The sequence below is a fragment of the Asaia sp. W19 genome, assembly GCF_003994335.1.
Lineage (GTDB): Bacteria > Pseudomonadota > Alphaproteobacteria > Acetobacterales > Acetobacteraceae > Asaia.
This window is the reverse complement of sequence record NZ_PNQZ01000070.1, coordinates 56434-114104: the sequence shown is the minus strand read 5'-3', so window position 1 is coordinate 114104 and position 57671 is coordinate 56434. Positions and strand designations below refer to the sequence as shown.

Below are 57671 nucleotides of genomic sequence, written 5' to 3'. Positions count from 1 at the left end.
TCAATCGTCGTGCAGTCGAAGGGCGCGGGCGTTCCCAAGGTGTCGCGACGGATACCCAGCTTGAGGTCAGGGCCAGAACAGGCATGGTGCGCCATACCCTGCTGTTCGGTACGGATTATTTCTACACCAATTGGGAAAGCTCGCGCGATCTGGTCAATTCGGCGCTTGTGCTGCCCTTGCTGAATATCTTCGATCCGGTGGCCCGTGGCACGACCGGCTATTCGGCCGGTCTGGCGCCACAGGTTTATGGCGCTACGGAATCACAGCAGAATGGTCTTTATTTCCAGGACCAGATGAAGATCGAGAATCTCTACATCACGGTCGGGGGGCGTCAGGACTGGGCGCGTGACAACACGCTCAATATCCTGACCAAGAAACGCTACCTGAACGATAATGACCGTTTCACCTGGCGTGCCGGTGCCGTCTATCGCACCAGGATCGGCCTGGCACCCTATTTCAGCTATGCCACGTCATTTCAGCCTCAGGTGTCCGATCCTTCCACCGCACTCGATAACAAGCCCTTCAAGCCGACCACGGGTGACCAGTACGAAGCAGGGCTGCGCTATCAGTACGGCAAGAGCATCTATGTGACCTTTGGCGGGTATCAGATCACCCAGCAGAATGTGACGACACCGGCACCGAACGGCCAGCTTTGTGGCACCGCTACCTGCCTTGTGCAGACGGGCGAGATGCGTGTGCGCGGTCTCGAGCTTGAAGGCCGGGCGACGCTGCCCTGGGATATGGCGGTCATTTTCACCGGGACGCGCAGCGCGGCAAAAATCACGGAATCCAATACGGCTTCGCAGATCGGTAACATTATGCCGCAGGCCCCGAAATGGATGGCTTCGCTCTTTGTCGATCAGCGCCTGCTGCATGGCCCCATGCGTGGTGCGGGTTTCGGTGGTGGCGTGCGCTATACAGGCCACTCCTATGGCGACACGGCCAATACACTCTCTATCCCCGGCTATACGCTTTATGACATGTTCCTGCGCTATGATTTTGGCGTGGCGCGGCCGCGCTATGACGGTCTCTCCTTCTCGCTCAACATGCGCAACATCGCGAACAAGCGCTTCGTGGCGACCTGTACGGCCGTTTCTGCCTGCTATTATGGGCAGGGTCGCAGCCTGACCATGCGCCTGGAATATCGCTGGTGAGTGCGCATCCGCTTTTCGCCCTCGCCGGGGGTATACTGGTCGTGATGGCGGGTATGGCTTTCTATCTGGCTGCCCATCAGCAGCAGCTTCTGGCGCGTCGGCTGCCCCTGCGCCCCGCAGTTCTCGCCGGGATGCTTCTCCTGGTTCTGTCCATGATCGGCCTTGCGACGGCTACGAGCCCGCTTGTGGGGGTTTTTGCGAGCGCGATCGGGTTGATGGTCGTACTCAGCCTGTTGCCCGTGACCGTGGCGGTCTTTCGGCGGGAGCGAAGCGGGTCATGAGCGAACAATCATGAAAGCCGCGCCGCTCACCACACGACACTGGCTGTCAAAGACGCTTGCGGCCCTGATTCCGGGTGCCGCGCTCGCTCTGGGGGTCATGGTGCTGATCGGGCATCTCTGCGGTAGTACGGGCAATCCGATGACCCTGTCCGCACAGTTCCTGATGTGGGGGGCAGCGCTAATCTGGGTGCTCTGCCTCAGCCTGTGTTTCCTGTTTCGCTCCGGGCTTGGGGCCTGGTTCGGCTTTGGCTGGCTCGCCTGCCTCGTCTGGCTTGCCAATACGCTGATGGCCGGTTTCTCTGCGGGAGGCAGTCCATGAAGCTGCGCGCCGATATTGTTGCGGTCTATCGCGAGGTTCATAGCTGGGTAGGCGTGGTGGCCGGGCTCTTTCTGTTCATTGCCTTTTATGCCGGGGCCATCACCATGTTCGAGCCTGCACTTGAATCTTGGATGACACCACGCCCTGCGCTGCCTCAGCCCGTTTCTCTGGAACGGACACCGGAGCTTCTCGAGAAGGCTTTCACGGCGTTTCCCCAGGCACGCCGCCAATACTCGATCGTGGTGGCGCCTGATGCCGCGCATCCCGCCAGACTTGTTTGGCCTTTGAGCGAGGGGCGGCATGGGCACGGTTCGGCGGCGGTCATGATGGCGGCGCTTGATGCGCAGGGTCAGCTTGTGACCGTGACGCGCCGACCTTCTCCCGTCGCGCAGGTCATCGATGTGATTCATCAGCGCATGGGACTGCCTTTGCCTCATGAGACGGCCATGATCGTCATGGGGTTCATTGCGCTGGGTTATGCGCTGGCACTGGTTTCCGGCACGCTCGTTTTCCTGCCCGCTCTGGCGCGTGGCCTTTTTGCCGTCAGGTTGGTGGGCAGCGTGCGACGCAAATGGCTCGATCTGCATAATCTGCTTGGCTTCTGCTCCCTCCCTTTTCACATCGTCATGGCCCTGACTTCTGTGGTTTTCGCGTTTCACGACGTGATCTTCTCCGTGCAAGCGGGATTTCTGGGCGGGGAGCGTCGAGGCGCCGAGCACGGTGCCCTTCAGGGAACTACGGGGCAGGGGCATGCACGCTTCGGTCGAGAAGCTGGGCAAGGCGCACTCTCGGGGCCGGGCGGTCCGGGCAGAGCCGTCGGGGATCAGTCAGCATTTGGCCCTGCCGGGCAAGGGCCCCGGATGCCGGTCGCAGATGAAGGTCACGTCATGGCGGCCCGGAGCGGCACGCAAGACATTCCGCCGGCTCTGTCACGCCAGGCAGCGGGGGATGACAGATCTGGCACGGGTGGCCCCGTTTTGCACGGCGGAGCTCCGGGGCGCGCGGTTCCCCTCCCGCTGCCGCCTGATCGCATTCTCTCACGCCTTGCGCAGAGCGCGCCCGGCTTTGTTCCGGATACATTGGATTATACGCAGCGCAAGCCTCGCGAACGTAGCGGTGCAGCACCCTCTGCTTCAGGGGGGTCTCTGACATTGCGTGTGTCAGGCTATGATGCCGCGCATGTTATGCGCGGCCCGAGCAGTGGCTTTGCAACGCTCGATCCGACAACGGGTGCGCTTTTGTGGCGGGACTATCTGCCCGGTCAGCAATCCGCCGGATTTGCTGCGCTGACGAGTTTCTTTGCGCTGCATTTCGGCAGTTACGGGGGCGTCCCCATACGCTGGGCTTATCTCGTTCTGGGCTTTGCCGGAGCGTTTCTGTTCTATACCGGTAATCGTCTCTGGATTGCCGTGCGCCGGCGCAGGGAGAAGGCCTCCGGTCTTGAGCTGGACACCCGTGGAACATGGTTCCTGGCAAGACTGACGACCGGATGCTGCGCAGGATGCATGGCCGGCATTGCGGTGCTGCTTGATGCAGGGCTTGCTTGCCCAGCTTGGGTTTCGGAATCCAGCGCCATGCTGGTCTATCAGGGTGTGTTCTGGCTCTTCGTTTCAGGCGCCTTCATTCCACGTATAGGGGAGCGCCCCCTTCTGGCTCTCAGCGGTGCCTTCTATCTTCTGCTTGCCGGGCTTGTTTGTGTGCAGAGTGGTCGGGAGATTACGACCGGCTGGGCAGTTGCCGTCATCTCCCTGATCCTGGGTGGGGTTTTGTGCCGTCATTCTTTCCGAGTCGAGCGGCCGCGCGCAGCCTGACCGATGCCCTGGCTTCGGCCGGGGAGGAAGGATTTCAGTTTCTCAGCCTGTTTGCGATGGCGTTGAACATGAGGGACGCCTCGAGAGGTTGTCGGCTGAAGGAAGGTTCGGCCTCGGGCCAGGTCGCCCACTGGACGATCACCAGCTTTTCTTGCGGATCGACAACGAGCAACTGCCCGAAGATACCCATGGCCCAGAGCGACTCACTCGGGCTTAGTCCGGTCTTCGGGGCAACAGTATCAGCCGCAGCAGGCACAGAGTTGTGCCACCATTCAAAGCCATACGTCCCGTCGGGATGAGCGGGACTGACCGAATGACGTGCTTTGGTCCATTGGCTGCACGCCTTCAGCCATGAATCGGGCAGGATCTTGCGACCATCGGGGAGGACCCCGTCATTCATGACGAAGAGGCCGAACTTGCCCCAGTCTTCCATCGTGGCATTGAAGCCATGGGCGCCCACGTCATGCCGGTTCTGCCGATAGCTGTGCCAGACACCGTCATGGGTCATGCCATAAGGCTGCCAGATCATCTCCTGCAGGTTTTGCGCGATGGTTTTGCCGGTCGCTTTCTCGAGCACGTCTCCAAGAACCCAGGCTCCCCCTGATGAGTAGGACCATGTGGTTCCGGGTGTGGCGACAGAAGGGCGCTCGGGCGAGGCCACAAGCGCTGTGACACATGCATACGGGTCCGTGCCTGCCTCGCAGCGTGTCAGACGCGCGAAATCGGAGGCAGGATTTGTGTAATCCTCGTTCCACGCGACGCCAGAGACATGCTGAAGCAGTTGACGGATCGTGATTCCAGCCCACGTCGTGCCTTTGAGAGACGGATCGTATGTGACAGCGGTATCATCGAGGGAATGGATCGTGCCCTGTTTGAGTGCGATTCCAACCAGCGTGGAAACGACCGATTTCCCCACGGAACGTGAAGTCCAGAGTGTATCAGGCGTATTGCCGTTGCCATAATAGCGATAAACGACCTTGCCGTCCTTGATGACCATGAGGCCGGTCACATTGTTGCGGCTCAGATAGGCAGCAAGCGGATAGTGCTTCCCGTCGATTTCATAGTCTACGCTGGAGAGATCCTTCAATCCGAGAGGCAAGGCGGAGGGGTTTTTTGCCTTGAAGACATCGCCGTCATACATGCGCCAGTCATTGCGGAAGCCGATCACCCGCTCCGCTTGTCCCCAGCTCAGCATTGTACGGGCATCGGGCAGAGCCGTGTCGACAGGTGTCGGGCAGACGGACAGGCCGAGGCGCCGACAGTCCTGGTTGGCGGTTTCGGCCCTGCTTGGCGACATGGTTGTGCATAAAAGCGCCGCCAAAAGGAGAGGAGAAAAACTGATCTGCATTGTACTGGAGACTCTTCTTGTTCTTGCCGAAACGGTCAGGGCAAGTTCTGACCCGAATTTGCGGCAAGTATGAGTCTCGAAAGCGAGATCACGCCTATTTCATCGGAATGACGGTCACGTTACGAGCGTGATCCTGCGCTGCGCCGATCCGCTCCCGAATGAGGTGCATGGTTCGAAACGATACGCGGCGTGAGCTCATGTGCGCTTCGATAGCGGCTTGTGACATCATGGGACGTCGAGACGGTCAGCAATTGTGTAAGTCCTTTCATGTCATTTGGGGTTAGGAAAGCGCTTTGCCCAAATCTGCTTCAGCACAAGAGTGGCGGGCCGTGATACGGCCTGATGGCTGTCGATGGCCGCAAGACATGACAGCGCTCTGTCGGGGGTGTCCGCTCTCAGTGCTCTGTGGGATTGGGGATGGCGCGGCGCGGAGGTGGCAGAGCGCGTCCCCACCGGCAGATTCCAAGGCTTCTGTTCTTGGAAGCGTGTTGATATCCGACTTCGGACCTCTTGCAACGCTCTATTCGAGTTGACAGCCTGGGGAGGCAATGTCCGACGCCTGATGGCATGTTTCCGGATATGCTTATTGATCTGGTCGATACGCATAGGACCCGATTCTACACATGCTCTTCTACAAGGCGATATCGAACAGGAAAAATATCAACTGTTACGATATCGAAAAAATGATAGTACTTCATGGATTATTACAGGATTTTTCTCGGATAAAATGACGAATCATGTTCGATTAGATAAGTTTCGAAGTGATTATGAAACCATATATTAATATCTGAAATTATGACTTAAACCACTGTTTGCAAAGGGTTATTGAGCGGATCCGAGGTGTGATCCTCTGCGCTTCGTATTCGATAAGCCTTTTTTTGGTTGCGGATCGAATTCTTCTGTTGTCCTAGGGAAAACAAGATTTCTGAAACCGATTTGGAAGAATGCGACATGGCCGATTATGAAACCCAGGTCAGCGGTGCCAAACCTTGGGCAGATGGTAGCGTCGGTGAGGGCGATACCAAAACAATCATCGTCCAGTATTTTGGCGCGAATGGGAGCACCGCAGGGTCAACCGGGGGCGCTATTTGCAATCAGGATTATCCCAAGACCGCGAATGGCGTGATGACCGTGGACGGGCACCTCATCATCGATATGGCCTATGCAGTTTCCACAGTCTATTTCGGATATGGGTCGGGAACCGTTGGAAATTATACCACGCCTTGCATCAACGCGGGCGGTCAGGTGGACATCAACGGTTATGGAAGCTATAATGGAAATAATTTCGTAAATTTTTACAATACAACTACAAATAACGGCACGCTCAATGTGTCAAATATTACGATGTATACCGGAGATGCCAATAGTACGATCACCGGGACCGGAACTTTCAACATGACGGGTGTGCGATTGTCGGGAGACAATGGCAATTTCAATGCCTGCACGGTTGGCAAGATCGGTGGCGGTCAGACGATCAACATGACCGGGTCAGATTTGTCGGTCTATACCTCGCTGACGGATGTCACGATCAACATGAATGGTGGCGGGAATTACCTCGCTTTGAGACCGACAATCACGGCACGCAATGTCAGCATCACAGGGTTCGGTCAGGGAGATATCATTGATATCGCCTATCTGAATGGCGATGACACCTGGCATTATGATCCTGCGACAGGAGACCTCGTTGTGACCAGCGGGGCTTACTCCTTCACCGTCAATATTGGTCTCGGATACGATCCTGACCTGTTTGCGTCTACCAATACCGCTTATCCGGGCATGAAGGGGGTTACCTATCTCGCCACAGCGCCCTGCTTTCTGGCCGGAACCCTTATCGAGGCAGAGACCGGGCTGGTTGCGGTGGAAACCCTGCGCGCAGGGCAAAGGCTGCGTTGCATTCGTGACGGCAAGACCAGTTTTCAGCGTATCAAAGCCGTCAAGCGGGGAACGGTATCCGTGCTGAAGGCCTCCAATCTCGGTCTGGACGAGGCCGGCTGCAGCGTTCGTATCTGCAAGAACGCGTTTGGAGACGGACAGCCATTCCAGGATCTCCTCGTGACTTCCGAGCATCGGTTCCTGCTGGATGGAAAGCTCGTGGCGATCAGGACCATGGTCAATGGGGCATCGATCCGTTACGAGACCGATCTCGAGCATTATGCCTATTACCATGTAGAGATGGAGCGCCACGAGATCATCCTGGCCAACGGCGTGCGCACCGAAAGCTACGCAGATGTTGTGGTGAAAAAGGATACATCCGGTAGATCGGCGATCCTGCGGACTCCTGAACTTGTTGCGCCTCTAGAGACACGCGCCGCATTTCTCGAGCCTCTCCATGACCGACTGAGCCGTAGGGCGGAAAGCCTGGGGATCAAACGGCGCGAGCGTGTTGCAGCGCCCGTCGCGCTCGGCGTATCTTCCAACGCGTCCCTTACGCTGATCGCTGCCGATGGGACGATTATCGAACCGAGATCCTGCGCAGGAGCCCATTACGCCTTCACGATTCCGGAGGGAACACGAAGCGTGAGGCTCAGCACATCGGTGGCCCGTCCTTGCGATGTCATCGGGCCATTTTACGATGATCGTCGTTATCTGGGTGTCCAGATCGGCGAGGTCGTCCTTTTCGGGGGGAGGCATGAATACAGGCTGGACGCGCATCTGAGAACGGATGAGCTTTCCGGATGGCACGGACTAGAAGGGGGTGAACGTCGCTGGACCAAGGCGAATGCGCTGATCGATCTCCCCTATGGCGCCGGATCTGGTCCTTCCGTTCTGGTCGTAGAGGTAGCAGCAACCCTTGAGCCCAGAATTGCCGTATCGCAGGAAACGGTAGCAGAGGCCGCCTGAGCGTGCCGGTTCCGTGGCGGAGATATCTCACCGATCTCCGCTATGGATCATTTGACATGGGCTCGCGCGCATGATGCCAATCTGGAGACGGGCCCGGCGCTGGCCCGGTTATGCCTTGATTGACTCGAGTTTGCGCTCGACCCAGTCCCGTGCCGGGTTTCCGCCCCATAGAAGCCAGGCGATATAGCCTGCCGAAGGGTCGCTGTCCGATCCCCATTCATGCGTCTTGGTATGCTGGTCGGATTTGTGGCGAGCGAAAAAGCTGTGCATGGATTTGAGATCGCTCTCATCCAGATCCCTCTGCTCAGCCAGTTGTTCGGCGCGTTTGACGCCTGAATCTGTGCCACCCCGATTGAATTTCTCGCGCAATTTCAGACCGTGGCGTGCCGCCGAGGCCATTTCCTTGGTGGGATGAAAGCTGCTCTGCGTCATGATCCGACTTCCTTTTGCATGGCGGCCTACGGGCCTCCCTGGAGGAGGTAGAGAACTCATTCGGTTGAGGCGAAGTTGCAGAGATTTCGCGTATCGACGATGGCTCAGACTTCAGACTTCAGACTCAGGCAGAGGCAAGGCCTGAAATCGGGGAAAAGCGCGGCTCCGCCTGATCTCCCTCTCGGTCAGGCAGGGAGGCGCGTCCGGGAGGGGCAGGCATGAAGAAGGCCCGTACTGCGAGGTACGGGCCTTCTTCTAAGCTGGTTTTCGTCTCACCCGACCATGATGCCACGTCTGGTGCCAAACGCGCACGCTGAACGCTGCCCTGGGCACCCTTATCGCGTGCAACGCTTACCGAACGGCACTAACCGTTCACGCAGTGGCTGCGCTCGTCAGCATGGCAGTCAGGCGCTGGGCGAAGCCTGCGGCGTCGGGCAGGGTCTCGCCATCCTGAATGCGGGCCACATCCAGCAGAACGCGGGCGAAATCCGCCACGCTCTCCCCTTTCTCCACCCGCGCCGCGAGATCACGGATGAGCGGATGATGCGGGTTGATTTCCATGATCGGGGCTGCCGGGGGCATGCCCTGACCCGAGCGGCGCATCAGACGCTGCATCATCAGATCGGGACCGCCTTCGCTCGTGATGACCACAGCGCTGCCGACCAGACGGACCGTGCCGCGCACGTCCTTCACGTCGTCGCCAAGGGCTTCCTTGAGCGCCGGGATCAGCTTCTCGAGATCCGCAGCCTCGCCTTCCGGCGTCGGGGCTTCGAATTTCTCCAGATCGCCATGGGCCTGGTTGATGGATTTCAGGGTCTTGTCTTCATAGGAAGACAGACGATCGGGCCAGAAACCGTCCACCTGATCGGAAAGCAGCAGCACCTCGATGCCACGGGCACGGAAGCCTTCGAGCTGCGGCGAGGCGGCCAGTGCCTCGGCGTTTTCCCCCGTCAGGTAATAGATCGATTCCTGACCCGGCTTCATGCGCGTCAGATAGGCATCGAGCGTGGTCGGATCGTCAGACGCCGTGGAACGGAAGCGGGACAGGGCGGCGAGCTCCTGGCGGTGCTCTGAGTCCTCCCAGATGCCTTCCTTGATGATCGGGCCAAAGTTTTCCCAGAAAGTGCCGAAGGACTCGGCATTTTCCGTATCCTTGGCGCGGTTCTTGATTTCGGTCATCACGCGCTTGGTCACGGCCTTGCGGATGCGCTGCAACACGGGGGTCGATTGCAGCATTTCGCGCGAGACGTTCAGCGGCAGGTCTTCGGTGTCGACAACGCCCTTTACGAAGCGCAGCCAGGCCGGCAGGAGCTCGGCCTCGTCGGTGATGAACATGCGGCGCACATGGAGATGCACCTTGCTCTCACGCGACTGCTCCATGAAGTCGAACGGACGGGCCCCGGGAATGAACAGAAGTGCCGTGAATTCGGTCGTGCCTTCTGCGCTCCAATGCAGGGTCGCATAGGGCTCGTCGAACTGATGGGCAACGTGGCGGTAGAACTCGGTGTACTGCTCGGGCGTGATGTCGGATTTCGACTTGCGCCACAGCGCCGTGCCCTCATTGGCCGATTTGTCTTCCTCACCTTCACGCAGCGTGATCGGCCAGGAAATATGATCGGCCCATTTGCGGATGATCGAGCGCAGACGCCAGGCGTCGAGAAATTCATCGGCATCGGTTTTGACATGCAGGATGATGTCTGTACCGGGCTGCTCGCGCGTGGCAGGCGCAATGGTGTAGGCGCCCTTGCCGTCAGACGACCACTGCCAGGCCTGATCGGAACCGGGCTGGCGCGAAATCACGTCCACCTTGTCGGCCACCATGAAGGCTGCATAAAAGCCGACGCCGAACTGGCCGATCAGGCTGGGGCGGTCTTCAGGCTTGGCGCTGTTCAGCTTCTCGCCAAAAGCGCGCGTGCCGGAGCGCGCGATCGTGCCCAGATTGCTCGCCAGATCCTCACGGCTCATCCCCGCGCCGTTATCGCTGATGGTCAGCAGGCGGGCATCCTTGTCTGGATTGATGCGAATGGCGGCATCTGCGGGCAGTGCCTTGGCAGCGTCGGTCAGAGCCTCGAAACGGCGCTTGTCGGAAGCATCGGCTGCATTCGCCACCAGCTCACGCAAAAAGATCTCGCGCTCGGAATAGAGGGCATGAACCACAAGGTCGAGCAGGCGCCCGACTTCTGCGCTGAATTCATGCTTCTCGGCGCCCTGGACCTGATCTTTTTCGGTATTTTCGGTCATGGAGATCCCTCAAGACTATGTTGGTGCCACAAGAGCACTGATTTGCATGGGAAAGTAGAAATCCGGCCCTGAATTTTCAAGAGAGGCGCGGTTTCAGGAAATCAGGGGATACAGAGGCAGAACGCAATCACGGGTGAGCGGGGCAAGAGGCAGGGCCTGTGCCTCTTCGGGCGTCACCCAGAGCGCTTCTTCGATTTCGGCGGCAATAGAGACGGGGCCGGGCCAGAGCAGGGTGAAGAGATCGGCGCGCACGATATGGCCGGGTTCATTGGCAGCGGGGGCCTCGATCTTTCCGAGGAAACGGCATGAAGTTTCGTCCGGCTGAATGCCGAGTTCTTCGCCGATTTCGCGCAACAGCGCGGCCTGCGGGGTCTCGCCCGGCTCGATCTTGCCGCCGGGCTGCATGAAGGCTCGCGTGTCACGTTTGCGTACAAGCAGGAGCCTGCCCGCCCCGTCATGGAACAGGGCGGCAGCAATGGTGATGACAGACATGGCAGGTTTCAGACTGTCTCAGCGGGCATCGTCGCCCAGAATCGACAGACGGCCATCCGGCAGGCGATGCGCCTTGAGCGCCTCGTAACCCGGCACGGTGGGATGGGGCACATCGACTTCGTGGGTATGGGTGGCCGTGATCACCACCACGCTGGCACCTGCGGCCTCTCCCGCCTTGATCCCGGCAGGGGCGTCCTCGAACACCGCGCAATTCTCCGCCTTGAAGCCCAGACGCTCTGCGCCCAGCAGGAAGCAATCGGGCGCAGGTTTGCCATTCGGCGCATCTTCCGCCGTGATCAGGATTGCAGGCATAGGCAGCCCGGCAATCTCGATGCGCTTGAGCGCAAGCTCGCGTGAGGCCGAGGTGACGATAGCCCAGCGATCGGCGGGCAGGCTGTTCAGAAAGGCCGTGGCACCGGGGATAGGGTCGATGCCATGCGTATCCTCCAGCTCACGGCTGGTGATCCAATGCGCTTCAGCCACCGGATCGACGCCCGGCAATTTCTGACGGCGTATGGTTTCGATGGTCTGGACGCCATGGATGGTGGGGAGGAATTTCTCGACATCGAGGCCATGCTTTTGCGCCCAGAGGGTCCAGACGCGCTCTGCCGCGATAATGGAGGTGAGGATCGTACCATCCATATCGAACAGGAAGGCATCGAAGGCTTTACCGGGAAACAAATCATGCTCGGCCAAGAGAAATCTCCGTTATGAGAACAGGTCACACAGGGCGCAGACCCTGCATGACCTGTCCAACGCAGGCAAGTTTGTGCCGGATCAAATTATCCGATCACCCCGCCGTATCGACTGCCAGACGACCCAAAGCCGGATCATCGGTGAAAAATCCATCCAGACCCATATCGAGATAGCGTTTGACCTCGGCGATCATGCCCTGCGGGTTGCGGGCGTTGAGTGCCCCGCCATCACGCAGCTCCTTCGGCAGACAGTAGTTTTCCGGACGTGCCGTATAGGAATGCACCAGCAGCCCTGCCCCATGCGCGTCGGTGATCAGTGTCGTGGGTGTGCCCCATGAGCCATCGGGCTTGCGTGGAATCAGATCCGTATTGGAAGGGCCGATCACGTCGGCAAACCGGCGTATGGCGCGCAGGCCTTCGGGCTTCATGAAGTCGCCGAAGGTTTGGGCGTCACTCTTGCCAAGCAGATCGGGCGGTGTCTGGCCGGGCTCGCCCATCAGGAACATGACCCGTGCCTGCGGGTTGATCGCGCGCGTCTTGTCGCCGATCGCCTTCAGATTGGTTGTTTCGAAAGACTGGAGCTCCAGAGGGGCCTGACGGGTGTATTCATGCGCCGCGATGGTGCGCAGGAACGCGGTTTCCGGGTCCAGACCGAGGCTGTGGAAATGGGTGGAATTCTTGATTTCGGGAATAAGCCCGAACGCCTTGCCGCGCGCGGCAGACTCACCGGCCACAAAATCGATGACTTCCTCAAAGGTCGGCACATCGAAATGCCCGTCATAGCGCGTGTTATGAGGGCGAAGCTGGGGCAGGCGCTCTTTTGCCCTCAGAGTCTTGAGTTCTGCCAGGGTGAAATCGGTGGTGAACCAGCCCGTCTCTTTCTGGCCATCTATGGTCAGGCTGCGCTTGCGGGCGGCAAATTCCGGACGGGAAGCGACATCAGTAGTATCGGCGATATTGCTCTCATGACGCACGATCAGCACGCCGTCCTTTGTCATGACCAGATCAGGCTCGATGTAATCGGCACCGTCTTCCATGGCCTTGGCATAGGAGGCCAGGGTGTGTTCGGGGCGCAGGGCGGAGGCGCCGCGATGCGCGAAAACGAGCGGCTTGGGCGCCAGAGAGGGGGCAGCGAAAGCGCGCGGTGTCAGAGCAGGGGCGCAGATCCCGGCGAGGCCGAGAAAGAGGGTGTGACGACGTGACAGCAAATCAGCTCTCCTGAAGCCTGTCCCCGTCATGACCCGGCCGGGAAGAGGCGGTGTGACGACAGGAGCGATGCTGCCCGACCGGGTGGCAGATGGCGCTCCTGTTTTCTGGTTGCGGCTTTATGCCGCCTTCGGACCGAACCGGATTACCAGGTGGCGCTCAGGGTCAGGAAATACATGCGCGGCGCGATGGGGAAGGCGGTGAACTGGTTGGAGACCTGGTTCACATTGACCGTGGACCAGCCCTTGGTGTTGGTCAGGTTGGTGATATTGCCCTGAACGCGCAAGGCCGGAATATGGGGAATGCCGTGAATGGTATAGCCCGCATTCATGCTGAACTGTGCGGTGGGCGAGGCCCAAAGGTCGTTGGTGTAGGTCGTGTAGCGCTTGCCCATCACATCACCGATGAACTGGCCGTAGAAATTGCCCCAGTTCGTGGTGGCAACGAACTTCTCGGTCCAGTCAGGCTGACCGGCCACATTGCGGCCTGCAATGCGGATGGTGGACGTGCCGGAGTTGTAATCGTCGTTATAGACCGACTTGTTATAGCTCAGCCCGTTATAGAGCGAGAAATGCGGGCCGAACTGCGCGGTGAAGGAGAAATCCATACCGTCTGTCGTGACCGAGCCCACATTGGCGAGCGTCGTGGCCGAACCGATGATGGAAGACAGCGACTGAGTGGTAGCGATGGCAACCAGACGGTTCGAGAAATGCACGTGGTAATATTCGGCCTGAGCCGAGATATCGGTCAGCGGCCCGAGATTGACATGGTGATGGGTGCGCAGGCCGGTTTCATAGGTCCATGAGGTCTCGACCTTGCCGTGCTTCTTGAAATCCTCGAAGGCGGCCTGGCTGGTCGCGCCCCAGGGCGTGGCATTGCCATAGCCCGCATCCTGATAGGAACGCATGTTTTCCTGGATATTGGCGAACCACTGCTCATTGGGCGTGATGTTCCACAGAGCGCCGAAAGAGGGCAGGAACGGCTTGACGGCCGCAATGGTGCCGCCCGGCACGGTCACGGCGGTGGCCGGTGAGAGCGAGCCCGGCTTGCCGGCCACAGGCAGCGTGCCATTGGTATAGACCAACTCGGACTTGAAACCTGCCGAAAGGGTGAAGTTCTTCGTCACCCGCCAGCTATCCTGCAGATGGGTGGTGAAGGTGTTGGTATAGAAATAGTTCGTGTACTGCTTGATCAGTGCGTCCTGCTGGCGGTCATAGGGCGTGGTCGGGTTGTTCGCATCCAGCGGATACCAGCGACGGGCCTGGGTGTTGTTGTTGCGCTCGTACCAGCCCCCGACCTCGAGGTCGTGATGGCCGAGCTTGTAGCGCAGCGTCGTGAGCAGGCCGCCGCGATTATCCCAGTATTCGGTCGTGCGTGTGGCATAGCCCGAGCCGCCGAACACATTGCTGAGCTGGCTGGCGCTCTGGTTCGGGAAATACGCGCCGAACAGCGTGGGCAGACCGGCGGCCGTGATCGGCCCGGCGACCACGCCTTCGCCCAGATTGTGATGATAATAGAGCTTGTTGTCCCAATGCAGGTTGGCATTGAAATCATGCTGCCAGCCCAGATAGGTCAGGAAATCCTCACGCTGCGCTGCGGAGTAGTAATTGCGGTAATTCAGCCCGGCATTCTTGTAGGCGGCAGAGTTCAGATAGGATTTGGCATAGCTGAAATCGGGATAGGTAAAGGGACGCACATAGGTGCCGTAGCCATTGGGTAGCACGATGCCGTCTTCATTGGGTTCGACCTTGTCGGACCAGTCAAAGAAATAGGTGATCTTGTCCTTGCTGCCCTTGTGCACAAATTTCGCATTGACCTGATTGCCGCCCTGATGACCGGCGAAGTCCCAGGCGCGGGCATCCTGACGAGCCCATGAGATATAGGCCGAATTGCCGTTGCCGAAATTGCCGGTATCGAAGCGGGCAAAGGTACGGAAGGTCGAGAAGCTGCCGAAAGTCTGGTCCAGCTGACCACCCATTTTCTGCTTGGGGTCGAGGGATGAAAACAGCAGCGTTCCGCCCAGATTGGAGGTCGAGGCCGTGCCGAGTGCCCCGGAGCCGGTCGCGACAGTGGCATTGCCCACGTTCTCGCTGATCACGGCGCGCTGGGGTGAGAGGCCGTTGTAATTGCCATAGGCCTGATCGCCCAGCGGAATGCCGTCCAGCGTATAGCCCAGCTGGTTCTGATTGAAGCCATGGATGAAAAGCGAGGAGTTCTGCTCGTTATTGCCCCAGGGATCGGCATTGTTGAATACGACGCCCGGCAGGATCTGCAACGCCTTGAGCGGGCTCACGCCAGGCAGGATACGCTGAAGTTGCGTGTGGCCGACGCTCTGCTCGGAGCGGGTGCGTCGCGCGGTTGCGATGACCTCTTCCGCCGGGGCGGTGGAGACGAGAGCCTTTGCTTTGCGTGACGAGCCGTGCGCCTGAACCTGCGAGGCGGGCGCTGCATTCTGATGGACGGGAAGCTTCGCTTCTGCGGCCTGGGCGGTGGCGCTCATCAGGGCGAGGGGGGAGCAGAAGAGAGACAGCGTGAGAGCGCGGCGCTGCTTGCGAAGCTTCATCAGTAAACTTTCCTTTAAGACGGGCTGGAACGCGGCGCACCCTATTCGGAGAGTTCGTTACAGTGTGTGAACCTTCCATGATCGAGTTGTGAAGGATTGATGAAATAGCGAGCCTGACCTGAAGCATCCCGGGCGATATGACGCAAAGACGCTCCGCGCTCGTTACTCGAAAGAGAGGAACCGCTTCTCTCGCCTCTCGCGGGGCAGCGGCTTCGCTCCTCTCTCCCATGCCCATGTGCGTGACGTCTTGTGAAAGCGGTCACGCAGCGGGGGCTTCACGTGCACCGCGTTCCGTCGTCCGCGCGATCACGTCCGGTGGGTGAGGAAAACTGCCTCGTCGCACTGGGACGGTCGAGGAGACCCTTCCTTGAGAACCATCGAAAAAATCGATTGTAATGTCCAAAACAATGCATTGGAATTCTATTTCTCCGACGCTTAGCCATGAGGTCGAAAGGATCTTCCATGGCCAGTTTGCAGTCTTCTCCTGTTCTCGGTGGTGCGTCGTGGGGCAGGGTCGCGAGTCTTCTGCCAGGCCTCGCGCTTTGCGCCACTGTGACAGGCAGCGCGATGCTCGCCGAGAATGTCTCGCACCGCGTCCTCGAGGGCAGAAGCCTGGAGGCTCTCGTTTTCGCCATTGTTTTCGGCGTCGCTCTGCGCAGTGTCTGGGTGCCCGGCCAGCCCCTTCAACGCGGTATCGGGTTCAGCGCCAAATATCTGCTTGAGGGGGCCGTGGTGCTTCTGGGGGCTTCGGTCAGTCTGGGCGCAGTGGTCGCAGCCGGTCCCTTGCTCCTGCTCGGGATCATGGGGCTCGTAGCAACGTCTATTCTGGTCTCCTACGGGATAGGAAGGGCGCTTGGGCTCGCGCCGCGCATGGCGCTTCTGATTGCCTGTGGCAATGCGATCTGCGGCAATTCCGCTATCGCGGCAGTCGCACCTGTCATCCGGGCCGAAGGACGCGATGTCACGGCTTCTATCGCCTTTACCGCTGTTTTCGGGGTCATGGCCGTGCTTGCTCTGCCCGTCCTGGGGCTGGCTTTGGGCATGAGTGCAACGGCATTCGGCACTTTTGCCGGGCTCGTTACCTATGCCGTGCCTCAGGTGGTTGCCGCCGCCGCACCGCTCGGGCTTGTTGCGGTTCAGACCGGCACATTGGTCAAGCTGGTGCGTGTGATGATGCTTGGACCCGTCTGCATCGTGTTATCTCTGTTTTTCAGGGCTGAAGGCGGGCAGCCCCTCATCAATGGGGCGAAAACAGGTTGGGGGAAAACCGTTTTCCGCCTCGTCCCATGGTTCATCATCGGCTTTTTCGCGCTGGCCGCCCTGCGTTCTGCCGGTCTCGTTCCACTGGTCCTTCTGCCGTTGCTTCACCACCTAGCCATGCTCATGACCGTCATGTCCATGGCGGCACTGGGTCTTGGCGTTGAGGTCGCGTCCGTCGCAAAGGCTGGCCGGCGTGTCATCGGAGCGGTGACGCTCTCCTTGCTGGCGCTGGGCCTCATGAGCTTCGGCCTGGTGGGGCTGCTAGGGCTTCTGTGAGTGCCCCGGCCACGGGGCGGTCATGAGGCTCAGGCCAAACAGGCAGGCTGGAGACGCTCCCGGGAGTGCAACTTTCCGAAGCGAAGTCGAGAGCAGGTCATATCCTGTGGCCGGTAATAAAAAAGGCCGCCCGGTATCCGGGCGGCCTCGTTTACTGATTGTCCCGGGGAGGGGAAATCAGAAGCGGTATTCGATACCGGCACCGACCACAGTCGGGTCGAGCGAGTCATGGGCCTTGATGAAGGCGCCCGACCCACGGTCATTGGCCCAGGCATGCATGCGCAGAAACATCTGCTTGGCATCCATGTTGAAGAACCAGTTGCCGACCAGCTGATAATCGAAGCCGACATTGACCGACGGGCCGCCCGTCACGCCGACATTGAGCTTCTGCACGAGGCCACCGGCGGGGGACACGTTATGGAACCATGCCAGCGTTGCACCCACGCCCACATAGGGGTTGAAGCGCTTGTGCGGGCGGAAGTGCCAGGCCAGCGTGATGGTGGGGGGCAGAGCCCAGGCGCTACCGACATCGATATTCCCAAGCGGCGTGCCCTTGGCAGCCACTTCATGGCGGGTGCTGGCTGCAATCAGGTCGATCGAAATATTATCGGTGAAGAAATATTCGAACGTCAGTTCCGGCATGACCTGGTTGGTGGTCTTCACATGACCCGGTATAGCCGAGCCATTCAGCCAGAGCTTGCTGTCGCGATCTTCCGGAATGACGCCGAGAGCCGACAGACGCACGATGAAATCGCCCTTGCCAAGACCGATCTTGGTGCTCGAGCAGGTCTTGAACAGGCCGCACTCATCGCTTGAGGAGGCGCGGGGTGCCGCCATGGCCTGTGCCTGAGGGGCCAGAACCATGTTGGTGGAAACGGGAGCGTTCACGACCGGGGCGTTCTGTGCCTGGGCGGCAGGGGCCGCGACGGCGGCTGCAACAAAGCCGGTGAGCAGCGCGCTCGAGATTTTGAAAGAGGTCTTCATCGACGTCATCCGTTATTAAACAGTGACGTTCTCTCACCATGCGCTATGATGCGCTGCCTTGATCCATGTCAAAGCGGTGACACTCAAGTGTTCGACCGTGGGGATTTGGCCACAGTATATGACTTAATGTTAACGAAACAAGAATAAGAATAAAAAAAGAGGACCGAGTTCGTCATGGATGTTCAGACCAGGGACAGTATCAGCATGCTCGGATCTTGTGGCAACTGCGGGCAATGCCTCCACTGCGAAGCACGACCGCGCAGCATTTGTTCCGTGATCGATCCGGACGATATGACTCGACTCGCTCAATACTCCCATCGTCTGGCCGTGATGGCGGGCAAGACGTTCATTCAGGAGGGGGAGCCCGCCAGTGATTTCTTCATCGTCACTTCCGGTCACGTCAAGATCTTTGCGCTGATGCCCGATGGGCGTCGCCAGATCACGGGCTTCGCACAGAGCGGCGATTTTCTCGGGCTGGCCAGTGGGTCCACTTACGGGTTCAGTGCAGAGGCGCTCGGCCCGGTTTCCCTTTGCCGCTTTTCCCGTACGGGGCTCAATATCCTCAAGCGCGAATTCCCTGATATCGAGCATCGATTGATGGAGGAAGCCTCGCGCGAACTGGTTCAGGCGCAAAAGCGCATGCTTCTCCTGGGGCGCAAGACGGCGCGCGAGCGTCTGGCAAGCTTCCTGCTTGAGCAGCATCATCGCTCCTCCACAAAGGAGATCGTTATTCATCTACCGATGAGCCGCACCGGGATTGCGGACTATCTCGGTCTTACGATCGAAACGGTCAGCCGTACGCTCAATGCGCTGCAGCGCGAGAAACTGATCGCCATCACCCAGGTGACGCAGATCACGCTTTTAAGCCTGCCTGCGCTCGAAACTCTGGCTCGTGGCGGGTAAGGGCTTGCCGGGCGGAAGATGCGGCCCGACCATGCCCAATTGATGCCTTGACGCAGCCATGATGACGGGGGAGAGAGGACACTTTCCCGCGAGAGCCTCATCCTTCAGGAGCTAGAGATCATGGACCGTTTCATCATACGTGGCGGCAGGCGTCTTGAAGGCGAGATCGTGATCGGTGGCGCCAAGAATGCCGGTCTCAAGCTCATGGTCGCGGGGCTTCTGACGTCCGAGCGTCTCATCCTGTCGAATGTCCCCAAGATCGCCGATATCGAGACCATGCAGACCCTGCTGCGTCAGCATGGCATTGCGGTCGACCCGGTCGATGCGGAGGGGCGTACCCTGTCGATTGGTGGCCCGATCACCTCGGTCGAAGCGCCTTATGACATTGTTTCCAAGATGCGCGCCTCGATTCTCGTGCTCGGTCCGCTCCTGGCCCGCGCCCATGAGGCGCGTGTTTCCCTGCCCGGCGGCTGCGCCATTGGGACGCGCCCGGTCGATCTGCATCTGAAGGGACTCGAGACCCTGGGGGCGACCATTCGCCTCGAAAATGGGTACATCAACGCCAGCGCGCCGGGCGGTCTGGTGGGCGATCGTATCGTCCTGCCTTTCGCCTCGGTTGGTGCGACCGAGAACCTGCTCATGGCGGCCACTCTGGCCAAGGGACGTACCGAAATCGTCAATGCGGCGCGTGAGCCCGAGATCAGCGATCTGGTCGAGTGTCTGAACCGCATGGGCGCACGCATCGCCGGGGCAGGGACCGGGACGCTGGTCATTGATGGTGTCGAGGCACTGACCGGCGCCCAGCATGCCATCATGGCCGATCGCATCGAATGCGGCACCTATGCCTGCGCTGCGGGTATCACGGGAGGCGATTTGCGCCTGATCGGTGGCCGCGTGCGTGATCTGGGTGCCGTGGTGCGTACTCTCGAGGAAGCCGGTGTCGAGGTGCTGGAAGAGGAAAACGCCATTCGTGTGCGCCGTACGGGCGCTCTCAAGGGCGTGGATATCATGACCGAGCCTTACCCTGGCTTCCCCACGGACATGCAGGCCCAGTTCATGGCCATGCTCGCCGTGGCCGAAGGCGCGTCGATGGTGACGGAGACGATTTTCGAGAATCGTTTCATGCATGTGCCCGAACTCAACCGTATGGGCGCACGGATCAACGTGCACGGGTCATCCGCCATCATTCGCGGCGTGAATCATCTTTCCGGTGCTCCCGTCATGGCGACCGATCTGCGTGCCTCGTTCTCACTGATTCTTGCCGGACTCGGTGCGCAGGGGGAAACCTCGCTGAGCCGCATCTACCATCTGGATCGCGGCTATGAGGCAGTCGATCGCAAGCTTTCCGCCGTTGGAGCGGATATCGAGCGTATTCGCGAGTAAGAAACAGGGACTGCCTCTCACGGAAGCCTGGGCAGAGTCACCAGCGAAAACGCAGGCCTCCCGTGATGGCGGCTGAGCCCGGCGGCGCGCCGAGCCGGGTGTCGCGATGTCCCGCAAAGAAGCTGGCCGTCAGGTCGAGCCCCTTCACCCCGGAAACCGGTAGGGCGAATATCGTCGTCACGCCCTTCTCGAACGCAATCGGTGATTCGGTGCGGTGTTCGATCGTGATCGGCGTATGACGGCGTAAAAGCGTGGCGAGATCCGGTTCAGGAAATACCTTGCTGGGTACACTGGCCTGAAGCGTAAAACTCGGGCTGCCAGCCGCGAGACCCTTGAGCGGGGCGGGGCGGGTTGACACCGAATGGGTGAGACCCTGCGGTGGCGGCATGAAATACGCGGTCTGGCCCTCCGCCGCCCGCGCATTGGCCCCCCAATACCCACCTAGCGACAAGGCACATAACAGGACACCACCCGAAGTGCCGACGCGATAGTGACGGGTGGTCCCGCTTGGAGAGGGGGGCTGAATAGTCATCGGGCGAGAGTGGCAGATCCCGCACCCGAGGCGCTGTCACATTTGGAGGCGTTTTGTTACATCAGGAAAAATCGGCTGTGTAAGGGTTAGGGCCTGTACGTCCATCCGCCCGGTCCAGAGTGGCGATACGCGCCATATCCTCTGCATCGAGTGTGAAGTCGAACACATCGAAATTCTCGTCGATACGCTTCTGGTGCGCTGATTTCGGGATGACGACATTTCCCTGATCCAGATGCCAGCGGATCGTGACCTGACCCGGTGTCTTGCCATGTTTATGGGCGATGCTGGTGATGATTTCGCCATCAAGCCCCGTTCCACGCCCGAGTGGGCTCCAGGCTTCGGTCCGAATGTCCAGCGATTCGTTGAAGGCGCGCAATTCCTTCTGCTGGAAGGCCGGATGCAGTTCGATCTGGTTGAGCACGGGCTTGACGCCTGTTTCCTCGATCAGACGGGTCAGATGCTCGGGCTGGAAATTGCAGACGCCGATAGAGCGGATGCGACCCTCGTTTTTTAGGTGAATCATCGCTTTCCAGCTTTCGACGAAAAGATCCGTTTTCGGCATCGGCCAATGAATCAGATAAAGGTCGACCACATCGCGTCGTAGCTTGCGGGCGCTGATGTCAAAGGCGCGCAGGGCTGCGTCATAGCCCAGATCCGATGCCCAGAGCTTTGTCGAGGTATAGAGATCGGGGAAGTCCTGCAGGGCATCTCCTACCCCTTCCTCATTCCCATAGAAGGCCGCCGTATCGACCATCTTGTATCCGGCCTTGGCGGCGTAGCGGACGATCTCGGCGGTTTCGTCGGCGGGTGTCTTGTAAACGCCAAGCCCGAATTGCGGGATACGCGTCCCGTCATTGAGATTCAGATGGTTCTGCTCTTCATCGACACGCGGGGTTGCCGTAGCGAGATTGGGGGTAAAGTCGCTGTGAGACATGAGGGGCTCCTGTCTTTCCCATAGGGTCATTCTTTCCCTGTCTAGCGGATCGGATGGCCGAGGGTTGCAGGCGCGGCCGGATTGGCGGTCATCACTGCGTGAGCGCGCTGCCCAGGAAGGCGGGGCAACCGGTACGCGATGCAGGCAGGGCCATGAAGCAGCGCAAAAACACCCAGCGCTCCCGGTTCTTGCGCGCGCCAGACTGTGATAGGGAGGGCACGTCATGAACGCCGCAATCGATCCCGCCCCCATCTCCTCAGCCCCTGATCAGGACGCGCCCCTCATATTGGCGCTGCCCAAGGGACGCATTCTCAAGGCGCTCGGCCCTGTGCTGGAGCGGACGGGGCTGTTCCGTGATGGCAGCGCGATCGGCGAGGGAACACGCAGCCTGCGCTTTCCGACGCTCGATCCGCAGGTCGATGTCGTGCGCGTACGGTCCTTCGATGTCGCGACATTCGTGGCGCATGGCGGCGCACAGATCGGTGTTTGCGGCGCCGATGTGCTGATGGAGTTCGATTATCCCGACATCTATGCGCCCCTCGACCTCGGTATCGGGGGGTGTCGCATTTCCATCGCGCGTCCCGTAGGCACGGGCGCGCATGACAATCAGGCTGCGAGTTCGCATCTGCGGGTTGCCACGAAATATCCCACCATCACGCGGCGCCATTTCGCCGCAAAGGGTGTGAATGCCGAGATCGTGCATCTGCACGGTGCCATGGAGCTTGCCCCCACGCTCGACATGGCCAGCGTCATCGTCGATCTGGTGGATACGGGCTCGACCCTCAAGGCCAATGGTCTGCACGAAACCGATGTCATCGCGCATGTCACGAGCCGCCTTATCGTCAATCGCGTTGCTCTCAAGACCCGGCCCGACGCCATTCGTGCCCTGATCGAACGCTTTCGCGACGCGCTTCAGGAGAATGTCGCATGAAATGGCTCCAGACCAACGAAGCCGATTTCGAGTCCCGTCTTTCGGTCCTTCTGACTGATCGCAGCGCCGTCGAGACCAGCGTGGCGGCGCCTGTGCGCGATATCATCGCCGCAGTGCGCGTGCAGGGCGATACCGCCTTGTGCGACTACACGACGCGCTTCGATCGGCTCACGCTGACCCCCGGCACCTTGCGCATCTCGGCTGACGAGATTGCCCATGAGGCAGATAAGGTCGATGCAGAACTCATGGAAGCGCTGACGCTCGCTGCGTCGCGCATCGAGTCCTTCCATCGTGCCCAGATGCCAGCGAACCTGTCCTATACGGATGAGGCAGGACTGACACTCGGGATGCGCTGGATCCCGCTCGATGCCGTCGGGCTTTACGTGCCCGGCGGCAAGGCGGCCTATCCGTCCTCGGTGCTGATGAACGCGCTTCCGGCCCGCGTGGCAGGGGTCGAGCGTATTGCCATGTGCGTGCCCTGTCCCGATGGCGTGCTGAATCCTCTGGTTCTGGCGGCTGCGCGGGTCTGCGGTGTGAGCGAGATCTATCGTGTCGGCGGGGCCCAGGCGGTAGCGGCTCTTGCCTATGGAACCCAGACCGTCCAGCCGGTGGATCGCATTGTCGGTCCGGGCAATGCCTATGTGGCTGAGGCGAAGCGTCAGGTATTCGGCCATGTCGGTATCGACTCCATTGCCGGGCCGTCCGAGGTCGTGATTGTGGCCGACAACCGCAACGAGCCGCGCTTTGTCGCGCTGGACCTGTTGGCCCAGGCCGAGCATGACGAACTGGCTCAGGCAGTGCTGATTACCGATGATGCTGAATTTGCCAGGCGCGTGGTAGAGGCTGTCGAGACAGAGTTGAAAACCCTGCCGCGTGCGGCCATTGCAGGCAGATCATGGGCCGATCATGGCGCTGTGGTGATCGTGGACAACTGGGAGGAAGCCGCTGCTATCGCCAACCGCTTCGCTTCCGAACATCTCGAGGTCATGCTTGAGGAGCCCGAGTCCTTTGCAGCGATGATCCGTCATGCCGGGGCGATGTTCCTTGGCCGCAACTGCCCCGAGGCGGTGGGTGATTACGTGGGCGGCCCGAACCACGTTCTGCCCACCAGCCGCACGGCGCGTTTCGCTTCGGGGCTTTCAGTATTCGATTTTCTCAAGCGGACCACCACGATCGCAGCCGATGCCAACGGGCTGCGTTCGGTCGGCCCCGCCGGAGCCAGACTGGCACGGGCGGAAGGCCTTCACGCCCATGCGCTCAGCTTGTCGGCCCGACTCGACGCACTTGGCTGAGACGCAATCGGCGGTGTGAAGGAAGGGGAGATACCCTCCTTTTCGCCCGCAAAATGAGCAAGAAACTTGACGGAACGGCGCTGAGTCAGCACATACGCGGCAGAATTCTTCCTGCCGGGTCTGTTCCGGCCCTTACCAGCGCACAGTCTAAAGGACTCAGATGTCAAAAGAAGACATGATCGAATTCAGCGGCACGGTTACCGAGCTGCTGCCCAATGCCATGTTTCGCGTCACGCTCGACAACGAACACACCATTCTCGCCCATACGAGCGGCAAGATGCGCAAGAACCGTATTCGTGTTCTCGCCGGTGACCGCGTGAATGTCGAAATGACGCCGTATGACCTGTCCAAGGGCCGCATCACCTTCCGCTTCAAGTAAGAGCGTTTTCGTGACCGACGGCACAAGGCCGGAGCTGGTCCTCGCCTCGGCGTCGCCAAGACGGGTCGACCTCCTGCGCCAGATCGGGCTTATTCCCGATCGTATCGACGCGGCCGAACTGGACGAATCGCCCCGACAGAACGAGACGCCACGCCTGTGTGTAGCGCGGCTTGCCCGTATGAAAGCCGAGACCGTGGCTGCGCGCTGCGAGGGTCGCGCCCTCGTGCTCGCAGCGGATACGCTCGTCGCCGTGGGGCGTCGTATCCTGCCAAAGGCAGAGGATCGCGCCACTGCCGAGCGCTGCCTGCGCCTTTTGTCAGGCAGGCGCCATACCGTACTCACAGCCGTTTGCGTCATGCCGAGCGCTCTCTGGAATGAGGGGCGGGTGGTGGAACGTCTGGTCGAGACAGATGTGACCTTTTCGCGCCTGACCGAAGCCCAGATTGCCGCCCTGCTCGATCAGGGAGACTGGCAGGGCAAAGCCGGGGGCTACGCCCTTCAGGGTGCTGCGGCCTCGCTCATCCGCTATGTCGGAGGCAGCCCTTCGGCGGTGATCGGCCTTCCCCTGTTCGAAACTGCCCAGATGTTGCGCGGACAGCCCTACCGGTTCATCGCATGAGGGAATGTCGCCTCGCCTGGTCGCCCGGCGAAGCGCGCATTGCTGTCTGCGATGATGAGACTCTCATCGATTTCGCGCTCTGGCGCCCCGGCATGTCCGATGGCTATGGCGACGTCCATGCCGTGCGCGTGCAGAAAGCCGCCGCGGCGCTCGGAGGCGCCTTTGTCACCCTTGCCGGAGGCGGGACCGGCTTCCTGACGGGGACCCATCAGGAAGGGGCGCTGGTTGCGGCGCGCGTGACCCGTAGCGCCCAGAATGGCAAGGGACTACGTCTCAAGCCACACGGAGTGCTCCCACAAGCGTGTGAGGCGCCCCAAGTTCTGGGTCGTGGCCCGACGCCGCTGGAAACACTCGCTGCCCGTTATCCTGATGCACCCATTCTGTGCGATGCACCGGCGCTGATGGCGCTTCTACCGGTTGCGCTCAGGTCGCGCCTCGAGCGTGTGGGCCAGGCTTTCGACAGCGTTCTTGACGCGCGTTGTGACGATCTGATGGCCGCCCAGACGCCGCTGCCCCATGGGCTCTGCGCCACCATTACCCCCACACCGGCCCTGACCGCGATCGATCTGGATGATCCGAACCCTGATCAGAGACGCCAGATAGACGGATTTACAGCCAATCGTCAGGCCTTCTCAGCCCTGGCTGCAGAAATTCGGATGCGCAATCTGAGTGGAGCGATCCTGATCGATCCGGCAGGGGTGGCCCTGCGCAAACGTCCGGCGCTCGTGCCGTTTCTGGCCGAGGCTCTGACAGATGATCCGCAGCAGGCAAAGGCTCTGGGCGCAACCGCGCTCGGGCTGCTGGAAGTCGTGCGCACACGCGGTCGTCCCGCCTTGCATGAACTGACGAACAGCCCCGGTGGTCATGCGCTTGCGGCGCTTCGTACGATCCTGCGCGAGAAAGAAGGGCGGGGGAGAGCCGGCAAGCCGCAACTGCGCGCGTCTGTAGGCGTGGTGCGCGCACTGGAGGCGGATCGTGACGCCATGGCGGGGTTTGCCCTGGACTGGGGCGCGTCACTGACATTGGTCATGGACCCGGATTATCCGGATCGCGTTTGGAGTTTCACCCCATGAGTTCCTGTCCGATCTGCAAACGACCCGGTGTGGAGGCCTTCCGGCCATTTTGCAGCAAGCGTTGCGCCGATATCGACCTGGGGCGCTGGTTCAGCGAGAGCTACAGCATTCCGGCCCTGCCGGATGAGGATGACGAAAAAATCGTTCCTCCCCCGCTTGATCCCCGGAACACTCTGGAGTAAACCCCCTCTCACACCGAGCGGTGCCGGTGCCCAAGTAGCTCAGTTGGTAGAGCATGCGACTGAAAATCGCAGTGTCACTGGTTCGATTCCGGTCTTGGGCACCACTTCTTCCGAAAAATTCGACAGATCCAGTCTTCATGAAATGCGGTTACGATACGCCGTGTTTTCAAGGGGCTGAATGCCCTCCCGAGGGAGGGCGAGGCTGAACGACGCCTCCTTGAGGGGATTATTGCACCCACGGAACGCCAGCTGATTTGCCATATCGGTTCTCGCCGTCTTCTCCACGCACGACCATCAGGACGATGACACCTACGAACGGGATCAATGTGATCAGAACCGCCCAGCCTGACCAGCCGCAATCATGACAGCGGCGAACGCTCAGGCTCAACTGTGCGATAGCGACATAAATCAGGGCGAGGACCATGAGGATGACAAGCACAAGCAGGATGATCTTGCCTTGTGGCCCGTAATTCTCGGGATCCAGCGCACCGAGCTGCGAAAAATGGGTAAATATTCCCGCAAAGAACCAGCCGGCGATGGTGAATATGAGATAATCACTACGTGAGCTGCGGCCTGAGAACTGAAACGCGCATTTGAGAGAATAAAGGAGGGAGGTCATTTTCTTTTTTTCCTTTTCTGTTTTTCATACTCGCATGATGCGTGGCGTCTGAAAACAGATCTCCTCAACGCTGCTAGAGCACCAACCACGCTTCGGATTCAAGGATTTGCGTGTTGAGGTTGCGCCATCTCACTTCCTGCATCGCAAGTGAAATTTCTCAGATCTGTGCCGACCAGGCCTGCATGGTCTCGATGAAAGCTCTCAGCTTCGCCGAGACGACTTTCTTCGGGGCATAAAGCAGGGCAATGGAAGGATCGGTTTCGCCGGGGCACCAGTGATATTGTTCGAGCACAGGAACGAGCATGCCGCTCGCCAGTGCTTCACGGACGATGATTTCAGGCAGGAGGGCAGTGCCCGCCCCGGCCAGGGCCGCCTCATAGAGGGTATCCACATCGCGGCTGCACAGGCGCGGCCTGAGAGGCGGCAGGGAAGGGGGCACGCGTCCCTCACGAGGGATGGCACGCCAGTCGGGGTTCTCCGTTGTCGCGAGGCAGGCGCTCCGGGCAAGATCATTTACACCGAGCAGGTGCTTTTCATTGGTCAGAATAGAGGGGGCGCAGACCAGACGATAAGCCAGCGGGCCGAGTTGACGCAGGATGAGGCTCGACTCTGGCAGTCCACCTACATGGAGCGTCGCGTCATAGCCTCCGCCAATCGGGTCTGCTGTCTCCTCCGTGAGTGTGAGATCGAGCGTGATCTTCTTATGACGATGCAGAAACGGGGTCAGGGCTGTCAGGAGCGAGCGACGACCGAGAAGCGGAGAGACACCTATCCTGAGAACGCCCTGCGGGCGGGCGTTATGCTCGCGCACGACAGTAATCGTCTCGCTCATTTCCTCCAGGAGATGCTGGGCGCGTTCATGGAACAGATGCCCGGCCTCCGTCAGATGGATCATGCGCGTCGATCGGTTGAAGAGTGCCGCGCGCAGATCCCGCTCGAGCGCGACGATATGCCGTGAGATCGTGGAGACCTCGACATGATGGTGCGCCGCAGCTCGGGAGAAGCTGCCGGATTCTGCAACCGTCACGAAATAGCGCATGGCTTGCAGGTAGTCCACGATCCCCTCCCAGGAAGTTACAACGAATAATGCCGTAGGAAGATCTTGCGCATCTCGCAATACTCATTTGCCAGGACACCTGTGGATGCTCCTCCTAATGAAGGCGTAAGCCAGGCCCTCACCTGACATCGTCTAGGCAGGAGAAGGTTCATGACGACCCATACCCGTTCAGGATTGCCTCTGTTACGGCGTGCGACCCCGGTTTCCGCTGGTGAGATCCATGAATACAGCAAGGCTGCTAATCCGGTTCGGCCGAGCTTGACCCCACCCGTGCCCTATCATTTCTTCCCGCCCTCTCTCTACAACGCGGGAGAGACCCGCACTGTGCCCCTGGATCTCAGCGCGGCGCTCAAATGCGCGGCTCCGGCCACCGGGCCCGGCTTGCTGGCAAGCTTTGTGCGTATCCTGCCGGGCGAGGAAATCGCGCTCTCGCCCAATGCGACCTCAATGGCGTTCTATGTAATCAGTGGCAGAGGCAGCGCCGTGTCCGGAACGACCGAGTTCGTGTGGAAAGAGGGTGATTTCTTTGCTGTGCCAGGGCCTGACGGCATTGCGCTTGAGGCCGAGCAGACAGCGACGCTCTATCATGTGAGTGATGCGCCGCTACTGACCTATCTTGGCGTGACTGCAGACCAACGTCGCTTCGATCCGGTCCTGTTTCCTGCCGAGCAGGCGCAGGCGGCGCTCGCCGAGGTGATGGCGCATCCCGCAGCGGCAGAGCGTAATCGTGTCAGCGTTCTCCTGGCCGCCAAGGAATTTCCGCTCACCCGGACAATCACCCATGTGCTCTGGGCGATGTATGGCAGTATCGGCGCGCGGAGCGCTCAGAAACCGCATCGCCATCAGTCCATCGCGCTGGACTATATCGTTTCCTGCGCGCCGGGATGTTATTCGCTCGTGGGTGAGACGCTGAACGAGGCCGGTCAGATCGCCAATCCTGTCCGAGTAGACTGGGAGGCCGGATGCGCTTTTGTCACGCCGCCTGGACATTGGCATGCCCATTTCAACGAGTCAGATCAGGAGGCTCGCCTGATTCCGATTCAGGATGCCGGTCTGCAGACATATCTGCGCACGCTTGATATCCGCTTCGGAGGCTGACGCGGGCAGGCCCGGTCCCGGTCCCGGTCCCGGCACCTCGTCCCGAGGGGCTAAAACCGGGGTGCCAAACGCGTGTTTCAGGCAAGCAACCCGCCATCGACCGCCAGTGCCGAGCCGGTGATGTAGCTCGATCGCTCATTGACGAGGAAAGACACGACATTCGTGATGTCGTCGATCTCGCCATAGGCTCCCGTAGCGACATGGCTGGCCAGCATGGCGGCGGCAGGGGTGTTGGAGGGGTTCATGGCCGTATTGACCGGTCCTGGTTCAACCACGTTGATTGTAATGCCGCGGCTTCCCAGATCGCGCGCTACACCCTGGGCAAAGCCTCGCAGGGCTGCCTTGGTGCCCGAATAGAGGGAGAGGCCCGGTAATGGCGCCCGACCGCCGAAGGACGATCCCATCAGGACGATACGCCCTCCTGCTTTCATATGGCGGATAGCGCACATGGTCTCGATCATCGGACCACGCACATTGAGGTTGAGCACGGCCTCGATGCTGTCAACCGTGATTTCATCGATCGTACCCTTGGGGTACATGCCTGCATTGCAGACGAGTACGTCGAGACGCCCGAAAACTCGGATAGTCTCGGCCACGATTTTTTCATTCCCTGCTGTCGTGCTGCCATCGGCCTGGACGGCCAGGGCCCGTCGACCCAAAGCCTCGACTTGACGGATCGTGTCCTGTGCTCCTGCAGCGTCATGGGGGTAGGAAAAGGCGATGTCATAGCCTTCACCGGCCAGTTGGCGGGCAATGCCGGCGCCAATGCCGCGGCTGGCACCGGTGACGAGAGCGACTTTACTGGTCATGATCGATCTTCCTTATATGGAGAAAACGATAGAGGGCGCTGAGCCCGTATGTTCTGAGGGCGTCCGAGAGGATCAGAAGCTCAAGCATGGTGTCGGTCTTCCCCCCCCCAAAAAAAGCGCCGTTCCAGTCGTGAGGAACGGGTTCTTTATGCGGGGGGGTCGGCGGGCAGCGTTATCGCGCCATTGCGAAAAACTTGCCTTTTTCGCTCATCTTGCAAGGGTGGCGTTATGAAATCCGAAGGCACATCCGACACCCTCGCATCGGTTCAGGCGCTCATCCGGCGGCATTGCCCGCGCAAGAGCACACAGACGCCAATCGCGGATCTGACGCTGTATCGCTGCGACAACACGACGGATCCGCTGCTCGTCGTTTACGAGCCGCGCATCTATCTGATCCTGCAAGGTGCGAAGACCGTCACGATTCACAAGCGCAGTTTCCACTACGATGAGAACCACTATCTGGTCGCCACCGTGGACCTGCCGCTCTCAGGGCATATTACCCGTGCCACGCCGGAGGCGCCTTATCTGGCGGCCTGTATTGCCTTCGACCCTGAGGAAATAAGCGAGATCATCGTCCGATCCGGCATCCAGCCCGATTTGAACGCACCGCTCGCGGCCAGTCTGGGGCTCAGTCGGGTGACACCGGATCTGCTCACCCTGATTCATCGCCTGCTGCGCGCGCTTGATGAGGGGGAACATGGTTTCATGGCACCGCTCATCAAGCAGGAACTGCTCTACCGCGTGCTTCTGGGCGATCAGGGTCATGTACTGCACGAGATCGCCGACCAGAAAAGCGACGCATCGCGCATCAATCGCGCCCTTGCCCATATGCGGGCCCATTTCACGGAGGATACTTCGCCCCTGAGGCTGCCTGAACTCGCGGGAATGGGACAATCGACCTTTTATCGCAAGTTTCAGCAGATCACAGGGCTCTCGCCGGTGCAGTACCGCAAGAGACTGCGTTTGCAGGAAGCCCGACGATTGATGCTGCATGAGGATCGGCTCGCAGCCGATGCAGGTTTTGCGGTTGGCTACGAGAGCCCTTCGCATTTCACCCGGGATTACAAGCTGATCTACGGGCTGCCTCCCCATCAGGATGTTGCCCGCATCCGCGAGATCGGCGTTGCCCGCTATCGGGAGATGAACGAGGACGTATGGATCTGATTGTTGCGGCGCAGCCCCTCCGGGACACCACGATGAATGTTACAAACCCTCACTCTCTCGCGACTTGGCCTGCAAGCCGTCAGGGCGCAGAGTTGCTCCCTCTCAGGGGAGGAGATCAATGCGCCGTTTGACCTGTTGCGGAGTGCTTGTCCTGCTCACGGGCTGCGCTCATCCGCGCCCTGTTCAGGAAGACAGCCGCGCTGACCTGCTTCGTCCTGTCTCCGGGAGCAGCCAGACAAATGCGACTCAGTCGCCCCCGGCCTCGGGGCGGAAGAACCATGGTCACCTCTATATGGGGTCAGGCTTTGGGGGGAACCACGTCTGATGTCCCGCAGGGATACAGACTTTCCCTGGTTTTTCCGCAGTGCCGAACGCGATCTGACTGGAGACGCGTGCGGCTGAGAGGAGTCACTTGATGGCGTCGAGGACAGTCGAGGCCGTCAGGATCTGGGGCAGGATCGTGCCGTCCTTGTGCGGGGCGTAATAGACATAAAGCGGAACGCCATCGCGCCCGTGCTCACGCAGGAACGCGCTGATCGTCTCATCGCGATTGGTCCAGTCACCCTTCATGTAGGTGATGCCTTTTTCCTCGAAGGCTTTTTTCACCTGAGCCGATTGCAGGGCTACACGCTCATTGACCATGCAGGTGATGCACCAGGCCGCCGTCATGTCGATGAAGACCGGCTTGCCCTCATCGCGCAGGCTGGCCAATTTTTCGGGCGCAAAGGCGACGATCCCGATTTCACCCGGTGTGGTAATCGGGCGGCTATCGGCAGCGGCGTCGTCAAGGCGGGTGAGGCTGGCAGCAGCCAGGAGGAGCGCCAGCAGAGCGATGGCGCGTCCGATGACGACGGACCGTGTCGCCCCCCGGATCATGGCCTGGCGCTGGGTCGTACCGAACAGCCATGCTGCCATGCCGAGGGCTACGGCACCGCCGAGTCCGACCGGCAGGATCATGGCACCACGCTGAACGCAGGCTACCCAGAAAAGCCAGACCGATGTTCCCAGGAGAGGGAAAGCCAACGCCTGTTTGAGCACGGCCATCCAGGCCCCAGGTCTGGGCATATGACGCGCAAGAAACGGAATAGTGGCAATGGCGACATAGGGCGAGGCCAAGCCGAAACCCATGGCAAGAAACAGGGCCAGACCGGCCCAGGCCGGACCGCTCAGGGCTGCGGCGATGGCCGCCCCCATGAAGGGGGCTGTACAGGGTGTGGCCACGATCACGGCCAGAAGACCGGTGAGCATATCGCCCCAGACGCCATGACGCGGGGTCACATCCTGACCGATACGGCCCAATGTGACCTCGAAGACGCCCAGAAGGTTCAGGGCCATCATGACCAGCAGCCACGCCACGCCAACCACGAAGACAGGTGACTGGAACTGGAATCCCCACCCAGCCGCCGAACCGACGCTGCGCAGCACGATCATGGCGACACCCAGGGCGGCAAAGCTGCCCATCACGCCAGTCGTATAGGCCAAGGCGCTCTGGATCTGCTCATGACGATGCGAGCCCCCCAGCCGGGCCAATGAAAAGGCTTTCATGGCCAGGACGGGGAAGACGCAAGGCATCAGATTGAGGATGAGTCCGCCCAGAAAGGCAAAGACCAGCATCTTCCACAAGGCGCCTTCAGCGTTGGGCGGTATAACGGGCGTTTGTGCTACGATGGACGGGGACGAGGCTCCGGCGCCGGGCATCGCAGAACCTGTCGTGATCCAGAGCGGGGTCTGTTGTCCAGCCGCGTCCTGCAAGACCACAATGCCCTCAAGCGTTGGGGGGCGATGGGACGGATCGATCCAGCTCAGCTTGAGCGTGACCTTGCCCGTTTTCACGTCGAGCGTCTGCGGCGCGACCTGATCGATCACCCCGGTCACGGAGGGCATGAACCAGGCACGTTTCACGCTCTCCGCCGAAAGGCCCTGCCCACTCAAACTCAGCAGGCCCTCGGACGATACCGAGGCCGCGAAGGGCGAGGGTACTGGGCTTGATTGGGCAGCATGGATGAAAAGCGGGCCCTCTGCCGAACTATTGGGTGTCGTCTTGCCCTGTGCATCGGGGGAGGCCGGCAGGTTGAGCGAGAAATCACCGCTTTCGGGTACGCAGGTCGAGGCGCAGACCAGCCATTCTGCATGGGCCTTGAGCGTTGCCGTTCCAGTTCCAGCACTCCCCGTGAGTTTCAGGGTTTGGGGCAACAGCACGTCGCCCGTATAGGCATAGGACATCAGCCCGCCCTCGCTGATGCGCACGGGCGTCGGGAAGGCAATCGTCTCGCTCTGGCCGCTCAGGGCACCAGTGGCGGTGGTTTTCAGCGTCGGGGCCTCACCGGCATCGCCCGCATTGAGCCAATAGGTATGCCATCCGGGCTTGAGCTGGAGACGCAAGCCCACATGAAGGGTTTCACCCGGCCTGACAGCATCGCGATCCGTCACAAGAGTTGCGATATCATGGGCGGAAGGGACCGGCGCGCTCTCTGCGGCAACGGCAGGGGTCAGGGCGGGAGCAAGGGAAAGAGCCCCGAAGGCGGTCAGGAGAGAGGCAAGGGGAGACAGCTTACGCAGCATGAGACCGATCGCAGTGAGGGAAGAGAATTGCCGAGCGCCCTGTGGACGCGCCATAGAGGTCATTATGACCGGTCCGATATCGCCCGCCAATCTCATTTCGCTCCCCGTTCTTCCTGTTTCCGCAGCATTGCCCGCCTTGCAGGCTGCACTGGACTCGGCGCGCAACGCCGTGCTGGTCGCCCCGCCGGGGGCAGGCAAGACGACTTTGGTGCCACTTCATCTTTTACAAGCCCCCTGGCGTCAGGAGGGGCGCATTCTGGTGGTCGAGCCACGGCGCGTGGCCGTGCGTAGCGCCGCGCATCGCATGGCATCTCTGCTGGATGAGCCGGTCGGGCGAAGGGTGGGCTATCGCACCCGCACCGATTCTGCGGTCAGCGCAGCCACAAGGATCGAGGTGGTGACAGAGGGGCTTCTGCTGCGACGGCTGCTGACCGACCCGTTGCTAGAGGATACGGCCTGCATCCTGTTCGACGAAGTGCATGAGCGCTCGCTCGATCTCGATACGGCGCTGGCATTTGCGCTCGATCTGCAGCGCACTATGCGGCCCGAACTGCGTCTGGTTGCCATGTCTGCCACAACGGACGGGCGCGCCTTCACCACCCTTCTCGATGGTGTGCTGGTGGAAAGCGAGGGGCGGGCCTACCCGCTTGAGATCCGTCACGCCAGACGCGATCTGGCCGCTGTGCGCGAGTTGCCTGACGTCATGGCCCGGACCATCCGCGGGCTTCTGGCCGAGGAAGAGGGGGATATCCTCGCCTTCCTGCCCGGTGTGGGGGAGATTCGTCGGTGTGCCTCTGCGCTTGAGGGCGTGGAAGCCCTGGTTCTGCCGCTTTATGGCGAGCTCGATACACGCGAGCAGGATCTGGCGCTGAAGCCCGACACGCGCCGCAAGGTGGTACTGGCCACCTCGATTGCCGAAACCTCTCTGACTGTGCCGGGTGTCCGGCTTGTGGTCGATGGCGGGTTCCGTCGCGAGCCGAGACTCGATGTTGGTTCGGGCCTTTCGCGCCTCGAAACGCTCCGCGTCTCGCGTGCCACGGCAACGCAGCGCGCGGGCCGTGCAGGTCGCGAGGCGCCAGGTATTGCCGTGCGCCTGTGGACGGAAGCCACAGGACGCGCCCTGATTGCTCATGATCTGCCCGAAATCCTGGCCAGCGATCTGAGCGGCCATTGCCTCGACGTCGCAGCCTGGCGGGAGGTGATGGGGACGCCACCCGAGGCTCTTGCCCTGCTGGATGCCCCGCCCGAGGGCGCACGCCAGGCCGCAATCGCATTGCTGCAGGCTCTTGGCGCACTCGATCCGGCGGGACATATCACGAAGCTCGGCAGCGCGATGGCGCGTCTGGGGGCCCAGCCCCGTCTGGCGGCGATGATGTGCGCGGCCCGCACTCCGCCCGAAAAAGCCACCGCCGCCGCCCTGGCCGCTCTGCTTGAGGAGCGTGACCCGTTGCGCCCGCGGGTCGTACCGGGGCAACGCAACCCTGCCACGCTAGCGGATATCCAGACGCGCCTTGCACTCATTGATGAAGCCGATTTCCATCCGCAGGCGGATCGGGCCAGTCTGGCGCGCATTCGCCAATCCGCGCAGCGTTACCAGAAGCGGCTTGCCCTGAATCAGCGTCTTCCGCTCGATCCTTCCTGTGCGCCGGCGCTTCTCGCGGCGGGTTTCCCTGATCGCGTGGCCATGGCGGCTGGTGAAAAAGGGCGGTACCGCCTGTCCGGGGGGGGCTCGGCGCGTTTGAGCGCCATCGACCCGATGGCGCGTGAAACGCTGCTTGTGGCGCCTTCCCTGCATATGCGCACAGCCACCGAAATCTGTCTGGCGGCCCCGCTTGATCTGAACGATCTGCCCCGAACCCTGCTGGCCCGGACGGAAGAACAGGTCGAAACGGCCCTCGATACTGCAACGGGGAATGTGATTGCGCGCAGGCGTCTGCGTCTTGGCACGCTCGTGCTGCGCGATCGCTCGGCGCCTGCGGCCCCCGAGGAGATACAGGACCTTCTTCTGGGGCGTATCAGGGCCGATCCTGCGGGCAGTCTGGGCTGGACCGATGCCTGTCATCAGTTCCGCGCCCGCCTTGCCCTGGCGCGTGCCCATCTGGACGAGACCTTGCCTGCGGCGGACGACGACACGCTTGTGGCAACGCTCGATGAGTGGCTGCTGCCCTATATGGAGGGCATGACGAAACTCTCTCAGGTTCAGGCGCTGGATCTGCTGACGCTGCTGCGCCAGAGGCTGGATTATGCACAACTCAGGCGGCTCGATCAGGACCTGCCAACCAGCCTGAGTCTGCCAGGGGCGCAGCCTGCCATCGATTACTGCGATCCAACGCCCACCATTTCGGCGCGGGCCCAGGCTTTTTACGGGCTCAAGGAAACACCGCGTCTGGCCAATGGACAGGTGAAGCTGCAATTCGCGCTTCTATCTCCTGCGGGGCGTCCTCAGGCGATCACGGCTGATATTGCGGCCTTCTGGAAAACAGGCTGGGCCGATATGCGGCGCGACATGCGCGGGCGTTACCCCAGACATGACTGGCCGGAAGATCCCTCAACGGCCAGCCCGCCCCCGCCCCGTCGACGTTGAGCTGCGCGCCCCTTCGACGTCGAGCGGCGCTCAGAGGCGGGGTGTCGTGACGCCGAGCTGCTTCATGTATTTGCCGGCGCGATCGGCATAGCTGGTCTCGCAGGGAGAGGCGCCCTGGAAGAACAGGAACTGGCAGATGCCCTCATTGGCGTAGATACGTGCGGGCAGCTTGGTTGTGTTGCTGATTTCGATGGTGACCTGCCCCTCCCATTCGGGTTCCAGCGGGGTCACGTTCACGATGATTCCGCAACGCGCATAGGTGGACTTGCCGAGGCAGACCACGAGCACGTCGCGCGGGATGCGGAAATATTCGACCGTATGGGCGAGGGCGAAGCTGTTGGGTGGAATGGTGATGTCGCCTGTGCGCGTCACGAAGCTGTTTGCAGCAAACTGCTTGGGGTCCACCACGGCATTATCGACATCGGTGAAGATCTTGAAATCCTCGCCTACGCGTGCGTCATAGCCATAGGAAGACAGCCCGTAGGAGATTACGCCCTCGCGTTTCTGCGCCTCGACGAAGGGCTCGATCATGCCCTTTTCCTGGGCCATCTGACGGATCCAGCTATCTGGCATGATGGGCATGGCATTACTTCCGGTTCGTAAGGGAGAGAAGGGTTTGCAGGTCTAGCCTTGCGGGCGTGTCTCTGCAAACCGAACGGTGCTGCTCAGGCGATATGGGTGAGGAACACGACCTTGGAGCCGCCGCCTTCGACCAGGGTCTTGATGGCATTGTTGAAGACCTTGCCATGTTCCATGCCCATATGGGCCTTGAAAGCGTCTTCGTCCCTGTAGGTCTCCTCGACATGGAAGAAGTCCGGATCTTCCTCAAGGGTGTAGACCACAAAGCGTTCATTGCCGGGTTCGCCGCGCACGTCATCGGCCAGTGCGGTGAGCAGTTGGGCGATTTCCTCACGCTTGCCGGGCAGGGCGCGCATGGTCGCATAAAGAACCTTGGACATGGGGTAATCCTTTCAGGATGAGGCGGAATCGTCGCGCGCGGGCGGCGTTTCCTGGTCTTCGGGAGCCTTGACCGCACGGTTGCGCACCTGCGCCTTGCGACGCAGCAGATTGGCGCGCAGGGCTGCGGCCTCACGCGCCAGACGCTTGTCGAGATCGGCCTGAGCCTTCTCGGTCAGGGTCGGGGTGGCGCGCGGTGGTGTAGTCATTGATCAAGGTCCCGAAACTGGTCCGACAAACCGGTACCGAGCAGCTCATCATAGACAGCGAGCGTGGCCGATTGCATCTGCCGGGTCGTGTAGTTTTCTGCAATGTGATGACGCGCAGTTTCAGCCAGAAGATCCCGCGCGCCTTCGGAGAGAGTCAGAATCTGGCAGAGGGCTTCTGCCAGCGCTGGGGCGTCATCCGGCGGGACCAGAAGCCCCGTGCGATGGGGAAGCACCGTTTCCATGGCGCCTCCCTGGGCCGACACCACAACGGGGCGGCCCATGGCCTGCGCCTCGATCACCACACGGCCAAAGGGCTCCGGGCGAAGAGACGGAACGGCCACTACATCGGCCAGGGCATAGGCTGCCGGCATATCCTGACACAGTCCGGCAAAGCGCAGACGCTCGCGCAGACCCAGGCGCAGGGCCGTGGCCTCGATCTCCTGCACGTAACTGTCCCTGGGATCAGCCGGTCCGACCAGTACGGCAAGCCACGGCCCCGGCATCTCGGCCTGAAGGATCGCCATTGCGCGCAGCAGAAGCAATTGCCCTTTCCAGCGTGTCAGGCGGCCTGGCAGCATGATCACGGGCGTGCCGGGGGGCACCTGCCATTTCTCTGCCAGCGCCTGCATCCGCGCCCCATTGATCAGGGCGGGGTCGAAACGGGCCATGTCGGCTCCGCGCGGGATCAGCCGCAGCCTGTCCTGGCCCACACGATAATCCTCACGCAGGCGGGTAGCGATATAGCTGCTGATGGCAATCACGCGTGCTCCCCGTGCGAGTACGGAGTTATAGCGCTTCTTGCCGGGAAAACTGGCCTTGTGCACGCCATGCCAGGTGGTCACGAAAGGTGTGCCTGTGCGTCTTGTCGCATGCCACGCCGCCCAGGCGGGCGCCCGCGAGCGGGCATGGACGAGATCGATGCGTTCCTCGCGGATGATCTGGGCGAGGGCGCGGCTGTTGCGCAGAATGGCGAGCGGCGATTTCTGCCCGAGAGGCAGGTCGATATGACGTGCCCCGACAGAAAGCAGGCGCGGCAGCAGCGGGCCCGAAGCCCCTGCAACGAATGCGCGCCCACCGGCTCTCACGATCGCCTCGGCCATCTCCACTGTGCCATGCTCGATCCCCCCCGTGCCAAGGGCCGGGAGAACCTGAAGTATATGAGGGCAGTGGCGTGACATGGGTTGCGGGTAGCATGAAGCGGCCGCCTCAGGGAGAGGAAAGAATCCGGCGTCATGAAAAACCCCCGTCCCGTGCCCCAAATGCCCATAGCCTATCGCGGAACGCTGCTGCGTCGGGATAACGTCAGAAAGGATCGCCAAAAGGCAGTCGTGAAAGCACCGCCTTTCGCGTTCATGGTCTGCGCCAGACTGAAAGGGCTGGCGCGCGCCCCAACGTGATGCGGGTCGTCGGTCCCGATCTCTGGCTAGGTGCATGGCGTGTCAGGGGATCGAAGAGTCTCTTCGACGTGCGGGTACGAAAAAGGGCCGGAGGAAGATCCCCCGGCCCTGACGCTCTCTCCTGTCGCGTTGCGACCGGGAAGCGCTCTTAGTGCTTGGTGTCGGCCCCGTCCGGGAGGGCGTAGACGACGAGCTGGTCGGTCACAGGCGTCATCATGAAGTGATGGCCACCGGCCATGATGGCGACATACTGCTTGCCGTTGACCTCATAGGTCATCGGATTGGCCTGGCCGCCACCCGGCAGAACATCGGACCAGACATCCTTGCCCGTCTTGATGTCGATTGCGCGAATCTGGTTGTCGGTTGCAGCCGCAACAAAGACAAGACCGCCCTTGGTGATGACCGAGCCACCGTTATTCGGCGTACCAATATTGAGCGGCAGGCCTGTCGGCATGTTCCACGGGCCATTGGCGCGTGCGGTACCGAGAGGACGCGACCACAGGACCTTCTTGGTCTTGATGTCGATCGCCTCAATCATGCCATAGGGGGGCTTGTTGCACATCATGCCCGTGTAGTGGTTCCAGAACGGAGTCACCACGATGCCATAAGGTGTATCGGCCTGTGCGCCATTGCCTTCTGCACCCCCGCCATTGGGGTTGTAGCTGGGGTTGTCGATGGGCTTCAGGCCCAGCGCATCGGCCTTTTTACGGGTGATGAGCTGATCGTACATCGGCGTGGAGTTCCAGTTGGCGATGACAATGCCCGATTCCGGGTCATAGGCCATGCTGCCCCAGTCGCTGCCGCCATTATAGCCGGGATATTCGATATTCGGCTTGTCGAGCGCGGGCGGGGTGAACTCGCCGACATAGCGCGCCTTGCGGAACATGATGCGGCAATAGAGCTGGTCGATAGGCGACATGCCCCACATGTCGCTTTCCTTCAGATCAGGGAAGGCGAGACGGGGGAAAGCATCGGACCAGGGCTGGGTCGGACTGCGCGGATCATCTGCCATGGTGCTGGCAGGGGCGGGCTTTTCGACAACCGGGAATTCCGGCAGGGGCTTGCCCGTCGCACGGTCGAGCACGAAGGTCTGGCCACGCTTGGTGGGCACCAGCAGAGCAGGCGTTACGGTACCGTCGGCATGATGATAGTCGAATTTGGTGGCCTGTGAGCCAATATCATAATCCCAGACATCCTTGTGGGCGGTCTGGAATACCCAGCGGGGTTCACCTGTCTTGACATCCAGCGCGACGATGGAGGACGAGACAGCGTTCTCCTTGTCGGTGCGCATGGCGCTGTAATAATCGGCGGCGGAATTGCCTGTCGGGACATAGACGAGGCCAAGCTCGTTATCACCCGTCATGGCAGCCCAGGAATTGGGCGTTCCACGGCTGTAATGCTCGCCGGGGGCAGGCTGGTGGTGGTTGTCAGGATTATTCACATCCCAGGCCCAGACGAACTTGCCGCTTTCAGCGTCATAGCCACGAATCACGCCTGAAGGAGCCCAGCGGCGCTGACCGTCGAGCACCTCGTGATTGACCACGACGATGCCATTGATGACCGGGGGCGGGGTCGTCATGGAAACGAAGCCCGGTACCGACTCGCCCATGCCCTGCATCAGATTGACCTGACCGCCAAAGCCGAAGCCCTCGCACAGCTTGCCCGTCTCGGCATCGACCTGAATCAGGCGCATGTCGAGCGTGGCTTCCATGACGCGGTTATGGCAGGACTGGCCTTCGGGGATGGTGGAGGAGGTGTAATAGGTCACACCCTTGCACGCGGCGGTGTACGGGATGGACTGGTATTTCACCCCGGCATCGTGACGCCAGATCTCCTTGCCGGTGGCGGCATCGATGCGCATCATGTCGTTCATGGCTGAACACATGTAGAGCGAGTTGCCCACCTTGATCGGGGTGGTTTCGGCAGCCCATTTATTGGCCTGACCCGGACCTGGCTTGCTGCCCGTGTGATACACGAAGGCGCGCTTGAGCTTGCCCACGTTGTCGGGGGTCAGCTGCTCCAGAGGCGAATAGCGCGTCTGGTTGGAATCGCGGCCATATGCGGGCCAGTCTTCGCGGGCCGGGGTGCTGTCGATCTGCGGCACGGCGGCCGGAACGTCAGCGATACCGATCTCGGAGATGTCCGGCAGATTGGCGGCATTCACGCCTGGAGCCTGCGGAGCGGAGGGGGAGGGGCCACCAAAACGACCGGGACCCTGGCTATGGGCATCGGCGGTTGACGTATTGTCTTCACCCGGGGTCGAGTTAGAGGGGGGAATCTGCGCCAGCGCGACCGAGGCAGACAGAAGGCCACCGAGCATGGTGGCGGTCAAAAGGGCTGGTCTACGCATCAGACGGCTCCGCGGGAAACTGGACGAACCGTATCCTGGCGACGCAGGACAGGCAGGCTGAGCACGACAAGAATGGCGATCAGCGTCGGGCCGAACAGGCGCGGGAGCCAGCCCCACCAGTCAAAGCCGCACTCGGCAATGGTCCAGATCAGTGTACCGGCCCAGGCGAGAAGGAAGAGGTAGCCCCCCAGAAGACGACCCATGGCCATGAGCCCACCCGATGCCAGCAGAACGATGCCGCAGATCAGATAATAGGCAGAGCCACCAAGGCTTAGAAGGTAGCCGCCACCAGCAACGAAGATGAGACCGAAAACCACGATCAGGATGGCGAGACCCAGTGCTGCCCAGTCGCCGATGCGTCTGGGTCTGGAACGAGACGTCATGAATCCTCCTTGAGACAAGGTGCGCAACCTATCCTGAACGCGAACAGAACAGAGCAACACATATCAGTGAAAACTCTGATACGTTTGGTGGGACGCACGGTTTTCCGATCACAGGATAGCGTCTTATAGATCTCTGCAAGGTGTTTTCAGCGCGGGCAGGGGAAAACGGTCGATGTGGCGGGTTGTCTCAGCTTTCCTTCCGGTCGCGCAGGGCTCTGACCACGGATTGCACGGTCGAGAGAATGGTCTCCCTGAGCCATCGATGGACCGGATCATTATCGAGTCGCGGATGCCAGGCCTGAAAGCTGACGAGATCAGGCAACGGGAAGGGGAACGCGAAGGCACGTGCCCCAATGGCCTCAAGCGGTAGACGGCGGATGATGATCTCCGGCAGGGGCAGGATCATGTTCGTCTCGCGCATGGTTTCGATCATGGCATAATCGCTGGGTACGACCAGCGCGATACGTCTCTCCAGACCGTATTGCTTGGCTAGGATCGCATCGATAGGCCCGTGGGCACGCCCCTTGCGGGACGTGCTGATGTGATCATAGGCAACCAGTGTCTGGGGCGTGATCTCCTGCTCCAGGATCGGATGCCCGGCGCGCACCACGGCCTCGAAATGGGTCTGGAACAGGGTTTGCTTCTTGATTTCGGGCAGGAGGTCTTCGGTGGCGCCGATATAGAGATCGATCGTGCCACGCCTGAGCGCATCACCGATTGAATCCTCCGTTTCCGGCGAGAAAACGATCTGGCAGCGCGGGCAGGATTCTCTGAGCCTCTCGGCGATGGCGCTGCCGAAGGCTCCGATGAAAAGGTCCCGCGCCCGGATCGTGAAATGGGGGGCGATCTGAGACAGGTCCAGTCGCGCGCGCGCGCTGACCAGTGCCTCTGCCTCGGCCAGCACTGTCTGCACCCTTCCCAGCAGGTCTTTGGCATAGGGGGTCGCGACCAGATGTCTGCCGGAGAGCACCAGCAGAGGGTCCCCGAACAATGTGCGCAATGAGGCCAGGTGACGGCTTGTGGCAGCCTCGCTCACCCTGAGCCGCTTTGCCGCGCGTGTGACGCTCTCTTCCTCGAGGAGCACCTGAAGCCAACGGAGATGATCGAGCGAATAGCCACGCTTGGCAGGCAGATTTCTGGTCATAAGGCCCGGCTCTTGGGGTGTTGCGCAGAATGAAAGTGATGTGCCGGACCCTTACGCCAACTGGAAGGATTTTTTACCCGGATTGCGGGTTATTGAGGCGGGGAGGCACCGCTAGAGACCGGGCGGAAAGGATGTCGCCCCATGATCGTACCTACGAGGCAGGACGCAAAGGTCCTGCCATCTTCTGCTCCCTTACCCCCCTTCGGGCTCAGAACGATCATCGGGTGTCTGGGCATGTTGCTTGCCGTCCATGTCGCTGGCTTCAATGAACATGTCACGGAACTTGGTCTGTCCGATCTGCGTGGGGCCATGCATCTGGGTCACGATGAGGGAAGCTGGTTCATCTCGCTCTACGAGGCCTTCAATATTGCGGCGATGGCCTTCACGCCGTGGTTCTACATGACGTTTTCGATCTATCGCTTTGCCTTGTTCATGACGGCGACGCTGGCCCTACTCGCCGTGCCGTTGCCCTTCATGACCGATATGGTTTCCATCGGTATCCTGCGCGCCATGCAGGGGCTGAGTGCGGGATGTCTGCCGCCTATCCTCATGACGGTCATGCTCAAATATCTGCCGCCGCCGCTCAAGGTTTTCGGCATAGGCGGTTACGCCATGAGTGCGACCTTCGGCCCCAATCTCGGCATGCCTTTCGAGTCCCTGCTTTTCGAACGTTTCGGCTGGCACTGGCTCTATTGGGAGGTGATGCCGCTGGGTGCGGTCGCGCTTGTCATGATTGCCTGGGGACTGCCTCAGGACCCGGTCCAGCTCTCGCGTTTTCGCAGCTTCAACTGGCGGGGATTTCTGATCGGCGCGCCGTCCATCCTCTGTGTCGTGACCGTTCTTTATCAGGGGGACCGGCTCGACTGGTTTCGTTCCCCTCTCGTCACGCATCTGACATTCTGGGGTGGGGCGCTCTTTCTCGGGTTCCTGATCCACGAATGGCATCATCACAGCCCGTTTTTCCGTCTGCAATACTGGAAGAGCCGCAATATCACGATGTCCCTTCTGTCGCTCGTGGCGGTTCTGATCGTCTGCGCCTTGATGAACGAAGTCACTACGACATTCCTGGAGGAGATCAAGGGCTACCGTCCCGTTCAGGCGGCTCCCGTCGCCCTGACCGTGGCTCTGCCCCAGCTCGTCGTGCTGCCGATGGTTGCGGCGCTGTGCAACATGCGTCGGGTCGATTGCCGATGGGTGCTCGGGATCGGCATGGCGCTGCTCGGGCTTTCTGCGTGGCTTGGGCTGGGCCTGACATCCGAATGGGTGCGCGACAATTTCTATCTCATTCAGGCCCTTCAGATCTTCGGTCAGCCCATGGTGGTCATCCCGGTCCTGATGCTGGCCACTCTGGCGCTCGGGCCGAGCGACGGCCCCTTCATCTCGGGCATGGTCAATATGCTCAAGGGTATGGCCAATGCACTCGCCTTCGCCCTGTTCTCGATCCTGCTGCGCCGTCGTGAGCAATATCACTCGACCATGTTGCTGGATCATCCCGGCCTGGCGCAGGGGGGCAGCGGGGCGGATGCGCTGCGCAGGGTGCATGAGATGCTGTCTGCTCAGGCTCTGGTGCTCTCCCTGGTCGATATCCTGTTCGTGGTGGTCGTGATCTGCGCTGTTTTCGTGGTGTTGACCGCCATTCTTCCCGGTCGCGTCTACCCCCCGGGGAAGGCGCCGAGCGATTGCCCTCCCGGGCCACTCGTTGCCCCGGTGCGGCAGCCCGCGACTTCACCTCTCGCAACACAGTAACGGAAATCTCCCCATGGCTTACAAAAAACCGCTCCTGTTTGCGGGATGCACCGCGCTTGTCCTGACCGGTCTCGCCTGGAGCGCAGATCGCTTCTTTGTCGGGGATGGGCGTCATCAATCTACCAATGATGCCTATATCACCGCCGATTTCACCCGCGTGGCGCCCAAGGTCGCCGGGCGCATCGACAGCGTGCCTGTTGCGGACAACCAGAAAGTACAGGCGGGCGATGTTCTGGCTCATATCGAGGACAACGATTACCGCACGGCGCTGGATACCGCTCGGGGCAAGCTCCGTGCAGCGCAGGCTGATATCGCCAATCTCGCCGCCGCGCAGCAGCGACAGTCAGCTCTGATCGACGCGGCTCTCGCCACGATCGAGGCCGATGAGGCTGCCCTGCTTTTCGCCCGACAGAACGCGGCGCGTTATCGGGCGCTCTCGGCGGGAGGTGCCAGCACGATCGAGCAGCAGCAAGGTGCCGAGGATCGCCAGCGCGAGGCCGTCGCGCGGCTCTCTCGCGACAAGGCAGCCGTGAATGCCGATCGCGCCGGGCTTGCTGTGCTCGCTGCAGAGAGCGAGCGCGCGCAAGGCGTGCTGATCCAGACGCAAGGCCTTGTGCGTCAGGCCGAGCTCGATCTGTCCTATTGCACCATTACCGCCCCTGTTGATGGCGTTGTCGGGTCACGTGACGTGCGCGTCGGGATGTATGTCCGCCCCGGCACTGGACTTCTGGCGGTGGTGCCGGTGCGTCAGGCCTATGTAATTGCCAATTTTCAGGAGACGCAGATGGCTCGTGTACAGACCGGTCAGGAAGCCGACATACGGGTCGACAGCTTTCCCGACGCGGTGCTCCATGCCCATGTCGACAGCGTAGCACCGGCCACGAATGTCGCCTTTGCCCTGATCCAGCCTGATAATGCGACAGGGAATTTCACCAAGGTGGTGCAGCGTGTCCCGGTGAAACTGGTTTTTGATGACGGGCAGCCTCTGGCGCGACGCGTTCGTGTCGGCATGTCCGTCGAGGCCATGATCGATACCGGCGCGCCTCGTAACGGCGCTCACGCCGCCGATGCGCGCTTTGTGTGGGAGTAAGGGGCATGAGACATTTGTCCCGCACGGCAGGGCTGAGTCTTTTCCTGATCCTGGGGGGATGCTCGGTTGGACCGGAGTTCCAGAAACACGATCCGGTGGCGGCGTCTCATTGGCATGAAAGCGTGACACCTCAGAAAAGCCACCCGGATGAGCGTGCGCCCGTCGAGGCGCAGTGGTGGACGCTCTACCAGGATCCGGTTCTGACAGCGCTTGAGCAGGATGTGCTGAGGGCCAATCTCGATCTCAGGGAGGCGGCGCTCCATTTCGAACAGAGCCGTGCCGAGCGCAGGATCGCAGCCGCGGCGCGCTTGCCTCAGGTGCAAGGCGCCGCCTCTTATGCCCGCGAGCGCGCGAGCACGAACGGCATCCTGAGCCTGCTCGGTACTGAAGCGGATCAAGATCCGGCACAGATTGCGGACGGAACACAGGGGTTCGGGCCCGCTGCTGCTGCCGGACCGAAGGGTAATCCTGCTTTCAACCTGCCCCAATACGGCCTCGGCGCGTCATGGGAGGTCGATCTGTGGGGGCATGTGCGCCGCCAGGTCGAGGCAGCGACGGCCTCCATGCGGGCCATGCGGGAAATGCAGCGCGATACGCTGGTTTCGCTCATGGCAGAGACCGCGCAGGATTACATTGCCCTGCGTAACGTGCAGGCCCAGACCGAGATTACCCGACAGAGCCTCGATATCGCCCGTCACAGTGTCGAACTGACCGTTTTGCGTGTGACCCAGGGTACGGCGACGAAACTCGATCTCGCCTATGCGCGCGGGCAGTTGCATGGTTTTGAAGCCCGCCTGCCCCAACTGCACCGCGAAGAGGTGCACCTTCTTAATGCCCTTGCCTTTCTGATGGCGCGCGAACCGGGTGCCCTGTCACAGCGTCTTGCGGAGAAGGGCAGCATTCCACCACTCCCGGTATCCATCCCGGTTGGATTACCGTCGCAGCTTGCCGAAAGACGCCCGGATATCCGGGCGGCTCAGGAGCGTCTGCATGCGGCAACAGCAACAATCGGGGTAGCCATGGCGGATTTCTTCCCACGGATCACGCTGTCTGGCAGCCTGGATGTTCAGGCTCTCCAGTTCAGCGGTCTCGGCTCCTGGGCATCGCGTCAGTATGGTTTTGGTCCGACCATGACCATTCCGTTGTTCGAGGGCGGGAAGCTTGCGGGGCAACTTGCCTTGCGCCGTCTGCAGCAGAGGGAAGCGGCCATTGCGCTTCAGAAAACGGTTCTCCACGCCTGGGAGGAAGTCGATGATGCCATGGCCGATCTGGGCACGGCCCAGGAGCGTCACGACCGCCTGGCCGAGGCGGTTGCTGAGAGTGAGACAGCCGTCAGGGTGGCGCAGCTCCAATATGCCCAAGGGGCGGGAGATTTTCTCAATGTTCTGACCACACAGAACGGGCTGCTCGAGAGCCGTAGCGCGCTCTCGGACGCGCGGGCGGAAGTCTCGGTATCGATGGCACGGCTTTATCGGGCTCTGGGGGGCGGTTGGGCCCGAATATAGCCAGACCAGGGGCGACGCTCCCGGGGGCTGCCGTCCCTTTTGCTCAGCCCGCGGGGATAGTGATAACCGCGCCGGGTGAGTGGCTGGTTGCGGCGAGGGCGGCGAGAATCTGCATCATGGTAAAGCTCAGCTTGCTCCGGAAATCATCATCGCTGATCCAGTACCATCGGCCCCTGTAGCGTACCTCGTCATAATTATGCTCGGGCGCGGATTTGCCGGAATGGATCACCACATCAGGGCGTGTCTCAATGCCGACCGGGCTGATGGTGGGCAATGTCCGCGTGGCTCTGACATCCTCTTCCGGGACCTCCATCTCATAGGCGATCTGGGAGAGCATGGCGAACATGGAGCGCGTGAGAATGGCAATCTGCCCCGGCACTTTCGGGTAGGGGCCGTAAACGATCTCGGCCTCTTCGGCGTGAGGGTCGAGATGGAGCAGACGACGCACCTCTGCCTGGATGGTGGTCAGGGCGGGGTCAGAGGTGGCGGTGAGCACAAGATAGGCGTGTTCGGGCTGCGTTCCCGATGGCTTGTTCGCCGAGCCGGAAGGTGGCTGGTCCGCCGTTGCTTTGGGGGCATCGGTGGAGATGCGTATGGTCATGGCGCCCTGTACCTGCAACTGGCGCAGATCATGCAGCAGCAGGTAGAAACGGACCGAACCGCCGCCAGTGGGTCCGGCACCAAGGGCGCGGACATTGGACAATCCGTCGATCGACTGCGCCGTCAGGCGCAGGAGTGTGTCGATAGGCAGACCACCGAGGCTGAGTGGCATGATGACTACGGGTGAGATGGGCCGGATGACGTTTTCGGCATATTGCTGCCCGGTCTCGGGCTGATAGGTGAAGGTTGGGCTCTCCTGCAGCGTGGCTGTGCTGCTGCCGAAGAGATAGCTTCCGACACCTGAAGGGAACGCATTGAATCCGCCATTGACCGAGCGATTGAGCTGATAGCCCGCGATGACCTGAGTTGTATCGAGAAAGGTCGGTGGATCGGCATAGCGGATACGAATGATGTTGAGCAGCATCGCATGTTTTTCCGCCTCGCCCAGCGCGCGCGAGTAATCGAGCTGATCATGCGACAGGCGCGAAGGGCCGATCGTGATGCAACCCGACAACATCAGGGGCAGGAGGCTGGGCAGCAGCGCGCGGAACACCCCCGGGCGAGGGCAGGGAAAACGGAGCATGATCATGGGTGTCTCTGGCTTAGCGTATCCTTGGAGAGGGTTGCCAGCCCGTAATGAACGTTTTGCGTTCCACGGGCCGGGGGAGGGGAAAGCTGAAGCACGGAGCTGACCGGATCGCAGGGCTGGCACACAGTATTTCTTCCCCTTCAGGGCTTGGGCGCCTGCTCTGTGGCCAGAATAGCGGCCAGACCTTCACGGTAGCTCGGGAAGCGCCATCGACGGTCGAGGCTCCGTTGGGTCAGGCGGCTGTCGACCACGCGGCGCTCGGACCAGAAGCTGCGTGCCATGGGGCTCAGGCTTTCCCAGGCCTCATCCAGCGACAAGCGTTGAGGCAAAGGAGCGTTCGCCAGACGAGCGGCCTCTTCGAATACCGCGGCCTGCGGGCTTGGCGCGTCATCGACGAAGTTCAGAATGCGGCATCCTGAGGCGGTGGAAATGGCAGCCATGGTGCCCTCGGCGATATCGTCTCGATGGATGCGGCTGAACAGATGGTCTGGCGCGTCGATCAGTCGGGCCTTGCCGGAGCGCAGGGTATCGAACGCCGAGCGGCCGGGCCCATAGATCCCGCCCAGTCGCATGATATCACAGGCGATGGATCTGCGACGGGCCAGTTCCTGCCATGCCCGCTCGGCCTCGACGCGCGCGCGGCTGCGTGTCTGGCCGGGTGAGACTGGCGTCGTTTCATCCACATGTGCGCCCTGACGGTCTCCGTAAACGCCGGTAGTTGAGTAATAGCCAATCCATCGCAGGGTCGGGCTTTCCGACAGAAGGGGGGCGTATCGGATAAAGGCGGGATCGCCCGACTCCGATGGCGGCGCGCTGATCAGAAGATGGGTTGCCTCACCAAGTGCAGAACCAGCCTCATCGAAAGCGATCAGTCCCGATCCCTCTTCAGGCACGCGCCTTGTGCCGGTCACGCGCCAGGCTTGGGCTCTGGCAAGCGGCACGACGGCGGATGCTGAATAGCCCTGACCCAGGATAACAAGGTGAGGTGGCATGAAAGCTCCCATTCGCGCTTGACCGCTGACGCGGTGGCGCGCCAATCACACTGTATGAAACATGGTTTTGGAGCCTTGGCGATAGGAAGCGTTCTGGGAATGGGGATGGCGGCTGCCAGCCCGGCCCCGCAGAACCTTGCCCAATGCGTGGCTTCGCTTCCTGACACGCCCGATCTGGTGCAGGAGGCAGCACAGAACTGGCTGCGCCGCGGCGGCGGCGGCGAGGCACGGGACTGTCTCGCGCAGGCCGATCTGGCGCTCGGAGACTATCGCGAGGCGGCGCAGCAATACGAGACGCTCGCCATGCAGGGTGGGCCTCGCAAATCGCTGTCGCCTCAAGGCCGGAGAGCCGGCCAGCCTGAGGCAGGGAGCGAGGGGGAGCGCGAGGCAGGCTATGCTGCCCGGGCGGCGGAAGCGTGGTTGCTGGCGGGCGATGGCGCTGCGGCAGAACGTGCTGCGCGTCAGGCGTTGCTCGTTTCATCGTCATCGCCGGGCAAGGTGCGGTCCGATCTAACCTTGCTGCTGGCGCGCAGCCTGTCCATGCAGGGCCATTATGCGGCTGCCATACAGGCGCTGGGGGTCCTGCCCGACAACGGCAAGAATACCGATCCCGTTCTGGTGCGGGCGCTCGTGCTGCGCGCCGGGGCCTATCGCCAGCTTGGGCGCAATGCCGATGGGCTGGTGGATGTCACCCGGGCCCTGACGCTTCAGCCCGACGATATCGAAGCCCTGCTAGAGCGCGGCATCCTCAATGTCCGCCTGACCCGCTACGCACAGGCCCGCAGTGACTGGGATCGGGTCATCGCACTCGCCCCGGACGGACATGAAGCCTATCTGGCTCGTCAGGACGAGGCTGTTCTGGATTCAGATCCCGATCAGGACTGAGCAGTTTCCCGGCGCTGTTCGGCATTCCGTCCTGCCGCCGCCGGAATTCCCCGGTTACGCCGCGCCGGGGGGTTTACCGGTTTCGACAAGGGCAACGACCTCGTCCCAATGAGGCGCGGACTCGGCAGCGCCGAGGCGCGTGGTGGCCAAAGCGCCGCAAGCTGCCGCGAAATGCACGGCCTCGCCGAAACTCTTGCCCAGTGTGAGGGCGGTGGCCAGACCGCCATTGAAGCAATCACCCGCCGCTACTGTATCGATGGCATTCACGCGATAGGGCGGTACGAAGCCTTCCGACTCTCCAGAGCGATAATAAACACCGCGCGCGCCCATCTTGACCAGGGCATGGGTGGCGCCCAGTTCCTGCAGCCTGCGTGCGGCTCTGGCCGCGTCTTCCTGCGTTTCGGGATAGATTCCGGTCAAAAGCCGTGTTTCGGTCTCATTGGGGGTGACGACATCCAGGGCTGCCCAGAGCGCTGCGGGCAGGCCGTCAGCGGGGGCAGGGGCTGGGTCGAGAATGACCAGTGTGCTGGCTCGTTTCGCTTCCTCGGCAATCTCGATGGTCAGGGCCAGCGGGATTTCCAGCTGCAACAGTACGGCCGAAGCCTCATGAATGAGCGCGCGATGGGCCCGGACATCGCTGCCGTCCAGCGCCATGTTCGCGCCGCCTGCAACGGTGATGATGTTTTCCGCCTTGCTGTCCACCGTGATCAGCGCCACCCCGGTTGGATGGTCGGGATCCTCACGCAGGGCTGAGAGATTGACCCCGAACGGTGTCAGGAGGGAGCGGGCAAGCGTGCCGAAACTGTCCGTGCCGGTGCGGCCCGCCATGAACACCTTCAGGCCGCAGCCTTGACCAAGACGGGAGGTTGCGGCCGCCTGATTGGCCCCCTTGCCCCCCAGCCCGGTAGCATAGCTTTCCGCATGGACCGTTTCACCGGGATGAGGGATGCGCTCAGCGCGCGCCGTGATGTCGATATTGACGCTGCCGAAGGAAAGGATGGAAGAGGGGCGGTCGGACATGAGCTTTTCCCTGATCGCCCTGCGGGCGGAAATGGTGCCACGAGGCTGTGTCTTCGCGGGCGATGCCAGAAGACGGACGCGTGAACGCATGGCGTATCATCGCGTCGCAGCCTCGGCTAGGATCGCGGCATGTTTCGCATTCTCGTGATCAAGCTCGGGGCTCTGGGCGATGTTGTTCAGGCGCTCTCTCCTTTTGCCGCCATCAGGGCCCATTGGCCCGAGGCCGAGATCACCCTGCTCACCACCGCGCCTTTTCGCGCCCTGGCAGAAACCAGTCCCTGGTTTGATCATATCCGGATCGATACGCGGCCGCGCTGGCATGACTGGCGCGGTTTGCTGACCCTGCGCCGGGAACTGCGCGGCTATGATCTGGTGATCGACTTGCAGACATCCGGGCGGAGCACGCGTTATGCGCGGCTATCAGGACAAAAGGCCTGGAGCGGTATTGCCAGAAAGTCGGCCCATTTTCACGATAATCCCTGGCGCGATTCCATGCATAGCGTGGCGCGACAGCGCGACCAGCTCGCGCGTCTTGGCGTAGCGGAGCACAACGCGCCCGATCTGGAATGGCTGGGTCGTGGCGGTCCGGATCTGCCCGCACCCTATGCCATCATCGTTCCTGGCGCCGCCCCTCACCGCCCTGCCAAACGCTGGCCAGAGGGGCATTACGCGGCTCTGGCCCGGCTTTTGCAGGCGCAGGGTCTGGCTGTGGTCGTAATTGGCACACAGGCGGAGCGCGCTCTCGTGGATACGATAAGGGCGCAGACGCCCGGCGTGATCGATCTGGCGGGTCAGACCGATCTGCTGGCCCTGGGCGGCGTGTTTGCGCGGGCGACGCTGGCAGTGGGGAATGATACCGGCCCCATGCATCTCGCGGCAGCCATGGGATGCCGGTCGCTCGTATTGTTCTCGGGGGAGAGCAACCCGCGCCTGACCGCGCCGAACGGGTTGAGACCGGGTCAGGTTCGTGTTCTCGCGGTTGAGGATCTGCGGACGCTCGACGTTTCCAGGGTTGCGGCCTGCCTGAACTGGGGCCATTAGAACAGCTCAACTTATCTCTTACGCCAGGAGCGCATCTCCATGCCTGCCATTACCCTGCCCGATGGTTCCGTTCGTACGTTCGACGGTGCCACGACCGGCACGGCAGTCGCGGCTTCGATCGGTCCCGGTCTGGCGCGTGCTGCCGTTGCGATGAGCCTGAATGGCAAGCTGGTCGATCTCTCGACCGTCATTGCCGAGGATTCAGAGCTGCGCTTCATCACGCGCAAGGACGATATCGTTCTGGAGATGATCCGCCATGATACCGCCCATGTGCTGGCCGAGGCCGTGCAGGCGCTCTGGCCCGGCACGCAGGTAACCATCGGCCCCTCTATCAAGGACGGGTTCTATTACGATTTCTTCCGCAACCAGCCTTTCACGCCTGAGGATTTCGAGGCGATCGAGGCCAAGATGCGTGAGATCATCGCGGCCAATGCGCCGTTCGAGCGCGAGGAATGGGATCGTGACGCCGCCATTGCCTTCTTCGAGGAGAAAGGCGAGCGCTTCAAGGCCGAGCTGATCCGCGATCTGCCCGAGAGCGAGACCATCTCGATCTATCGTCAGGGGGCATGGCTCGATCTGTGCCGCGGGCCGCACATGCGTGGCACGGGCGATATCGGCACGGCGTTCAAGCTCATGAAGGTAGCCGGTGCTTACTGGCGCGGCGACCACCGTAATCCCATGCTGACGCGCATCTATGGAACGGCCTGGCGCGACCAGAAGGAACTCGACGCCTATCTGCACCAGCTGGAAGAGGCCGAGAAGCGCGATCATCGGCGTATCGGCCGCGAGATGGATCTGTTTCATATCCAGGAAGAGGCGGTGGGTCAGATCTTCTGGCATGCGAAGGGCTGGCGTCTTTACACCGTGCTTCAGGACTATATGCGCCGTATCCAGACGCGCTATGGCTACGAAGAAGTGCGTACCCCACAGCTTGTAGACCGTGCGCTCTGGGAAGCCTCGGGTCATTGGGATAAATATCGCGAGCACATGTTCATCGCGACGGTTGAGGATGAGGAAAAGACCCTCGCCCTCAAGCCGATGAACTGCCCCTGTCATGTGCAGATCTTCCGCCATGGGCTGCGTTCCTATCGCGAGCTGCCGCTGCGTATGGCCGAGTTCGGCGCATGTCATCGCTACGAGCCTTCAGGCGCGCTGCATGGTATCATGCGCGTTCGTGGCTTCACGCAGGATGACGCGCATATCTTCTGTACCGAGGAGCAGATTGCGGCCGAGACGGCGACCTTCGTGGCCATGCTCGACGAGGTCTATCGCGATCTCGGTTTCGAGAATTTTCGTGTGAAGTTCTCCGACCGCCCCGACGCGCGTGCGGGTGACGACGCGACCTGGGACAAGTCGGAAAAGGCGCTCAAGGAAGCCTGCGCCCTGGCGGGTGTCACCTTCGAGACCAATCCGGGCGAAGGGGCCTTCTATGGCCCGAAACTCGAATTCGTGCTGACGGATGCGATCGGTCGCGACTGGCAATGCGGCACATTGCAGGTCGATTTCATTCTGCCAGAGCGTCTGGATGCGTCTTATATCGGCGAGGACAGCGCGCGCCATCGTCCGGTCATGCTGCACCGCGCCATCCTGGGCAGCTTCGAGCGCTTCATTGGTATCCTGATCGAGCAGTTTGCAGGCAAGTTCCCGCTCTGGCTCGCTCCGACCCAGGTGGTGGTCGCCAGCATCGTGACCGATGCGGAGCCCTATGCACAGGAGGTGGCCGCGAAGCTGCGTCGCGCAGGACTTCAGGTCGAGGTGGACGGACGCAACGAGAAGATCAACGCGAAGATTCGTGAACACTCGCTCGCACGTGTTCCTGTCATTCTTGTTGTGGGTCGTCGCGAGGCAGAAGAGGGCAAGGTAGCGATGCGTCGTCTGGGCGGTGCTGCTCAGGAAATCCTTGCGCTGGATGAGGTGGTGGCGATGCTGGGTCAGGAAGCCATGGCCCCGGACATGCAGCGCCTGCAGGTCTGATGCGCGCGTGTTAGACGCGAAAACCTTGCAATCCCGGTGTTTCATGACTATGTCGGGGCACCGGGAGTCCCGCAAACAAGCCGTTAATTTTGTCACGCTAAGGTGATGAAATCTTTGGCGTGGTTGAGCGTATTGAATTCCCGCCAAGCAGATTGTTGAAAACGTCGACAGGAGACGACCATAGCTAGACCACCGATGCAGGCCGCACCCACCCGTGAAGGGCCCCGAGTTAACGAGGAAATCCGTGTTCCTCAGGTGCGCTTGATTGACGCCGACGGCGAAATGGCTGGCGTCATGACAACGCGCGATGCTCTTGCACGCGCCTATTCGGTCGGGCTCGACCTTCTGGAAATCAGCCCGACGGCTGAGCCACCTGTCGTCAAGATTCTCGACTACGGCAAGTTCAAGTACGAACAGCAGAAGAAGAAGAACGAAGCGCGTAAGAAGCAGAAGGTCATAGAGATCAAGGAAGTCAAGGTGCGCCCCAGCACCAATGAAAATGACTACCAGGTCAAACTGCGCGCCATGAACTCGTTCCTCGCGGAAGGCGACAAGGTCAAGGTATCGTTGCGCTTCAAGGGTCGTGAGATGGCCCATCAGGAGCTCGGTATCAAGATGCTCGAACGCATTCGTACCGAGATGGAAGACAAGGCGAAGGTCGAGCAAATGCCCAAGCTTGAAAATCGCCAGATGATCATGGTGCTCGCACCGCGCTGACCGCATGAAAGCGGTTTAAGCCTCACGAACCTCCGGCCTGTGCCGGAGGTTTTTTTTTGCCATGACGGAATAGGGCGGTGCAGCGGTGCGTGATGTGAGCGCCAGCATTCTTCCTTACGGAAACTTCGGGCCCGTACCGCGGATGGGTTCTGAAGAATTCCCCCCTGCGCTAAACGAGTCTGGCGCAGGTCGCTGCAGGACCTGTTGTTTGAGCGCCTCAGCGTTCCCCATCCCAATCCGGATACGTCATCCGTGGGGGAAGACCTGCTCTCAGGGAAGGCTCAGATGCGAGGTCCTATGAAGGGTTAAGGCGTCTCAGGATGCCGATGCAGATTGTCGCGTCGGTGTGAGCGTATTCGTTGCCCATTAGTTTTCTCTAGTCTCTCAGGCGGGCCGACTCTGCACGCAACTACCCCGATCCTGGCGTGCTGGTTCGCCCGAATCGGGGAACATTTGTCCTTCAACGGCACAGCCTAGACGATTTTTTCGATAAAAATCATTTTCGCGTCATATTTGAGAAACTTTTTTGAAGACTTCTGAAAAGAACAAGAAACCGAAACAACAATGAAATTCAGGTGTCGACCGAGCAAACAATCGAAAAAAGAGACGGATTTTGATTACCTATAACGAGTTGGATCGAGGATTTTCACGGGGTTTGACATATTTAACGGGCGAGTATCAAATTATACGTGGATCTTAACAAATTATGGTGTGCCATGACGATTCTTTGCCATTACATTGCGAATGGAAACAGGAGATTTGCCAATCGAACCGCAATATCGTTCTGTAATAGTCATGTAAATTGACATCACGTTTTGGTGATCTTTTCCAATCCAAATTAATGGATTTTAAAGGCTAAGCAAGCAAACTGTCTTCAGTTCAAAGCGTAATGTTGCTATTTACGATCCAGGGGTCGGATTAACGATGAATACCAATAACGGCCAGACTCTGAGCGAGATCTTTACTGACCCGAGCGTCGAGGGTCCCAATCTGCCGATGAACACCCAGCAGGTGATTAACGGACAGATCCAGTACAACAACACGCTCTCGGACCTGACAGGCGATGACTCTCCTGACTGGGCCATCGTCCAGTGGAATGCGGCGTCGGCCTTCGACCCGCTTGCGGGTGATGATACTCAGGTCTGGGATAACGATTTCGGGTATTCGGTGGGGCATTGGACACAGGGCTCCTCCACTTCGGCCTCGGGTACCACGAGCTATAATGTTTTCCGTGATCCGGATAATGGTCATTACATTTACCAAATGGCCGCCCAGGGTGGGCACCTGCTGGACGTGCAGCTTGCCGCGCTTGGCGACATTGATGGGCAATATTCATTTAATCATCAGCTGACTGCCTCTTTTATTCAGGGTATCAGCGACTACCGGGGCACGACTGGCACTTACCAGGCGGGTATCAATTTTACGATTAACTATCATAGCGCTAATCTGAACTTCGGTCTCTTCCTGCAGTTCGAGACGGTAGACTATACGGGCAAGCCGGAAGCTTATGTTTATCTTCCGAATTCTCTAGGCGGGACGATCTACAACGTCAGTGGTTCGCGTGCGGCCTATATCAACCCGCTTGATCCGTCGAATGACGGCGTGATGTATCAGACGACGATCGACCTTAATCAGGGTCTGATGGCCGCGATCAAGGCGATGATCGGCATGTATCCGAGCCTCGCCAGCGAACTGACCAATATGGCCAACTGGTATCTCAGTGGTGTCTATATTGGGGTTGAAAGTAACGGTACGGGCTCTGCCACAGACGTTACCGGAAACTACAATGTCGAGAGCCCTACGGTTACCTACGACACCAGCAAGACGGTCAGCTACGCCGACCGTTCCAGCACCAGCTCAATCGTTTCAATGACGCCGGAAAACAGCACTGGCGCGAACACAACAGAGGTCACGATGCCCAATCTTGTCGTCAAAGGCGTGAATAACACGGTTCTCATTCCTTACACGTCTGGCGATACGGCGGGAACGCTTGCCCAGTCCTACGCTTCCAGCATCCAGTCCCTCCTCGCAGCCGGCGCATTGGATAACAGCATTCTGAGCCCGGGCTCGAATGGCTATGTCTCGTCAAACCGGGCTTCGCAAGCGATCATCGACGTCGCCGGGAGCTATGGCGTTTCAGGCAATTATTCCAACATCGTTGTGGCCTCGACGAGTACAACTGCGCTCGCGGGGGCGGTGAGCCTGGATACGACTCAGGATTCGGCCAGCTACCAGAATATCGTGTCGTCCAATCAGTATGGATCGACGGTCAAGGTAGGCAATGCCTCTGGCAGCTTTGCTGGGACGCAGGGAAACAACGTCTTCAATGCCTCGCAATCCTCGGGCAACTGGAATATTGCGACAGGGTCGGGCAACGACACGATCTATGGGGCGAGTGGAACCAACACGATCACTGGCGGTACGGGTAGCAACCTGATCTATCTGGGTGGCTCTAATAACTTCGTGACGTCTTTGGGTCAGGACACGATTTACGGCGCTGCAGGCGCGATCGACACCGTATCACTCCAGGGTGGGAACGCCACGGCGATCATGCAGACCAACGCTGCAGTGATGGATTTCTCCGCCGGCAACAAGATCACGGTGGGCGATAACAGCTCGGTTTATGGGGGTACCTCGTCAGTCGTGAATGTCAGCTTCGGTTCGGCGACTGTGACCGGGTACCCAAGGCGACACGATTTCCGCAGCAGGCGATTTGCAGGTGGTGCATGGAAGCAACCAGAACATCAGCGTGGCAGGGGCGTTGCGTTTCATTTCCGGTACCGGGCAGACAACCATTTCGGCAGGAGCGGGCACGATTTTTGGTGCAAACGCTCTGACTGCCACCCTGAGTTCCTCCTCCCGCCTCCTTTTTACGGCCAATCAGCCTTACACAACGGGGGATCAGTATATCGACGGGCGCGCTGTGGCCGGGGGACTGGACGCCTGGACGGGCGCGGGTCAGCAGACGGTCATCGGCGGAACGGCCTCCGATCAGTTCTATTTCGGTACGGCTTTTGCTGGCACATCGAATGCTTCAGCAGCGGCTAC

At 60.7% G+C, this 57671-nt stretch carries 50 protein-coding genes and 1 tRNA gene (2 of these 51 only partly in view); 27 read left to right on the top strand and 24 right to left on the bottom strand.

Features of this window, described 5'->3' with window-relative positions; genetic code table 11:
- The 4 genes in view from C0V97_RS15315 to C0V97_RS15300 are tightly spaced (at most 10 nt apart) and all read left to right on the top strand, a layout consistent with a single transcriptional unit that may run on beyond the window.
- On the top strand, nt 1–1154 hold the 3' portion of the coding sequence (locus C0V97_RS15315; RefSeq protein ID WP_127103432.1) for a TonB-dependent siderophore receptor. 1129 nt of this gene lie to the left of the window's left edge; 1154 of the gene's 2283 nt are visible here — the last part of the coding sequence; its start codon lies off the left edge, out of view; it ends in the stop codon at nt 1152–1154.
- On the top strand, nt 1151–1435 hold the full coding sequence (locus C0V97_RS15310; protein ID WP_127103431.1) for a hypothetical protein: 285 nt from the start codon (nt 1151–1153) through the stop codon (nt 1433–1435). The genes C0V97_RS15315 and C0V97_RS15310 overlap by 4 nt, the downstream gene beginning before the upstream one ends.
- 10 nt (nt 1436–1445) lie before the next feature.
- The gene (locus C0V97_RS15305; protein WP_127103430.1) at nt 1446–1754 is read left to right on the top strand and encodes a hypothetical protein; all 309 of its coding nucleotides are present in this window, start codon (nt 1446–1448) and stop codon (nt 1752–1754) included.
- Nucleotides 1751–3565: a PepSY domain-containing protein gene (locus tag C0V97_RS15300; protein ID WP_127103429.1), complete on the top strand. Its 1815-nt coding sequence runs from the start codon at nt 1751–1753 to the stop codon at nt 3563–3565. Before C0V97_RS15305 ends, C0V97_RS15300 begins: the two co-directional genes overlap by 4 nt.
- Nucleotides 3566–3599: 34 nt before the next feature.
- Here the strand turns inward: C0V97_RS15300 and C0V97_RS15295 are convergent, their stop codons facing one another.
- The gene (locus tag C0V97_RS15295; RefSeq protein ID WP_199751926.1) at nt 3600–4862 is read right to left on the bottom strand and encodes a serine hydrolase; all 1263 of its coding nucleotides are present in this window, start codon (nt 4860–4862) and stop codon (nt 3600–3602) included.
- Nucleotides 4863–5864: 1002 nt separating this feature from the next.
- Here C0V97_RS15295 and C0V97_RS15290 point away from each other — a divergent pair.
- Nucleotides 5865–7754, top strand: coding sequence for a Hint domain-containing protein (locus C0V97_RS15290; protein WP_127103427.1), 1890 nt, complete (start codon nt 5865–5867; stop codon nt 7752–7754).
- Nucleotides 7755–7862: 108 nt separating this feature from the next.
- Here the strand turns inward: C0V97_RS15290 and C0V97_RS15285 are convergent, their stop codons facing one another.
- From C0V97_RS15285 to C0V97_RS15260, 6 genes are all read right to left on the bottom strand, one after another.
- Entirely contained in the window at nt 7863–8186 is a 324-nt protein-coding gene (locus C0V97_RS15285) for a hypothetical protein (protein WP_127103426.1), read from the bottom strand.
- A gap of 372 nt (nt 8187–8558) precedes the next feature.
- A complete protein-coding gene (htpG, locus tag C0V97_RS15280; protein WP_127103425.1) occupies nt 8559–10427 on the bottom strand; it encodes a molecular chaperone HtpG in 1869 nt (622 codons plus the stop codon).
- A gap of 93 nt (nt 10428–10520) precedes the next feature.
- Entirely contained in the window at nt 10521–10919 is a 399-nt protein-coding gene (locus C0V97_RS15275) for an NUDIX domain-containing protein (RefSeq protein WP_127103424.1), read from the bottom strand.
- Between the two features lie 18 nt (nt 10920–10937).
- The gene (locus C0V97_RS15270) at nt 10938–11615 is read right to left on the bottom strand and encodes an HAD-IA family hydrolase (RefSeq protein WP_199751923.1); all 678 of its coding nucleotides are present in this window, start codon (nt 11613–11615) and stop codon (nt 10938–10940) included.
- 94 nt (nt 11616–11709) lie between these two features.
- Nucleotides 11710–12822, bottom strand: a complete 1113-nt coding sequence (locus C0V97_RS15265) for a glycerophosphodiester phosphodiesterase family protein (protein ID WP_233582209.1) — start codon at nt 12820–12822, stop codon at nt 11710–11712.
- A gap of 143 nt (nt 12823–12965) precedes the next feature.
- Entirely contained in the window at nt 12966–15383 is a 2418-nt protein-coding gene (locus tag C0V97_RS15260) for a TonB-dependent receptor (protein WP_233582208.1), read from the bottom strand.
- A gap of 462 nt (nt 15384–15845) precedes the next feature.
- Here C0V97_RS15260 and C0V97_RS15255 point away from each other — a divergent pair, with 462 nt between their 5' ends.
- Entirely contained in the window at nt 15846–16919 is a 1074-nt protein-coding gene (locus tag C0V97_RS15255; RefSeq protein ID WP_127103422.1) for a YeiH family protein, read from the top strand.
- A 177-nt stretch (nt 16920–17096) separates the two neighbouring features.
- On the opposite strand, the gene C0V97_RS15250 is transcribed toward C0V97_RS15255, so the two are convergent.
- Nucleotides 17097–17903 carry an OmpW family protein gene (locus tag C0V97_RS15250; RefSeq protein ID WP_127103421.1) on the bottom strand — a complete coding sequence of 269 codons (807 nt, stop codon included), beginning with the start codon at nt 17901–17903 and terminating at the stop codon, nt 17097–17099.
- 291 nt (nt 17904–18194) lie between these two features.
- Here C0V97_RS15250 and C0V97_RS15245 point away from each other — a divergent pair, with 291 nt between their 5' ends.
- Together C0V97_RS15245 and murA are read left to right on the top strand one after the other, a co-directional pair.
- Nucleotides 18195–18806: a Crp/Fnr family transcriptional regulator gene (locus tag C0V97_RS15245; protein WP_233582207.1), complete on the top strand. Its 612-nt coding sequence runs from the start codon at nt 18195–18197 to the stop codon at nt 18804–18806.
- A 120-nt stretch (nt 18807–18926) separates the two neighbouring features.
- The gene (murA, locus tag C0V97_RS15240) at nt 18927–20189 is read left to right on the top strand and encodes a UDP-N-acetylglucosamine 1-carboxyvinyltransferase (RefSeq protein WP_127103420.1); all 1263 of its coding nucleotides are present in this window, start codon (nt 18927–18929) and stop codon (nt 20187–20189) included.
- A 37-nt stretch (nt 20190–20226) separates the two neighbouring features.
- Here the strand turns inward: murA and C0V97_RS18730 are convergent, their stop codons facing one another.
- Together C0V97_RS18730 and C0V97_RS15230 are read right to left on the bottom strand one after the other, a co-directional pair.
- The gene (locus C0V97_RS18730) at nt 20227–20721 is read right to left on the bottom strand and encodes a hypothetical protein (protein WP_127103419.1); all 495 of its coding nucleotides are present in this window, start codon (nt 20719–20721) and stop codon (nt 20227–20229) included.
- Between the two features lie 61 nt (nt 20722–20782).
- Entirely contained in the window at nt 20783–21655 is an 873-nt protein-coding gene (locus tag C0V97_RS15230) for an aldo/keto reductase (RefSeq protein ID WP_127103418.1), read from the bottom strand.
- Between the two features lie 223 nt (nt 21656–21878).
- Between C0V97_RS15230 and hisG the strand changes: the two genes are divergently transcribed.
- From hisG to C0V97_RS15195, 7 genes are all read left to right on the top strand, one after another.
- Nucleotides 21879–22586 (top strand): ATP phosphoribosyltransferase, encoded by a 708-nt coding sequence (hisG, locus tag C0V97_RS15225; RefSeq protein ID WP_127103417.1) that lies wholly within the window; start codon nt 21879–21881, stop codon nt 22584–22586.
- The gene (gene hisD / locus C0V97_RS15220; protein WP_127103416.1) at nt 22583–23878 is read left to right on the top strand and encodes a histidinol dehydrogenase; all 1296 of its coding nucleotides are present in this window, start codon (nt 22583–22585) and stop codon (nt 23876–23878) included. The genes hisG and hisD overlap by 4 nt, the downstream gene beginning before the upstream one ends.
- A 160-nt stretch (nt 23879–24038) precedes the next feature.
- Entirely contained in the window at nt 24039–24257 is a 219-nt protein-coding gene (gene infA / locus C0V97_RS15215; RefSeq protein ID WP_023979930.1) for a translation initiation factor IF-1, read from the top strand.
- A complete protein-coding gene (locus C0V97_RS15210) occupies nt 24217–24876 on the top strand; it encodes a nucleoside triphosphate pyrophosphatase (RefSeq protein ID WP_127103415.1) in 660 nt (219 codons plus the stop codon). Before infA ends, C0V97_RS15210 begins: the two co-directional genes overlap by 41 nt.
- Nucleotides 24873–25949, top strand: a complete 1077-nt coding sequence (locus C0V97_RS15205) for a ribonuclease E/G (protein WP_127103414.1) — start codon at nt 24873–24875, stop codon at nt 25947–25949. Before C0V97_RS15210 ends, C0V97_RS15205 begins: the two co-directional genes overlap by 4 nt.
- Nucleotides 25946–26131 (top strand): DNA gyrase inhibitor YacG, encoded by a 186-nt coding sequence (locus C0V97_RS15200; protein WP_127103413.1) that lies wholly within the window; start codon nt 25946–25948, stop codon nt 26129–26131. Before C0V97_RS15205 ends, C0V97_RS15200 begins: the two co-directional genes overlap by 4 nt.
- Before the next feature lie 28 nt (nt 26132–26159).
- Nucleotides 26160–26235, top strand: a tRNA-Phe gene (locus C0V97_RS15195).
- Between the two features lie 122 nt (nt 26236–26357).
- Here the strand turns inward: C0V97_RS15195 and C0V97_RS15190 are convergent.
- Nucleotides 26358–26750, bottom strand: a complete 393-nt coding sequence (locus C0V97_RS15190; protein WP_127103412.1) for a DUF805 domain-containing protein — start codon at nt 26748–26750, stop codon at nt 26358–26360.
- A gap of 157 nt (nt 26751–26907) precedes the next feature.
- Nucleotides 26908–27807, bottom strand: a complete 900-nt coding sequence (locus C0V97_RS15185) for a LysR family transcriptional regulator (protein WP_127103411.1) — start codon at nt 27805–27807, stop codon at nt 26908–26910.
- 150 nt (nt 27808–27957) lie between these two features.
- Here C0V97_RS15185 and C0V97_RS15180 point away from each other — a divergent pair, with 150 nt between their 5' ends.
- Nucleotides 27958–28905, top strand: a complete 948-nt coding sequence (locus C0V97_RS15180) for a cupin domain-containing protein (protein WP_127103410.1) — start codon at nt 27958–27960, stop codon at nt 28903–28905.
- A 77-nt stretch (nt 28906–28982) separates the two neighbouring features.
- Here the strand turns inward: C0V97_RS15180 and C0V97_RS15175 are convergent, their stop codons facing one another.
- The gene (locus C0V97_RS15175; RefSeq protein ID WP_127103409.1) at nt 28983–29714 is read right to left on the bottom strand and encodes an SDR family NAD(P)-dependent oxidoreductase; all 732 of its coding nucleotides are present in this window, start codon (nt 29712–29714) and stop codon (nt 28983–28985) included.
- Between the two features lie 228 nt (nt 29715–29942).
- Between C0V97_RS15175 and C0V97_RS15170 the strand changes: the two genes are divergently transcribed.
- Nucleotides 29943–30878, top strand: a complete 936-nt coding sequence (locus C0V97_RS15170) for an AraC family transcriptional regulator (protein WP_127103408.1) — start codon at nt 29943–29945, stop codon at nt 30876–30878.
- 408 nt (nt 30879–31286) lie between these two features.
- On the opposite strand, the gene C0V97_RS15165 is transcribed toward C0V97_RS15170, so the two are convergent.
- Entirely contained in the window at nt 31287–33440 is a 2154-nt protein-coding gene (locus tag C0V97_RS15165; protein ID WP_127103407.1) for a protein-disulfide reductase DsbD, read from the bottom strand.
- 64 nt (nt 33441–33504) lie between these two features.
- Between C0V97_RS15165 and hrpB the strand changes: the two genes are divergently transcribed.
- Nucleotides 33505–36024: an ATP-dependent helicase HrpB gene (gene hrpB / locus C0V97_RS15160; RefSeq protein ID WP_127103406.1), complete on the top strand. Its 2520-nt coding sequence runs from the start codon at nt 33505–33507 to the stop codon at nt 36022–36024.
- Between the two features lie 30 nt (nt 36025–36054).
- Here the strand turns inward: hrpB and dcd are convergent, their stop codons facing one another.
- From dcd to C0V97_RS15140, 4 genes are all read right to left on the bottom strand, one after another.
- Nucleotides 36055–36606 carry a dCTP deaminase gene (dcd, locus tag C0V97_RS15155; RefSeq protein ID WP_025841649.1) on the bottom strand — a complete coding sequence of 184 codons (552 nt, stop codon included), beginning with the start codon at nt 36604–36606 and terminating at the stop codon, nt 36055–36057.
- Between the two features lie 83 nt (nt 36607–36689).
- A complete protein-coding gene (locus C0V97_RS15150; RefSeq protein ID WP_199751920.1) occupies nt 36690–36983 on the bottom strand; it encodes a putative quinol monooxygenase in 294 nt (97 codons plus the stop codon).
- Nucleotides 36984–36995: 12 nt separating this feature from the next.
- Nucleotides 36996–37190: a hypothetical protein gene (locus tag C0V97_RS15145; protein ID WP_127103405.1), complete on the bottom strand. Its 195-nt coding sequence runs from the start codon at nt 37188–37190 to the stop codon at nt 36996–36998.
- The gene (locus C0V97_RS15140) at nt 37187–38368 is read right to left on the bottom strand and encodes a glycosyltransferase family 4 protein (protein WP_127103404.1); all 1182 of its coding nucleotides are present in this window, start codon (nt 38366–38368) and stop codon (nt 37187–37189) included. Before C0V97_RS15140 ends, C0V97_RS15145 begins: the two co-directional genes overlap by 4 nt.
- Before the next feature lie 54 nt (nt 38369–38422).
- Between C0V97_RS15140 and C0V97_RS18425 the strand changes: the two genes are divergently transcribed.
- On the top strand, nt 38423–38587 hold the full coding sequence (locus C0V97_RS18425) for a hypothetical protein (RefSeq protein WP_158625443.1): 165 nt from the start codon (nt 38423–38425) through the stop codon (nt 38585–38587).
- A 148-nt stretch (nt 38588–38735) separates the two neighbouring features.
- Here C0V97_RS18425 and C0V97_RS15135 read toward each other — a convergent pair whose 3' ends face one another.
- From C0V97_RS15135 to C0V97_RS15125, 3 genes are all read right to left on the bottom strand, one after another.
- Nucleotides 38736–40937, bottom strand: a complete 2202-nt coding sequence (locus tag C0V97_RS15135; protein WP_127103403.1) for a pyrroloquinoline quinone-dependent dehydrogenase — start codon at nt 40935–40937, stop codon at nt 38736–38738.
- Nucleotides 40937–41320: a glycerol dehydrogenase gene (locus C0V97_RS15130; RefSeq protein ID WP_127103402.1), complete on the bottom strand. Its 384-nt coding sequence runs from the start codon at nt 41318–41320 to the stop codon at nt 40937–40939. Before C0V97_RS15130 ends, C0V97_RS15135 begins: the two co-directional genes overlap by 1 nt.
- Before the next feature lie 187 nt (nt 41321–41507).
- Nucleotides 41508–42464, bottom strand: coding sequence for a LysR family transcriptional regulator (locus tag C0V97_RS15125; protein ID WP_127103401.1), 957 nt, complete (start codon nt 42462–42464; stop codon nt 41508–41510).
- A 141-nt stretch (nt 42465–42605) separates the two neighbouring features.
- On the opposite strand from C0V97_RS15125, the gene C0V97_RS15120 reads away from it, so the two are divergent.
- Genes C0V97_RS15120 through C0V97_RS15110 form a run of 3 tightly spaced genes read left to right on the top strand, consistent with a single transcriptional unit; the run spans nt 42606 to nt 46805 of the window.
- Nucleotides 42606–44210, top strand: coding sequence for an MFS transporter (locus C0V97_RS15120; RefSeq protein WP_199751917.1), 1605 nt, complete (start codon nt 42606–42608; stop codon nt 44208–44210).
- 13 nt (nt 44211–44223) lie between these two features.
- Complete coding sequence (locus tag C0V97_RS15115; RefSeq protein WP_127103400.1) at nt 44224–45300, top strand: HlyD family secretion protein; 1077 nt, start codon at nt 44224–44226, stop codon at nt 45298–45300.
- Between the two features lie 5 nt (nt 45301–45305).
- A complete protein-coding gene (locus C0V97_RS15110) occupies nt 45306–46805 on the top strand; it encodes an efflux transporter outer membrane subunit (RefSeq protein WP_127103399.1) in 1500 nt (499 codons plus the stop codon).
- Between the two features lie 43 nt (nt 46806–46848).
- On the opposite strand, the gene C0V97_RS15105 is transcribed toward C0V97_RS15110, so the two are convergent.
- Both C0V97_RS15105 and C0V97_RS15100 read right to left on the bottom strand, forming a co-directional pair.
- The gene (locus C0V97_RS15105) at nt 46849–47994 is read right to left on the bottom strand and encodes a hypothetical protein (protein WP_233582206.1); all 1146 of its coding nucleotides are present in this window, start codon (nt 47992–47994) and stop codon (nt 46849–46851) included.
- A 140-nt stretch (nt 47995–48134) separates the two neighbouring features.
- Entirely contained in the window at nt 48135–48986 is an 852-nt protein-coding gene (locus tag C0V97_RS15100; protein ID WP_127103398.1) for an SDR family NAD(P)-dependent oxidoreductase, read from the bottom strand.
- Between the two features lie 75 nt (nt 48987–49061).
- Between C0V97_RS15100 and C0V97_RS15095 the strand changes: the two genes are divergently transcribed.
- The gene (locus C0V97_RS15095; RefSeq protein WP_158625442.1) at nt 49062–49871 is read left to right on the top strand and encodes a tetratricopeptide repeat protein; all 810 of its coding nucleotides are present in this window, start codon (nt 49062–49064) and stop codon (nt 49869–49871) included.
- 54 nt (nt 49872–49925) lie between these two features.
- On the opposite strand, the gene rbsK is transcribed toward C0V97_RS15095, so the two are convergent.
- Entirely contained in the window at nt 49926–50891 is a 966-nt protein-coding gene (gene rbsK, locus C0V97_RS15090; RefSeq protein ID WP_127103465.1) for a ribokinase, read from the bottom strand.
- A gap of 129 nt (nt 50892–51020) precedes the next feature.
- On the opposite strand from rbsK, the gene C0V97_RS15085 reads away from it, so the two are divergent.
- The 4 genes from C0V97_RS15085 to C0V97_RS15070 form a co-directional block, all read left to right on the top strand.
- On the top strand, nt 51021–51932 hold the full coding sequence (locus tag C0V97_RS15085; RefSeq protein WP_127103396.1) for a glycosyltransferase family 9 protein: 912 nt from the start codon (nt 51021–51023) through the stop codon (nt 51930–51932).
- 39 nt (nt 51933–51971) lie between these two features.
- Nucleotides 51972–53906 carry a threonine--tRNA ligase gene (thrS, locus tag C0V97_RS15080; RefSeq protein ID WP_127103395.1) on the top strand — a complete coding sequence of 645 codons (1935 nt, stop codon included), beginning with the start codon at nt 51972–51974 and terminating at the stop codon, nt 53904–53906.
- Between the two features lie 195 nt (nt 53907–54101).
- On the top strand, nt 54102–54623 hold the full coding sequence (gene infC, locus C0V97_RS15075; RefSeq protein WP_023979861.1) for a translation initiation factor IF-3: 522 nt from the start codon (nt 54102–54104) through the stop codon (nt 54621–54623).
- Between the two features lie 924 nt (nt 54624–55547).
- Nucleotides 55548–57671, top strand: partial view of a hypothetical protein gene (locus C0V97_RS15070; protein ID WP_127103394.1) — the 5' portion only. 63 nt of this gene lie beyond the right edge of the window; 2124 of the gene's 2187 nt are visible here — the first part of the coding sequence; the start codon lies at nt 55548–55550; the stop codon falls past the right edge of the window.

Coding starts and splice junctions, on each gene's coding strand:
- C0V97_RS15305 (WP_127103430.1), top strand. CDS start 1,446: ATGAAAGCCGCGCCGCTCACCACACGACACTGGCTGTCAAAGACGCTT.
- C0V97_RS15300 (WP_127103429.1), top strand. CDS start 1,751: ATGAAGCTGCGCGCCGATATTGTTGCGGTCTATCGCGAGGTTCATAGC.
- C0V97_RS15295 (WP_199751926.1), bottom strand. CDS start 4,862: ATGTCGCCAAGCAGGGCCGAAACCGCCAACCAGGACTGTCGGCGCCTC.
- C0V97_RS15290 (WP_127103427.1), top strand. CDS start 5,865: ATGGCCGATTATGAAACCCAGGTCAGCGGTGCCAAACCTTGGGCAGAT.
- C0V97_RS15285 (WP_127103426.1), bottom strand. CDS start 8,186: ATGACGCAGAGCAGCTTTCATCCCACCAAGGAAATGGCCTCGGCGGCA.
- htpG (WP_127103425.1), bottom strand. CDS start 10,427: ATGACCGAAAATACCGAAAAAGATCAGGTCCAGGGCGCCGAGAAGCAT.
- C0V97_RS15275 (WP_127103424.1), bottom strand. CDS start 10,919: ATGTCTGTCATCACCATTGCTGCCGCCCTGTTCCATGACGGGGCGGGC.
- C0V97_RS15260 (WP_233582208.1), bottom strand. CDS start 15,383: ATGAAGCTTCGCAAGCAGCGCCGCGCTCTCACGCTGTCTCTCTTCTGC.
- C0V97_RS15255 (WP_127103422.1), top strand. CDS start 15,846: ATGGCCAGTTTGCAGTCTTCTCCTGTTCTCGGTGGTGCGTCGTGGGGC.
- C0V97_RS15250 (WP_127103421.1), bottom strand. CDS start 17,903: ATGAAGACCTCTTTCAAAATCTCGAGCGCGCTGCTCACCGGCTTTGTT.
- C0V97_RS15245 (WP_233582207.1), top strand. CDS start 18,195: ATGACTCGACTCGCTCAATACTCCCATCGTCTGGCCGTGATGGCGGGC.
- murA (WP_127103420.1), top strand. CDS start 18,927: ATGGACCGTTTCATCATACGTGGCGGCAGGCGTCTTGAAGGCGAGATC.
- C0V97_RS18730 (WP_127103419.1), bottom strand. CDS start 20,721: ATGACTATTCAGCCCCCCTCTCCAAGCGGGACCACCCGTCACTATCGC.
- C0V97_RS15230 (WP_127103418.1), bottom strand. CDS start 21,655: ATGTCTCACAGCGACTTTACCCCCAATCTCGCTACGGCAACCCCGCGT.
- hisG (WP_127103417.1), top strand. CDS start 21,879: ATGAACGCCGCAATCGATCCCGCCCCCATCTCCTCAGCCCCTGATCAG.
- hisD (WP_127103416.1), top strand. CDS start 22,583: ATGAAATGGCTCCAGACCAACGAAGCCGATTTCGAGTCCCGTCTTTCG.
- infA (WP_023979930.1), top strand. CDS start 24,039: ATGTCAAAAGAAGACATGATCGAATTCAGCGGCACGGTTACCGAGCTG.
- C0V97_RS15210 (WP_127103415.1), top strand. CDS start 24,217: ATGACCTGTCCAAGGGCCGCATCACCTTCCGCTTCAAGTAAGAGCGTT.
- C0V97_RS15205 (WP_127103414.1), top strand. CDS start 24,873: ATGAGGGAATGTCGCCTCGCCTGGTCGCCCGGCGAAGCGCGCATTGCT.
- C0V97_RS15200 (WP_127103413.1), top strand. CDS start 25,946: ATGAGTTCCTGTCCGATCTGCAAACGACCCGGTGTGGAGGCCTTCCGG.
- C0V97_RS15190 (WP_127103412.1), bottom strand. CDS start 26,750: ATGACCTCCCTCCTTTATTCTCTCAAATGCGCGTTTCAGTTCTCAGGC.
- C0V97_RS15180 (WP_127103410.1), top strand. CDS start 27,958: ATGACGACCCATACCCGTTCAGGATTGCCTCTGTTACGGCGTGCGACC.
- C0V97_RS15175 (WP_127103409.1), bottom strand. CDS start 29,714: ATGACCAGTAAAGTCGCTCTCGTCACCGGTGCCAGCCGCGGCATTGGC.
- C0V97_RS15170 (WP_127103408.1), top strand. CDS start 29,943: ATGAAATCCGAAGGCACATCCGACACCCTCGCATCGGTTCAGGCGCTC.
- C0V97_RS15165 (WP_127103407.1), bottom strand. CDS start 33,440: ATGCTGCGTAAGCTGTCTCCCCTTGCCTCTCTCCTGACCGCCTTCGGG.
- hrpB (WP_127103406.1), top strand. CDS start 33,505: ATGACCGGTCCGATATCGCCCGCCAATCTCATTTCGCTCCCCGTTCTT.
- dcd (WP_025841649.1), bottom strand. CDS start 36,606: ATGCCCATCATGCCAGATAGCTGGATCCGTCAGATGGCCCAGGAAAAG.
- C0V97_RS15150 (WP_199751920.1), bottom strand. CDS start 36,983: ATGTCCAAGGTTCTTTATGCGACCATGCGCGCCCTGCCCGGCAAGCGT.
- C0V97_RS15145 (WP_127103405.1), bottom strand. CDS start 37,190: ATGACTACACCACCGCGCGCCACCCCGACCCTGACCGAGAAGGCTCAG.
- C0V97_RS15140 (WP_127103404.1), bottom strand. CDS start 38,368: ATGTCACGCCACTGCCCTCATATACTTCAGGTTCTCCCGGCCCTTGGC.
- C0V97_RS18425 (WP_158625443.1), top strand. CDS start 38,423: ATGAAAAACCCCCGTCCCGTGCCCCAAATGCCCATAGCCTATCGCGGA.
- C0V97_RS15135 (WP_127103403.1), bottom strand. CDS start 40,937: ATGCGTAGACCAGCCCTTTTGACCGCCACCATGCTCGGTGGCCTTCTG.
- C0V97_RS15130 (WP_127103402.1), bottom strand. CDS start 41,320: ATGACGTCTCGTTCCAGACCCAGACGCATCGGCGACTGGGCAGCACTG.
- C0V97_RS15125 (WP_127103401.1), bottom strand. CDS start 42,464: ATGACCAGAAATCTGCCTGCCAAGCGTGGCTATTCGCTCGATCATCTC.
- C0V97_RS15120 (WP_199751917.1), top strand. CDS start 42,606: ATGATCGTACCTACGAGGCAGGACGCAAAGGTCCTGCCATCTTCTGCT.
- C0V97_RS15115 (WP_127103400.1), top strand. CDS start 44,224: ATGGCTTACAAAAAACCGCTCCTGTTTGCGGGATGCACCGCGCTTGTC.
- C0V97_RS15110 (WP_127103399.1), top strand. CDS start 45,306: ATGAGACATTTGTCCCGCACGGCAGGGCTGAGTCTTTTCCTGATCCTG.
- C0V97_RS15105 (WP_233582206.1), bottom strand. CDS start 47,994: ATGATCATGCTCCGTTTTCCCTGCCCTCGCCCGGGGGTGTTCCGCGCG.
- C0V97_RS15100 (WP_127103398.1), bottom strand. CDS start 48,986: ATGCCACCTCACCTTGTTATCCTGGGTCAGGGCTATTCAGCATCCGCC.
- rbsK (WP_127103465.1), bottom strand. CDS start 50,891: ATGTCCGACCGCCCCTCTTCCATCCTTTCCTTCGGCAGCGTCAATATC.
- C0V97_RS15085 (WP_127103396.1), top strand. CDS start 51,021: ATGTTTCGCATTCTCGTGATCAAGCTCGGGGCTCTGGGCGATGTTGTT.
- thrS (WP_127103395.1), top strand. CDS start 51,972: ATGCCTGCCATTACCCTGCCCGATGGTTCCGTTCGTACGTTCGACGGT.
- infC (WP_023979861.1), top strand. CDS start 54,102: ATGCAGGCCGCACCCACCCGTGAAGGGCCCCGAGTTAACGAGGAAATC.